Source organism: Lysobacter zhanggongensis (assembly GCF_046638635.1).
GTDB lineage: Bacteria > Pseudomonadota > Gammaproteobacteria > Xanthomonadales > Xanthomonadaceae > Novilysobacter > Novilysobacter luteus.
The window spans coordinates 1-41,189 of the sequence record NZ_JBJXHK010000021.1 but is presented as its reverse complement, the minus strand read 5'-3'; the positions used below and the strand labels follow the sequence as shown (position 1 = coordinate 41,189).

Annotated in this window: 39 protein-coding genes; 11 read left to right on the top strand and 28 right to left on the bottom strand. The window is 70.5% G+C overall.

Annotated features, from left to right (window positions below):
* A partial coding sequence (locus ACKVMH_RS05745) for a YhdP family protein (protein WP_412699583.1) occupies positions 1-2,684 on the top strand: 2,684 nt, incomplete at its 5' end.
* A gap of 63 nt (positions 2,685-2,747) precedes the next feature.
* Positions 2,748-4,190: a metalloprotease TldD gene (gene tldD, locus ACKVMH_RS05740; protein ID WP_412699582.1), complete on the top strand. Its 1,443-nt coding sequence runs from the start codon at positions 2,748-2,750 to the stop codon at positions 4,188-4,190.
* A 41-nt stretch (positions 4,191-4,231) separates the two neighbouring features.
* Here tldD and yjgA read toward each other — a convergent pair whose 3' ends face one another.
* Positions 4,232-4,813 carry a ribosome biogenesis factor YjgA gene (yjgA, locus tag ACKVMH_RS05735; RefSeq protein WP_412699581.1) on the bottom strand — a complete coding sequence of 194 codons (582 nt, stop codon included), beginning with the start codon at positions 4,811-4,813 and terminating at the stop codon, positions 4,232-4,234.
* Between the two features lie 70 nt (positions 4,814-4,883).
* Here yjgA and pmbA point away from each other — a divergent pair, with 70 nt between their 5' ends.
* Positions 4,884-6,254, top strand: coding sequence for a metalloprotease PmbA (gene pmbA, locus ACKVMH_RS05730; protein WP_412699580.1), 1,371 nt, complete (start codon positions 4,884-4,886; stop codon positions 6,252-6,254).
* A gap of 202 nt (positions 6,255-6,456) precedes the next feature.
* On the top strand, positions 6,457-6,801 hold the full coding sequence (locus ACKVMH_RS05725) for a DUF4870 domain-containing protein (RefSeq protein WP_215220350.1): 345 nt from the start codon (positions 6,457-6,459) through the stop codon (positions 6,799-6,801).
* A 48-nt stretch (positions 6,802-6,849) separates the two neighbouring features.
* Here the strand turns inward: ACKVMH_RS05725 and ACKVMH_RS05720 are convergent, their stop codons facing one another.
* The 5 genes from ACKVMH_RS05720 to ACKVMH_RS05700 all read right to left on the bottom strand — a co-directional run bounded on the left by ACKVMH_RS05720 (position 6,850) and on the right by ACKVMH_RS05700 (position 10,618).
* Positions 6,850-7,731 (bottom strand): polyprenyl synthetase family protein, encoded by an 882-nt coding sequence (locus ACKVMH_RS05720; protein ID WP_412699579.1) that lies wholly within the window; start codon positions 7,729-7,731, stop codon positions 6,850-6,852.
* Positions 7,724-7,987, bottom strand: a complete 264-nt coding sequence (locus tag ACKVMH_RS05715) for an exodeoxyribonuclease VII small subunit (protein WP_412699578.1) — start codon at positions 7,985-7,987, stop codon at positions 7,724-7,726. The genes ACKVMH_RS05720 and ACKVMH_RS05715 overlap by 8 nt, the downstream gene beginning before the upstream one ends.
* An 87-nt stretch (positions 7,988-8,074) precedes the next feature.
* Positions 8,075-9,388, bottom strand: a complete 1,314-nt coding sequence (gene tilS, locus ACKVMH_RS05710) for a tRNA lysidine(34) synthetase TilS (protein ID WP_412699577.1) — start codon at positions 9,386-9,388, stop codon at positions 8,075-8,077.
* Positions 9,389-9,416: 28 nt separating this feature from the next.
* On the bottom strand, positions 9,417-9,662 hold the full coding sequence (locus tag ACKVMH_RS05705; RefSeq protein ID WP_412699576.1) for a hypothetical protein: 246 nt from the start codon (positions 9,660-9,662) through the stop codon (positions 9,417-9,419).
* Complete coding sequence (locus ACKVMH_RS05700; RefSeq protein WP_412699575.1) at positions 9,659-10,618, bottom strand: acetyl-CoA carboxylase carboxyltransferase subunit alpha; 960 nt, start codon at positions 10,616-10,618, stop codon at positions 9,659-9,661. The genes ACKVMH_RS05705 and ACKVMH_RS05700 overlap by 4 nt, the downstream gene beginning before the upstream one ends.
* 163 nt (positions 10,619-10,781) lie before the next feature.
* On the opposite strand from ACKVMH_RS05700, the gene ACKVMH_RS05695 reads away from it, so the two are divergent.
* Positions 10,782-11,843: an NADH:flavin oxidoreductase/NADH oxidase gene (locus ACKVMH_RS05695; protein ID WP_251370560.1), complete on the top strand. Its 1,062-nt coding sequence runs from the start codon at positions 10,782-10,784 to the stop codon at positions 11,841-11,843.
* 3 nt (positions 11,844-11,846) lie between these two features.
* Here ACKVMH_RS05695 and ACKVMH_RS05690 read toward each other — a convergent pair whose 3' ends face one another.
* The 8 genes from ACKVMH_RS05690 to ACKVMH_RS05655 form a co-directional block, all read right to left on the bottom strand.
* Positions 11,847-13,019: an alpha/beta fold hydrolase gene (locus tag ACKVMH_RS05690; RefSeq protein WP_412699574.1), complete on the bottom strand. Its 1,173-nt coding sequence runs from the start codon at positions 13,017-13,019 to the stop codon at positions 11,847-11,849.
* 126 nt (positions 13,020-13,145) lie between these two features.
* Entirely contained in the window at positions 13,146-13,577 is a 432-nt protein-coding gene (locus tag ACKVMH_RS05685; RefSeq protein ID WP_412699573.1) for a GFA family protein, read from the bottom strand.
* A gap of 119 nt (positions 13,578-13,696) precedes the next feature.
* Positions 13,697-16,783 carry an efflux RND transporter permease subunit gene (locus tag ACKVMH_RS05680; protein WP_412699572.1) on the bottom strand — a complete coding sequence of 1,029 codons (3,087 nt, stop codon included), beginning with the start codon at positions 16,781-16,783 and terminating at the stop codon, positions 13,697-13,699.
* Positions 16,780-17,925: an efflux RND transporter periplasmic adaptor subunit gene (locus tag ACKVMH_RS05675; RefSeq protein WP_412699571.1), complete on the bottom strand. Its 1,146-nt coding sequence runs from the start codon at positions 17,923-17,925 to the stop codon at positions 16,780-16,782. Before ACKVMH_RS05675 ends, ACKVMH_RS05680 begins: the two co-directional genes overlap by 4 nt.
* Before the next feature lie 94 nt (positions 17,926-18,019).
* The gene (locus ACKVMH_RS05670; RefSeq protein WP_412699570.1) at positions 18,020-19,954 is read right to left on the bottom strand and encodes a diguanylate cyclase; all 1,935 of its coding nucleotides are present in this window, start codon (positions 19,952-19,954) and stop codon (positions 18,020-18,022) included.
* Entirely contained in the window at positions 19,954-21,975 is a 2,022-nt protein-coding gene (locus ACKVMH_RS05665; RefSeq protein ID WP_412699569.1) for a diguanylate cyclase, read from the bottom strand. Before ACKVMH_RS05665 ends, ACKVMH_RS05670 begins: the two co-directional genes overlap by 1 nt.
* A complete protein-coding gene (locus tag ACKVMH_RS05660) occupies positions 21,976-22,473 on the bottom strand; it encodes a TspO/MBR family protein (protein ID WP_412699568.1) in 498 nt (165 codons plus the stop codon).
* A gap of 58 nt (positions 22,474-22,531) precedes the next feature.
* Complete coding sequence (locus ACKVMH_RS05655) at positions 22,532-23,431, bottom strand: MerR family transcriptional regulator (RefSeq protein WP_412699567.1); 900 nt, start codon at positions 23,429-23,431, stop codon at positions 22,532-22,534.
* Between the two features lie 99 nt (positions 23,432-23,530).
* Here ACKVMH_RS05655 and ACKVMH_RS05650 point away from each other — a divergent pair, with 99 nt between their 5' ends.
* The 3 genes from ACKVMH_RS05650 to ACKVMH_RS05640 all read left to right on the top strand — a co-directional run bounded on the left by ACKVMH_RS05650 (position 23,531) and on the right by ACKVMH_RS05640 (position 25,919).
* Positions 23,531-24,076 carry a fasciclin domain-containing protein gene (locus tag ACKVMH_RS05650; RefSeq protein ID WP_412699566.1) on the top strand — a complete coding sequence of 182 codons (546 nt, stop codon included), beginning with the start codon at positions 23,531-23,533 and terminating at the stop codon, positions 24,074-24,076.
* A gap of 157 nt (positions 24,077-24,233) precedes the next feature.
* Positions 24,234-24,461 (top strand): DUF378 domain-containing protein, encoded by a 228-nt coding sequence (locus tag ACKVMH_RS05645; protein ID WP_215218342.1) that lies wholly within the window; start codon positions 24,234-24,236, stop codon positions 24,459-24,461.
* Positions 24,462-24,494: 33 nt separating this feature from the next.
* Positions 24,495-25,919: a cryptochrome/photolyase family protein gene (locus ACKVMH_RS05640; RefSeq protein WP_412699565.1), complete on the top strand. Its 1,425-nt coding sequence runs from the start codon at positions 24,495-24,497 to the stop codon at positions 25,917-25,919.
* A 22-nt stretch (positions 25,920-25,941) separates the two neighbouring features.
* Here ACKVMH_RS05640 and ACKVMH_RS05635 read toward each other — a convergent pair whose 3' ends face one another.
* Positions 25,942-26,493, bottom strand: a complete 552-nt coding sequence (locus ACKVMH_RS05635; RefSeq protein WP_412699564.1) for a YdeI/OmpD-associated family protein — start codon at positions 26,491-26,493, stop codon at positions 25,942-25,944.
* Positions 26,494-26,687: 194 nt separating this feature from the next.
* On the opposite strand from ACKVMH_RS05635, the gene ACKVMH_RS05630 reads away from it, so the two are divergent.
* Positions 26,688-27,248: an outer membrane beta-barrel protein gene (locus ACKVMH_RS05630; RefSeq protein WP_215218339.1), complete on the top strand. Its 561-nt coding sequence runs from the start codon at positions 26,688-26,690 to the stop codon at positions 27,246-27,248.
* Positions 27,249-27,332: 84 nt separating this feature from the next.
* Here the strand turns inward: ACKVMH_RS05630 and ACKVMH_RS05625 are convergent, their stop codons facing one another.
* The 11 genes from ACKVMH_RS05625 to ACKVMH_RS05575 form a co-directional block, all read right to left on the bottom strand.
* Positions 27,333-27,758 carry a DUF1801 domain-containing protein gene (locus ACKVMH_RS05625; RefSeq protein WP_412699563.1) on the bottom strand — a complete coding sequence of 142 codons (426 nt, stop codon included), beginning with the start codon at positions 27,756-27,758 and terminating at the stop codon, positions 27,333-27,335.
* 83 nt (positions 27,759-27,841) lie between these two features.
* Complete coding sequence (locus tag ACKVMH_RS05620; RefSeq protein ID WP_412699562.1) at positions 27,842-28,366, bottom strand: DUF421 domain-containing protein; 525 nt, start codon at positions 28,364-28,366, stop codon at positions 27,842-27,844.
* 111 nt (positions 28,367-28,477) lie between these two features.
* Positions 28,478-28,864, bottom strand: coding sequence for a YkvA family protein (locus ACKVMH_RS05615; RefSeq protein ID WP_412699561.1), 387 nt, complete (start codon positions 28,862-28,864; stop codon positions 28,478-28,480).
* Positions 28,865-28,866: 2 nt separating this feature from the next.
* Positions 28,867-29,175, bottom strand: a complete 309-nt coding sequence (locus tag ACKVMH_RS05610) for a hypothetical protein (RefSeq protein ID WP_412699560.1) — start codon at positions 29,173-29,175, stop codon at positions 28,867-28,869.
* Positions 29,176-29,336: 161 nt separating this feature from the next.
* On the bottom strand, positions 29,337-29,651 hold the full coding sequence (locus ACKVMH_RS05605; RefSeq protein ID WP_412699559.1) for a hypothetical protein: 315 nt from the start codon (positions 29,649-29,651) through the stop codon (positions 29,337-29,339).
* A gap of 37 nt (positions 29,652-29,688) precedes the next feature.
* The gene (locus ACKVMH_RS05600) at positions 29,689-30,396 is read right to left on the bottom strand and encodes a peptidoglycan recognition protein family protein (protein WP_412699558.1); all 708 of its coding nucleotides are present in this window, start codon (positions 30,394-30,396) and stop codon (positions 29,689-29,691) included.
* A complete protein-coding gene (locus tag ACKVMH_RS05595; RefSeq protein WP_412699557.1) occupies positions 30,389-30,928 on the bottom strand; it encodes a PAAR domain-containing protein in 540 nt (179 codons plus the stop codon). The genes ACKVMH_RS05600 and ACKVMH_RS05595 overlap by 8 nt, the downstream gene beginning before the upstream one ends.
* 115 nt (positions 30,929-31,043) lie before the next feature.
* A complete protein-coding gene (gene dnaE / locus ACKVMH_RS05590; protein ID WP_412699556.1) occupies positions 31,044-34,565 on the bottom strand; it encodes a DNA polymerase III subunit alpha in 3,522 nt (1,173 codons plus the stop codon).
* A 273-nt stretch (positions 34,566-34,838) separates the two neighbouring features.
* Entirely contained in the window at positions 34,839-35,486 is a 648-nt protein-coding gene (locus tag ACKVMH_RS05585) for a YkvA family protein (protein WP_412699555.1), read from the bottom strand.
* Positions 35,487-35,598: 112 nt separating this feature from the next.
* Positions 35,599-36,231 carry a hypothetical protein gene (locus tag ACKVMH_RS05580; protein WP_215218333.1) on the bottom strand — a complete coding sequence of 211 codons (633 nt, stop codon included), beginning with the start codon at positions 36,229-36,231 and terminating at the stop codon, positions 35,599-35,601.
* A 240-nt stretch (positions 36,232-36,471) separates the two neighbouring features.
* On the bottom strand, positions 36,472-37,128 hold the full coding sequence (locus tag ACKVMH_RS05575) for a YkvA family protein (protein ID WP_412699554.1): 657 nt from the start codon (positions 37,126-37,128) through the stop codon (positions 36,472-36,474).
* A 135-nt stretch (positions 37,129-37,263) separates the two neighbouring features.
* Here ACKVMH_RS05575 and ACKVMH_RS05570 point away from each other — a divergent pair, with 135 nt between their 5' ends.
* Positions 37,264-39,504: a tetratricopeptide repeat protein gene (locus tag ACKVMH_RS05570; RefSeq protein ID WP_412699553.1), complete on the top strand. Its 2,241-nt coding sequence runs from the start codon at positions 37,264-37,266 to the stop codon at positions 39,502-39,504.
* 41 nt (positions 39,505-39,545) lie between these two features.
* A complete protein-coding gene (locus ACKVMH_RS05565; protein ID WP_412699552.1) occupies positions 39,546-39,959 on the top strand; it encodes a hypothetical protein in 414 nt (137 codons plus the stop codon).
* Here the strand turns inward: ACKVMH_RS05565 and rnhB are convergent.
* On the bottom strand, positions 39,949-40,638 hold the full coding sequence (rnhB, locus tag ACKVMH_RS05560; RefSeq protein WP_412699551.1) for a ribonuclease HII: 690 nt from the start codon (positions 40,636-40,638) through the stop codon (positions 39,949-39,951). The genes ACKVMH_RS05565 and rnhB overlap by 11 nt on opposite strands.
* Positions 40,613-41,189 (bottom strand): glycosyltransferase family protein (locus tag ACKVMH_RS05555; RefSeq protein WP_459167100.1); only part of this gene is annotated, 577 nt, incomplete at its 5' end. The genes rnhB and ACKVMH_RS05555, both read right to left, overlap by 26 nt.

The window sequence follows — 41,189 nt, the reverse complement described above, 5'->3', positions numbered from 1 at the left end:
ATGCGGCAACGCTCGACGGCACGCTCACCGGCTGGCGCGACGGCGACGGCTGGCGGGTCGGCACCGACGCGCTGCGCATCGCCGGCGACGACTTCGGTGCGACCGCGCGCGGCAGCCTGTGGTGGCAGGGTGATGGCAGTCGCCCGTGGCTCGACCTGGCCGCGACCGTCGACGAGACCGCACTGCCGGTGGCCAAGCGCTTCTGGATCCGCCACCTGATGTCGGCCAACCTCGTCGACTGGCTCGACACCGCGCTGGTGGCCGGCACCGTGCAGGACGGCAAGGCGCTGGTGGCCGGCGACCTGGACGACTGGCCATTCGACGACAACGACGGCCGCTTCGAGGCCACCGCGCATATCGCCGACGCGACCGTGCGTTTCCAGCCGGACTGGCCGGCCGCCGAGCAGGTCGACCTGGACGCGGCGTTCATCGCCGACGGCTTCTCGCTCGAAGGCAACGGCGCGCTGGGCGGCATTGCGATCGGCGAGCTCGCCGCCGGCATCGACCACTACGACGGCGGGCGCCTGGCGGTCGACGCGCAGGGCCGGGCCGATGCGGTCGAACTGGTCCGGCTGCTGCGGGCCAGTCCGTTGCGCGAGCTGCACCCGGAGACGTTCGACAGCGTGCGTGCCAGCGGCCCGGCGGCGGTCGACTTCCACCTGCGGTTGCCGCTGGAGCGCGACGCGACACTGGCGATCAACGGCGACGTCGAGCTCGCCAACGCGCGCCTGTCCGATCCGCGCTGGGACCTGTCGTTCGACCGGGTCAACGGCCGCGCCGAATTCACCCGCGCCGGTTTCCATGCCGAGAACCTGCAGGTGCGTCATGCGGGGCGCCCGGGCGTGCTGCGGCTGCGCGCCGGCGACGGGCACGTAAAGGCGCGTGGCAACCTGTTCGAGGCCGCGGTCGAGGCGGAGTTCGGCATCGACGAACTGCTCGACCGTGCCGAGCCGCTGGCCTGGCTGGAGCCGCACGTCGATGGCCGCTCGCGCTGGAACCTCGAAGTCGCCGTGCCCAAGGGCTCGACGGGCGACACCGCGCGCCTGCAACTGCGGTCCGACTTGGCCGGCACCACGCTCGCGTTGCCCGCCCCCCTGAGCAAGCCGTCCGCCGCGACACTGGCGACGACGGTCGAGATCCCCCTGCCGCTGGACGCGGGTGAGGTCCGTGTCAGCCTCGGGCAGCGGTTGGGCGTGCGCGCGCGAACCGTCGGCGACCGCACCGGCATCCGCATCGCCCTCGGCGGCAATCGCGTGGACCAGCCGCCGCCGCCGTCGGGACTGGTGGCCACCGGCCGTGCCGATACCCTGGATGCGATCGAATGGCTCGGACTGGTGCGGGGCGGCAGTGCGGGCCCCTCGTCGGGCCGGCCGGGCGATGGCAGCCTGCCGCTGCAACGCATCGACGTCACCGCCGCGCGCCTGCAACTGCTCGGCGNCGAATGGCTCGGACTGGTGCGGGGCGGCAGTGCGGGCCCCTCGTCGGGCCGGCCGGGCGATGGCAGCCTGCCGCTGCAACGCATCGACGTCACCGCCGCGCGCCTGCAACTGCTCGGCGGGGTGTTTCCCGACACGCGCCTGCTGGTGGTACCGGCCCCGGACGGGGCGATCGCGGCGCGGGCGGAAGGTGCGTCGCTTCAGGGCGAGCTGCTGCTGCCGGCGGGCGACGAAGCCGTCGCCGGCAAGTTCAGACGGGTCCACTGGCGCAGCGCGCGGGCGGGGTCGACCGCCGCCACCGGCACGGGGGCCAGCGCGGACAGGCCTGCGGCGCGCGCCGTGGTGGCCACGACCGCCACGACGCCGCAAAACGCCAGCAACGCGTCGGGCATCAACCCGGCCGACATCCCGCCGTTGCTGATCGAGGTCGACGACCTGCGCCTGGCCGATGCCCGTCTCGGCAAGGCCAGCCTGCGGACCCGGCCGACCGGTGCGGGCATGCGCGTCGACCAGTTGCAGGCGCGCAACGGCAAGCAGCTGATCGAACTCAGCGGCAGCTGGCTGGGCCACGGCGGCAGCGAGCGGACCCACCTCAGCGCGAAGGTCGACAGCGAAGACTTCGGGCGCCTGCTGACCGGCCTGGGCCACGGCGGACGGCTGGCCGGTGGCCACGGACAGGTACGGCTCGACGCGGGCTGGACCGGCAGCCCGGCCGAGTTCGACGTCGGCGTGCTGGACGGTGACCTGACCCTCGCCGCACGCGATGGCCGGCTGCTCGAGGTCGAGCCGGGCGCGGGCCGGCTGCTCGGCCTGCTGAGCATCGCCGAGCTGCCGCGTCGGCTGTCGCTGGATTTCCGCGATTTCTTCTCGAAAGGGTTCGCGTTCAACCACGTCGAGGGCCGCATCAGCTTCGACCGCGGCCGCGCGAGCAGCGACAACCTGCAGATCGACGGCCCGGCGGCGGAGATCAACATCCGCGGCGCGGCCAACCTGCGCGAAGAGACCTTCAACCAGACGATCGAGGTGCTGCCCAAGACCGGCAACCTGCTGACCGCGGTGGGCGCGATCGCTGGCGGTCCGGTCGGCGCGGCGATCGGCGCGGCCGCCAACGCGGTGCTGCAGAAGCCGCTTGGGCAGATCGGTGCCAAGACCTACAAGGTCACCGGCCCGTGGGAGGAACCCAAGGTGGAGGTGATCAGCCGCGAACAGGGTCGCCTGTCGGCCGTCAAGACGCCTCCCGCCGGTTGAAGCCCCGGGCGGCGCCCGCATATCGTCGGGATACGCACCCACGCGATGCCACGCGGACTCCCCATGACGTTACCGCTGCAACTGGCCGAATCCCGGCTCCTGCTGCCCTCCGGCCTCGACGCCGGCGGCCTCGAACGCACCTTCGGTACCCTGCTCGGGCCGGGCATCGACTTCGGCGACCTGTACTTCCAGCACGCCCGGCGCGAGAGCTGGACGGTCGAGGACGGCATCGTCAAGGACGGCGCCCACTCGATCGAGCAGGGCGTCGGCGTACGCGCCATCAGCGGCGAAAAGACCGGTTTCGCCTATTCGGACGAGATCAACGCGCCCGCGCTCATCGAAGCGTCCAAGTCGGCCCGCGCGATCGCCCGTGACGGCTCGACCGTCACGACCCGTTCGCTGGTGCGCGGCAACGCGCTCGACCTGTATCCCAGCGACGACCCGATCGATTCGCTGCCCAACGAAGCCAAGGTCGAGGCGTTGCGCACGCTGGACCGCCTGCTGCGCGCGGCCGATCCGCGGGTCAAGCAGGTCATGGTCAGCCTGGCGGGCGGGGTCGATACCGTGCTCGTGGCGCGCAGCGACGGCGTGCTTGCCGCCGACGTGCGGCCGCTTGTGCGGCTCAACGTGCAGGTGATCGTCGAGCAGAACGGCCGCCGCGAGAGCGGCTACACCGGCGGCGGCGGGCGCTACAGCTACACCGAGCTGCTCGCCGACGGCAAACCCGAGGCCTGGGCGCGCGAGGCGTTGCGGCAGGCACTGGTCAACCTCGAGGCGGTCGACGCGCCGGCCGGCGTGATGCCGGTGGTGCTCGGCAGCGGCTGGCCCGGCGTGTTGCTGCACGAGGCGGTCGGGCACGGGCTGGAGGGCGACTTCAACCGCAAGGGCACGTCCACCTACGCCGGCCGCATGGGCCAGCGCGTGGCATCGCCGGGCGTGACCATCGTGGACGACGGCACGCTGCCGGGGCGCCGCGGCTCGCTCAACATCGACGACGAAGGCGAGCCGACCCAGTGCACGCCGCTGATCGAGGACGGCGTGCTCACGGGTTACATGCAGGACTCGCTCAACGCCCGCCTGATGGGCATGAAGCCGACCGGCAACGGTCGCCGCGAGTCGTTCGCGCACCTCGTGATGCCGCGCATGACCAACACCTACATGCTCGCCGGCCAGCACGATCCGGAGGAGATGATCCGCTCGGTCAAGAAGGGCCTGTACGCGGTCAACTTCGGTGGCGGCCAGGTCGACATCACGAGCGGCAAGTACGTGTTCTCGGCGACCGAGGCCTACCTGATCGAGGATGGCAAGGTGACCGCGCCGGTCAAGGGCGCGACCCTGATCGGCAACGGCCCGGAAACCATGCAGAAGGTGCGCATGATCGGCCACGACCTCGCGCTGGACGAGGGCGTCGGCGTCTGCGGCAAGGACGGCCAGAGCGTGCCGGTCGGCGTGGGCCAGCCCTCGCTGCTGATCGACGGCCTGACGGTGGGCGGCACCCAGGCGTGACGCCCTTGGCGTGCGCCCGCCAGGCCTGCCCGTCGACCGGACTAGTCGTCGGTATCCGGCACGTCCTCGTCGGGCATGTCATCCGACGTCGTGCCGGCGGTGGCGCCGGCCAGGATCAGCTCGCGCAGGTGGCGGAACAGTTCGCGGAACGCACGCGGCGGCTTGTTGCGCTTGCGCTCTTCCAGCGTGTTGCGCGCCAGCTGGCGCAGGGCCTGCCGGTCCGCATCGGGGTACTGGCCGATCAGTTCGGCCAGCGCGGCGTCGCCCTCGGCCAGCAGGCGGTCGCGCCAGGCTTCGACCCGGTGCATGGCCGCCACCTCGCGCCGGGCGGCGTCGCCTTTTTCATCCAGCGCGTCGCGGATCGCGTCCAGCACCTCGTCATCCTCGCGGCGCATCTGCTTGGCCAGGAACGCCAGCTGCCGCTTGTGCGCGATGTGCGAGGTGATGCGGCGGGACTCGCGGATGTGCGGCAGCAACGACTCCGGCACCGGCAGCTTCGCCAGCTGCGCATCGGTCAACGCAACCAGCTGCTGGCCCAGGTTCAGTATTTCCAGCGCATCGCGCCGCTGCTGGCTGCGGCTGTCGCCCAGGAACTCACCGGTTTCTTCGTCTCTGCCGCGCATCGTCGTGTCCGTTTATGGGCATCGCGCGCAACCGCGGCGCATGCCGTGCAAGAACTGAAAGGATAAGTCATTGAACGACATCGCCCCCGCCACCGCGCCCTTCCACGCCGACAGCGAGGCGCGCCTGGACGCGCTCGCAGTCCTCTCCCAGCGTCTGCTGGAGGCCGCCCGCGCCGCCGGCGCCGACCAGGCCGAGGTGTCCTGCTCGGAGGATGCCGGCCTCAACGTCAACGTCCGCATGGGCGAGGTCGAGACGGTCGAGTCCACCCGTGACCGCGGCATCGCCGTCACCGTGTACTTCGGCGGGCGCAAGGGCAGCGCCTCCACGGCCGACCTGCGCGAGGAAAGCCTGGCCGCAACAGTCGACCAGGCCTGCGCGATCGCCCGCCATACCGAACACGACCCTGCGGCCGGGCTGGCCGACGCGGGGTTGATGGCCACCGACCTGCGCGAGTTCGACAGCTGGCACCCATGGGCGGTCGAGGCCGACCAGGCGATCGACCTCGCGCTGGCCTGCGAGCAGGCCGGCCGCGATTTCGACCCGCGGCTGGAGAACTCCGACGGCGCCTCGATCGGCAGTGGCAGCAGCCTGTCGGTGTACGCCAACTCGCATGGCTTCGTCGGCCGCGAGCGCAGCACCCAACATAGCCTCGGGTGCGCGCTGATCGCCGGTCGCGGCGCCGACATGCAGCGCGACGGCTGGTACACCATCGCGCTGTCGGCCGACGAGCTGGAATCAGCCGCGACCGTGGGCCGAAAGGCGGCCGAACGCGCGGTGTCGCGCTTGTCGCCGCGCCAGGTGCCGACCGGCGAGTACCCGGTGCTGTTCTCGGCCGAGGTCGCACGATCGCTGATCGGACACCTGCTGGGCGCGGTGTCCGGCGGCGCGCTGTACCGCCGCGCGAGCTTCCTGGTCGACTCGGTGGGGCAGGCGCTGTTCCCCGAGTGGTTCGCGATCGATGAGCGGCCCTTCCTGCCGCGCGGTTTCCGCTCGGCCTCGTTCGATGCCGAGGGCGTGGCCACGCGCGATTCCTCGCTGGTCGCGAGGGGCGTGCCGCAGCGCTACATCCTGGGCAGCTACTCCGCGCGCCGCCTCGGCCTGCAGACCACCGCCAATGCCGGCGGCGTGCACAACCTGCAGGTGGCGGCCAACGCCGGCGACCTGGACGCGATGCTGGCCGGCATGGGGCGCGGCCTGCTGGTGACCGAGCTGATGGGACAGGGCGTCAACACCATCACCGGCGACTATTCGCGCGGCGCGGCCGGGTTCTGGATCGAGGATGGCAAGCCGCAGTACGCGGTCGACGGCATCACCATCGCCGGCAACCTGCGTGCCATGTACCAGGCGATCGAGGCGGTCGGCAGCGACGTCGATCCGCGCTCGCACGTGCGCACCGGCTCGATCCTGGTCGGACGGATGACGGTCGCCGGCGAAGGCTGACCGTGACCGACGGCGGTTGACCGCTCACCCCTGCGGCGCGACAGTCGGGGTCCGGTCCTCCAGGGAGACAAGGCACGTGAACACCAGCGAGAACGACCCGTACGAAAGCGACCCGCGCGGCACGCCGCCGCCGTTCGACCCGCCTCCTGCCGATGAGTCCGTGGCGGCCAGCGGCATCTCGGCCGAGGAGCGCCAGTGGGCGATGTTCGCCCACCTGTCCGCGCTGGTCGGCGGCCTGCTGACCTCCGCCGCCGGCGGCTGGGGCACCTTTATTGGCCCGCTGGTCATCTGGCTGGTCAAGAAGGACACCATGCCGTTCGTCAACGACCAGGGTAAGGAAGCGCTCAACTTCAACATCACCGTCGCGATCATCTGCCTCGCGCTGGTGCTGCTGTCGATCGTCACGCTCGGCATCGGCCTGATCATCGCGATCCCGGCCTGGGTGATCGTCGGCATCGCGTGGCTGGTATTGACCATCCTCGCGGCGGTCAAGGCCAACGAAGGCGTTGCCTATCGCTATCCGCTGACGCTGCGGCTGATCAAGTAGACCTCGCAACCGTGGGTCGGCCGTCGAGGCGGCCGGCCCACGCACGCATCACCGATCCCGTTCCACCGCCAGCCGGCCGAGCGCACGCAGCCCGTCGGCACGGTCGCCGAAGGGCGCGAGCGCGGCGTCCATCGCCCGGGACAGCTCATCCAGACGCTGGCGCGAAGCCGTCATCCCCAGCAGGGCGGGGAAGGTCGCCTTGTCCTGTGCCGCGTCCTTGCCGGCGGTCTTGCCGAGCGTGGCGCTGTCGCCCTCGACATCGAGGATGTCGTCGCGGACCTGGAAGGCCAGCCCCAGCGCGTCGGCGTAGCGGTCCAGCGCGTCGAGCGCATCGTCATCGGCATCGCCGCACAGCGCGCCCATGCGGACCGCTGCACGGATCAGCGCCCCGGTCTTGAGAGCGTGCAGTTGTTCCAGGTCGCCAACCGTCATCGCGTGGCCGTTGCCGGTGGCGTGCAGGTCGAGTGCCTGCCCCCCGCACATGCCGGCCGCGCCCGCCGCGCTGGCGAGCGCGCGCAGCAGCTCCACCCGGATGGGGGGCGAGCCGGGTGCATCGGCGAGCACGGCGAAGGCCAGCGACTGCAGCGCATCGCCAGCCAGGATCGCGGTGGCCTCGTCGAAGGCGACGTGCACGGTCGGCTGGCCCCGCCGCAGGTCGTCGTCGTCCATCGCCGGCAGGTCGTCGTGCACCAGCGAATAGGCATGGATCAGCTCGATCGCGACCGCTGGTGCGTCCAGCAGCGCAGGGTCGGCGTTGAACAGCGCACCGCTGGCGTGGACCAGCAGGGGGCGCATGCGCTTGCCGCCCAACAGCACGGCGTGCCGCATCGCCGCGTGCAGGCGTTGCGGGGCACGATTGTCGGCGGGGAGGGCGCGGTCGAGGGCGGCGTCGGTGCGTACGCGCCACGCGGCCAGTTGCGGCTCAGGCATCGGGCGACGCGGGCGGGTCGAACGGTTGCCCGCTGGCCGGATCCTGCGGATCGCTCAGCAGGCGCACGCGCAGTTCGGCCTGCTCAAGCGCGGTCTGGCAGCGGCGGTACAGCCCGACCCCGCGTTCGTAGGCGGCGAGCGACTCTTCCAGGCTCATCTCGCCGTGCTCCATCTTCTCGACCAGTTGCTCGAGCGCGTCGAGCGAGGTCTCGAAATCGGCGACGGGCGAGGCTTCGGGTTCGGCTTTGCGTGGCATGCGGCAAGTGTGGAGGGCGACCGGGGGCGGGTCAACGCGGCCCAAGGGCAACGCGCACGACCGGATGCGGACGTGGATGGCCGCGTTCTACGCCGGGCGCCACGCCAGCGCGACATTGCGCTCCTGCAACCATGCCTGCATCCGCGCCGACAGCACGCGGTCTCCTGCCGCCAGCAGTTCGCCGTTGGGGGTCGACAGCAGCGGCATCCGGGGCCGTTCCCATGGTGGCACGCCGCGATCCTGCAGGACGTGCTTCAGCAGATGTGAGTGCGCGCGGCCGGGCAAGGTGATGCGTTCGCCGCCGCGGCGGGCGTGGACGATGACGGGTGGATCGAAGGCGGCCCGCTCCGCGCCAGCCGACGGCGCAAGCGGGCACAGCTGCAACGTCCCGCCGCCGAGCAGGGGTAGCGGCGCAAGGCCGTCCCAACGTGCCTGCCAGTCCGGCGGCAGGCCGGGCTGCAGTCGGGCGGCATGCAGCAGGTCGCGCCATGCGTGGACCGCGGCGCCCGCCCATGCGTAGCGGGGCGTGGCATCGCTGGGGGCGGGCAGCAGTTCGGATTCGATCCGCGCGACGCCGCCGGCGGGCAGCGGCGGCAGGCCGAGGCCGGCGATCCAGCGGCGGAGTACGCGCGCGCGCCTTTCGGGTGGGAGGCGCACCAGCGCGGCACGTGACAGCAGTGCCGGTTGCCCCGGCAGCCCGCACGCCTGTAGTGCGTCGGTGTCACCCGCGTCCAGCAGGACGGCTGCCTCGCCACACAGGTCGGCCGAGCGGGCCATCGCCGCCGCGGCGTGGGGCCAGCGTGACGCCAGCAGCGGCATCACCCGGTGGCGCAGGAAGTTGCGGTCGAACGCCTCGTCGGTGTTGGAGGGATCCTCGATCCAGTCCAGCCTGTGCGCAGTCGCGTAGGACAGCAGGGATGCGCGTGGCAGCTGCAGCAGCGGGCGCCAGAGATGGCCGCGCCCGAAGTCGCGCCACGCCGGCATCGCCGCCAGGCCATCGGGGCCCGAGGCCCGCAATGCACGCAGCAGGAAGGTTTCGGCCTGATCGTCGCGGTGATGGGCCAAGGCCAGGACTTCGCCCGCGACCAGCCCTTCGGCAAAGGCGGCCCGCCGCGCCCGCCGCGCCGCGCCCTCGATGCCGAGTCCGTCCTCGCGCGACACCGTCACGCGGGAGACCGTCAGCGGTACGCCGAGCGCCGCGCAGGCGGCCTCGCACCGGCCCACCCATGCATCGGCGTGCGCGTGCAGGCCGTGGTGGACATGCCACGCTCGCAGCCCGCGGACACGCACCTCCGGCTCCGATGCGAGCCGATGCAGCAGGACCGTCGAATCGAGCCCACCGCTCAATGCGACGCAGACCTGCGCGTCGGGAAGAGCGGGAAGGGGCAGGGCGGTGCCCATCGCGGCGCGCCCGGGGTGTCTGGCCCGCCTACGGGCGCCAGTTGCGGCGGCGGCCGGCCGGCGCGTCGTCGGGATCGCGGTTGGACGCCTCGTCGCGGTGGCTCGCCACCGGCGGCGCCAGCATGCAGCTGGCGGCCACCAGCAGGCAGGCCGCGGACAACCCGGCAAAGCCCATCGCGACCAGCACGTTGACCGACAGCGCGAACCAGATGCCGACCCCGAACAGCAGGCCGACGATCGCCCAGTACTTCGCAGCGCGGCGGCCGAACATCATGCCGCCTCGTACGCGCCGTAGCCGCGCAGGCGCTCATAACGGCGCTGCAGCAGGTCGGCGGTGGAAAGGGCCTCGAGCGTGTCGAGCTCGTTCATCAGCACGGTCTTCAGCCGGGTCGCGATCTGCCGCGGATTGCGGTGGGCGCCGCCGGTCGGCTCGCGCACGACCTTGTCGACCAGCCCCAGGCCGTGCAGGCGCGTGGCGGTCAGGCCGAGCTGTTCGGCCGCGTCCTTGGCCTTGCCGGCGTCCTTCCAGAGGATGGAGGCGCAGCCTTCGGGTGAGATCACCGAGTACGTGCTGTACTGCAGCATCACCGTGCAGTCGCCGACGCCGATCGCCAGCGCGCCGCCGGAGCCGCCTTCGCCGATGACGGTGCAGATGATCGGCACCTTCAGCTCGGCCATCTCCAGCAGGTTGCGCGCGATCGCCTCCGACTGGCCGCGCTCCTCTGCGCCGATGCCGGGGTAGGCGCCGGGGGTATCGATGAAGGTCAGGATCGGGAGGCCGAAGCGCTCGGCCAGCTTCATCAGGCGCAGCGCCTTGCGGTAGCCCTCCGGGCGCGGCATGCCGAAGTTGCGGCGGATCTTGCTCTTGGTGTCGCGGCCCTTCTCGTGGCCGATGATCACCACGCTGCGGCCGTCGATACGGCCCAGCCCGCCGACGATGGCGGCATCGTCACTGTAGGCGCGGTCGCCGGCCAGTTCCTGGAACTCGTCGCACATCACCCGGATGTAGTCGTTGGTGTGCGGCCGGGCCGGGTGGCGCGCCAGCTGCGACACCTGCCAGGGCGAGAGGTCGCGGAAGATCTGCGCGGTCCGCTTGCGCAGCTTGTCCCGCAGCGCGTGGACTTCGGCATCGGCGTCCACCGCCGAGCCGTGGCTGGCGTGGCGCAACTCCTGGATCTTGGCTTCCAGGTCGGCGATGGGCTGTTCGAAGTCGAGGTAGTTCGGGTTCATGCGGTGCTTGTCTCGGGCAGGCGGGCTGCCGGTCAATCGGGACAGTCTAGCCGACCGCCCCGGGCCGTACCGAGCCGTCCGGCCGGCCCGCGGTGCCGTCCGCAACACGCCGCCGCGACCGCCACCGGTGCATGCTCGTGGCTTCGCACCCGGAGGATCGACCTTGCCCCGCCTGTTCCAGCCCCTGACCCAGCGCGACATCACCTTCCGCAACCGCATCGCCGTCTCGCCGATGTGCCAGTACTCGGCCCGTGACGGACTGCCCGACGACTGGCACCTGGTCCATCTGGGCAGCCGCGCGGTCGGGGGCGCCGCGACGGTCATCGCCGAGGCCACGGCGGTGTCGCCGGAAGGCCGTATCTCGCCGGCCGACACGGGACTGTGGAACGAGTCGCAAACCAGCGCGTGGACACGCATCAACCGCTTCATCGCCGAGCAGGGCGCGGTACCGGCGGTGCAACTGGCGCATGCCGGACGCAAGGCCAGCACTGATGCGCCATGGCGCGGCGGCGGCATGGTCGGGCCCGAACTTGGCGGCTGGACGCCGGTGGCGCCCTCGGCGGTCGCCTTCGATGAACGCTCCGCGGTGCCCGAGGCGCTGGACGCGGCCGGGATCGAACAGGTCATCGAGGACTTCGCGGCCGCCACCCGCCGCGCGCTCGACGCCGGCTTCCAGATGCTCGAGATCCACGCCGCCCACGGCTACCTGTTGCACGAGTTCCTGTCGCCGTTGTCCAACCTGCGCACCGACCGCTACGGCGGTGGCTTCGACCAGCGCATCCGGCTGCTGCTGGAGGTCGTCGATGCGGTCCGGTCGGACTGGCCCGAGCGGCTGCCCCTGTGGCTGCGCATCTCCGCCACCGACTGGGTCGAGGGCGGCTGGGACATCGAGCAGAGCATCGCCTTGGCCGATCGCGTGCGCGAGCGCGGCGTCGACCTCATCGACGTGTCCAGTGGTGGCAGCGTGCCGAACGCGAAGATCCCGCTGCAGCCCGGCTATCAGGTGCCGTTCGCTTGCCGGATCCGGCGTGAGGCGGGCATCGCCACCGGCGCGGTGGGCCTGCTGACCGAGCCGGCCCAGGTCGAGCGGATCGTTGCGGACCAGGAGGCCGACATGGTGCTGCTGGCGCGCGAGTTGCTGCGCGACCCGTACTTCCCGCGGCGCGCGGCGCAAGCCCTCGGGGCCGACATCACGCCGCCGCCGCAGTACGGGCGCGCCTGGTAGGCCTCAGCGACGCGCCGGGCCGTCCGGTTGCATCGACGCCGGACAGCCGCCGCCGGTGGCGATCGGGTGGACCGTCTCGAGCAGGGTGACCAGGGTCTTGCCGGGCTCCTCCCACGGGACCATGTGCGCGGACCGCTCGAACCAGACCCCGGCCTTGCACGGGGCTTCGACCGCATCGATCCAAGCCGCGGTCGGCGCCGACGGGGTGGTGTAGTCGTGCCGTCCCATCAGCATCACCACCGGGATCGGGAACGTATCCACGCCGCTGAAATCCACCGCGAGGAACTCCGGCAGCACGCGCCACAGGGTGAAACCGTTGCCGTCGTCGATCGCGCGGACATCAGCGGCGCTGTAGTCCGGCGACAGCCAGGGGCCGCGGTGGTAATACGGCGACTCCGCGCGGTAGGCGGTCATCCCGCCGTAATGCTGCGGCCACTTGCGCGCGACGATGATGCGCTCGCGCGTGATCGGCTGGTTGCCGGGGTACGGGGCGATCGCCTCCATCTCCGCGACCGCCTCGGCGTTGCCCTCCTCGCGTGCGCGACGCAACCCATAGTCGAAACTCAACTGCTCGTTGAGGCGGGTGTTGATGACCTGGCCGATGCCGACATAGGCGTAGAACAGGTCGGGGCGCCGCAGCGCGGCCCGGGTCGCGACGATGGTGCCCCAGCTGTGCCCGACCAGCACGAGCCTGTCCTTGCCCAGCCGCTCGCGGACGTGGTCGGCGATCTCGATCGCGTCATCGACATAGGTGTCGATCCGGATGGTGTCGGCGAGCGCTTCGGGGTCGTTCTCGCGGTAGGTCTTGCCGGCGCCGCGCTGGTCGTAATGCACGACCGTGAAGTACTCCTCCAGCGGGCGCTGGAACTGCCACGCGGTCGGCATCGCGGGCGAGGCCGGTCCGCCGTGGACGAAAAGCAGCACGGGATTGTCGCGGTCGTGCCCGCGGATGTTGATCCACTGGTCGATGCCGCCGATGCGCGTCTTGTAGGTTTCCTGCACGCCGCCAGGGGTGTCGATGCGGGTGAGGTCCTGCACCACCTGGCGCATCTTTCCGCACAGCTCGCCGCAGTCGGGCGAGTAAGCGGACGTGGCCGGCGGCGGCGCCGCAAGGGCGTTGGACAAGCACAGGCTCAGGGCGGCCATCGCCACGGTCGGAAAACAGGCTTTGCGCATGGGGCCTCCTTGGGCCATCCGCGTCACGGCGCCGCGGTTCGAGCCCACGATAACCAGCGAAGGGGGCACCACGCGGGTGCCGGAAGGCAGTGCAACCTTCCGGGTCGCCGATGCATCGGCATGGCGTCAGGCCGGGCCGGCAGTGGCCCGGTCGGAAGGGTGGTTGACCCCGTCCTCGCAGCTCACCCCGGCGATCTTCAGCGGATTGATCCCATCCAGGCAGCCGACGTTGTAGCCGTACTGCTCCGGGTTGGAGCGGCGCTGGTGGTGGGTGTAGATGCCGCATGTCCCGCAGAAGTAATGGCGCGCGGTGTGCGTGTTGAACTGGTACAGGCGCAAGCGATCCGCGCCGCGGACCACGTGCAGCCCTGCCAAGGGTACGGAGGCCACGACCGCGCCCTTGCGCCGGCAGATCGAGCAATCGCACCGGCGCGGATCGACGATCCCGTCGGGCAGGTCCAGCGCCAGTTCCACCTCGCCGCAGTGGCAGGTGGCCCGGTGTCGCGCCAACACCGCCACGCCGTCGACCTCGCGAATGCCCCGCTCACGATGTTCCATCCGTCACCTCCTGCTGGCGTGGGTCGCCGAATATACGACCAGCCTGTCGCGCTCGGTGGCTCTCGGTGGCGAATGCGCTTCTGCATCGCACGGAGAACGCAACGCTTGCGTGGTGAGGTTCAGGTCGCTGCCGACGCCTGGTCGTGCCGGCCGCGGCGGAAGCGCCGCGCGAACCAGTCGCCGACGTCGTGCAGCACGGTGTAGGCGGCTGGCACCACGATCAGGCTGAGCAGGGTGGAAGTGATCAGCCCGCCGATCACCGCCCAGGCCATCGGGGCGCGGAAGCTGGAGTCGCCCGACAGGCCGAGCGCCAGCGGCATCATGCCCGCGCCCATCGCCAGCGTGGTCATGATCACCGGCCGCGCGCGCTTGCGGCAGGCGTCCACCAGCGCGTCGTGCTGCGACAGGCCGTGTTCGTCCTCGGCCATCACCGCGTAATCGACCAGCAGGATCGAATTCTTGGTCGCCACGCCGATCAGCATCAGCAAGCCGATCAGCGCCGGCAGCGACAGCATGTTCTGGGTGATCAGCAGCGCGCCGAACGCGCCCCCGGCCGACAGCGGCACCGCGGTCAGGATGGTCAGCGGCTGCACCGGATGGTTGAACAGCAACAGCAGCACCATGTAGATGCAGACGATGCCGGCGGCCATCGCCAGCGCGAAGCCGGTGAACAGCTCGACGAACACTTCGGCATCGCCGGTGTTGAGGAACTCCACGCCCGCCGGCAGGTTCTGCACGCTGGGCAGTTGCTGCACCTCCTGCATTACCTCGCCGAGCGGACGGCCGCTGAGCTCGGCGGTCAGGGTGACGTTGCGCTGGCGCTTGTAACGCGAGATCACCGACGGCCCGCTGCCCGACTCGATGGTGGCCACGGCCGACAGCGGCACCGGGCCCTGGTTGCCGCGCACCTGCAACTGGCCGATCAGCGCCGGGTCGCGCAGGTCCTCGCGGGCAAAGCCGACCCGGATCGGCACCTGCCGGTCGGGCAGGTTGAGCTTGGCCATGCGCTGGGTGTAGTCGCCGGCGGTTGCCACGCGCGCGGCCTCGGCGATTGCCGACGTCGCCACGCCCAGGTCGGCCGCGCGTGCCGGTTGCGGCACGATCCGGATCTCCGGTCGCAGCAGCGAGGCCGAGGAGGAAATGCTGCCGAGCCCTTCCAGCTGGCGCAGGTCGCGCTCGACCGCTGCCGCGGCCGCATGCAGCGCCTCGGGGTCGTCACCGGCCAGCACCAGCTGCATCAGGCCACCGGGCTCGGCGCTGACGAAGCTCACGCGCGTGCCGGGCAGGTCGGCCAGGCGCTGGCGGACTTCCTGTTCGAGTTCCTGCTGGGTGCGGTCGCGGTCATCGGCCGGGCCCCAGTCGACCACCAGCGTGGCCGCGCGCGGACTGCCACTGCCGGTCTTGGATGGGTCGCCCAGGTCCAGCGCGGCGCCGACCATGGTGAACACGCTGTGCAGTTCCGGCATCGATGCCAGCTCCGCGCGCGCCTGCTCGGCCACGGCGATGGTTTCCTCCAGTGGCGTGCCTGGCGGCAGTTCCACGCTGAGGTTGCTGCGGCCCTGGTCGGCGATCGGGATGAAGGTGGTCGGAATCAGCGGCACCATCGCCAGCGACAGCACGAACAGGCCGAACGCGATCCACAGCGTGCGGCCGCGGTGGCGCAGCGCGGCATCGACCCAGCCCAGGTAGCGCTTCATGAGCCTTGATTCGCCGGGGTCGTCGGCATGCGGCTTGAGCAGGTAGGCCGCCATCATCGGCGTCAGCAGGCGCGCGACCAGCAGCGAGAACATCACCGCCGTCGCCGCGGTCCAGCCGAACTCGCGGAAGAACTTGCCGGCGATGCCGGGCATGAAGGCCACCGGCACGAACACCGCCGCCAGCGTGGCGGAGGTGGCGATGACCGCGGTGCCGATCTCGTCGGCGGCCTCGCGGGCGGCTTCGCGCGGCGTCTTGCCCATGCCCAGGTGGCGGACGATGTTCTCGATCTCCACGATCGCGTCGTCCACCAGGATGCCGACCACCACCGACAGCGCCAGCAGCGTGATCATGTTGAGCGAGAAGCCCAGCAGGTGGATCACCGCAAACGTCGGGATGATCGAAAGGGGCAGGGCCACCGCGCTGACCCAGGTGGCACGCCAGTCGCGCAGGAACAGCCACACCACCACCAGCGCCAGCAGTGCGCCTTCCCACAGCATCGTCATCGACGAGTCGTAGGAACGCTCGGTCTCGTCGACCATGTTGCTGACCAGCTGGAACTCCACCCCGGGGTTGCGCTCGACCAGTCCGGCCAGGGTCGCCTTGACCTCCTCGGCCACGTCCAGCTCGTCGGCCCCTCGGCTGCGGGAGACCGAGAAGGCCACCACGGGTTCCCCGTCCAGCAGCGCGGCCTGGGTCGGGTCGGCGGCCGCGTCGGTGATCGTCGCAATCGATGACAGCCGCACCGCGCGGCCGTCTGCCAGGCTGATGGTGTAGTTGCGCAGGTCCTGCACGTCCTCGACAGTGCCGACCGTGCGGATGGTCTGCTGCTCGCCGCCGATCTCGGCGCGGCCGCCGGGCCGCTCCACCTGGATCAGCGCCAGTTGCTGCGACACCTCGGCCGCGGTGGCGCCGAAGGCGAGCAGCTTCTGGGGGTCCAGGTCGACCCGGATCTGCCGCTCGATGCCGCCAATGCGTTGCACCTGGGCGACGCCGTCCACGCCATACAGGGCGCGGGCGACCTCCCGGTCGACGAACCACGACAGCTGGTCGGGCGCCATCGCCGGCGCCGACACGGCGTAGGTCAGCAGCGCGCCGCCGATCTCGACCTTGCTGACCAGCGGCTCCTGGATGTCCTGCGGCAGGTCGGTGCGCACGCGCGTCACCGCATCCTTGGTCTCGTCGAGCGCCTCGTCGATGTCCACCTCGAGCTCGAACTCGATCATCGTGGTGCTGACGCCCTCGGTGACCGTCGACACCACCCGCTTGATGTCGGGAATGGTGGCGACCGAGTCCTCGACCCGGCGGGTGACTTCGGTCTCCAGCTGCGACGGCGACGCGCCGGGCTGCAGCACGGTCACCGTGGTCATCGGGAATGCGATGTCGGGGAAGCGCGCCACCGGCAGCTGCATAAAGCCCCAGATGCCGGCCACGCACAGCACGAAGAACACCATCACCGCCGGCAGCGGGCGGCCGATGGCCCAGGACGAAAGGGTGCCGCCGCCGCTCATGGGGTGGTGGCCGTGCCGCCGTCCGCGGTGTCAGCGGCCGCCGGCGCTGGCGCTGGCGCTGGTTTCTCTTCGACCACCCGCACCGGGTCGCCGTCGGCGAGGAAGCCGGCGCCGCGTGTCACCACCTGCGCGCCCGGCTCCAGCCCGCCGCGCACCTCGACGAAGCCGTGGTCGGTCGCACCGCGCTCGATCCGTGCCATGCGCGCGACGCCGTCCTCGACCACGAACACCGACGGGAAGCCATCGCGAAGCACCACCGCGCTGACCGGCACCACCGGCACCGTCGCCAGCCCGGTGCTGATCCGACCTTCCAGGTAGGTGCCCGGCTGCAGGCCGGCCGGCTCGGGCAGGTCGGCAAACACGGTGCCGGTGCGACTGGCCGCGTCGACGCCGGGCGATACCGCACGCACCGTGCCGACCACCGCGTCGCCATCGCGGTCGCGCAGCTCGACCCGGTCACCGGGGTTGACGTCGCCCAGGTCCTCGGCGGGGAGCTCGGCGCGCCATTCCAGCTCGCCATCCTTGATCAGTCGCAGCAGCTCGCTGCCCGCCGCGACCACCTGGCCGGGCTGCACCAGCCGGGCGGAGATGATGCCGTCGGCGGGGGCGCGCAACGTCGCGAAATCGCGCCGCAGTTGTGAGGCGTCGCGCGCCGCGCGCGCGGTGCCGACACGTGCCTCGGCCTGGGTGCGCGCCGCCCGCAGTTCGTCCAACGCCGACGCGCTGATGTATTGCCCGCTGGCCAGTTGCTCGCCGCGCGCCAGGTTGGACCGCGCCAACGACGCCCCGGCCTCCGCCTCGCGCAGCGCCGCCTGCGCCTGCGCCAGGTCGGACTCCAGCGTGCGGGCGTCCAGCGTCAGCAGCACGTCGCCGCGGTCGACCTCCTCGCCTTCGTCGACGTTGACAGAGGTGACCCGCAGTCCGCTCAGTTCGACGCCGAGCTGCATCTCCTCGACCGGCGTGACCGGCCCCGAGGCGGTGACGCCGCTGGCCAGCTCGCGTCGCACCACCGGCGCGGTGGTGACCGCCATGCCGGCGCTGGCGTTGGCGCCCGCGTCCTCCGCGTTGTCATCGCCTCCACAGCCGGCCAGCGCCAGGCAGAGGGAGGCCAGGGGCAGCCACATGCGAAACGACACGGACATCGGGAACTCCGGCGGCAGGGACGCGGCAGTGTACTCAGGGGTTCATTAATTCGCTTTCACCGTGACGAGTGCTCCGCGGTGGCCCTTTGCGAACTCAGCCGGGCAGGCCGTCGCGCTCCACCCGGTTGCGGCCACCGGCCTTGGCCCGGTAAAGCGCCTGGTCGGCGCGGTCGACCAGCGTCGCGAAGTCGGCGTCATCCCGGCGCCTCGTGGCGACGCCGACGCTGGCCGTGACCTGCAGCCCGGCGGCGATGTCGTCCAGGTCGATCGCCTGCACCGCAAGCCGCAAGCGTTCGGCAACCTGCGTGGCCGGCGTCACCGCCGTGCACGGCAGTACAGCGATGAACTCCTCGCCCCCGAAACGCCCCAGCCGGTCGTCCTTGCGCAGCGCGCCCTGGCAGGCAGCCGCAACGCGGCGCAGCACCTCGTCGCCAGCGAGATGGCCGTGCACGTCGTTGATCTGCTTGAAGTGGTCGATGTCCAGCATCAGCACGCTCAAGGCAATGTCGCCGGTGCTCGCGGTGGCAAACATCGCGCTGCCGGCCTGGTCGATCGCGCGGCGGTTGGCGACGCCGGTCAGCGCATCGGTCGTGGCCAGCGAGCGCAGGCGCCGTGTCCGCGATAGCTGGCGCAGCAGTCGCACCGACAACACCAGCACCAGCACGACACCGAGCGCCAGCGCGAGCCATTGCCAGCGGCGTGCCTGCACCAGTGCATCCAGTTCCTGCCGTTTCAGCGCGGTGTCGGCCAGCAGCCGTTGGGTGTCGAGTTCACGGCGGCGGGCGTCGAACCGGTGGCGCATCGCCATGGCACGCTGCCGCGCGCTGTCGCCCAGCAGCTTGCCTTCCAGCTGGATGAACCGGCGGTACTCGGCCAGCGCGCGGTCCGTTTGGCCGGATGCCTCCAGCGCTTCGGCGCGGGCTGGCAGCAGCATCGCCAGATAGCGGTCGTTGTCCTGTTGCTCCATCAGGCGCTCGGCCGCTTCGTACTCGCGCAGCGCTTCATCCTGGCGTCCCAGCCCCGCCAGGGCCTGGCCGCGACGCATCCGCAGCAGACCCGAGCGACCCGTGTCGGTGGTACCCGCCAGTTCGCGCTCGGCCTGGTCGAGTGTTTCCAGTGCCGTCGCATGCTGGTCGCGGGCAATCAGCACCCCGCCCAATGCCAGGCGCGCGGCGCCGGCCGGGGAACGGGCCTGCCCGCGGGGTGCCAGGTTCAGCGCCTGCTCGTACGTCGCCTGCGCATGTGCCAGCTGGTCGAGATCTTCGTACAGGTACCCCAGCTGGAGCAGCGCGTTGAACCGGGTGCCCCAGTCGTCGCGCTGGGTGGCCTCGTCCAGCGCCAGCCGCACTTGGGTGCGCGCCTCTTCCAGGTCGCCCATGCGTCGGTAGGCGATGCCCAGGTTCAGTGCGTTCTCGCGGGCGAGCGCATCGTGGCCGGTGGTGCGGTACAGCTGTTGCGCGGTCAGGAAGTCGTTGAGCGCGCGGGCATGTTCGCCCGCCAGCGACCGCATGTGCCCGCGGCCTACCAGCCCGTCCGCCACCAGCCGCCAGTCGCGGTTGGCGCGGGCCATCGCGAGGCCGGCCTCCCAGTCCCCCAGGGTCTGGTCGGGTGGTGCGACGCTCGCGCGGGCACCGGCCCGGCAGTAGAGGAAGCGCACCTGGGCGTGGGTGTCTTCGAGCGTGCGGGCATCGGCAATCCCGCGCGTCGCCAGGGCGATCGTGGACCTGGCATCGCTCCGCTCGGCCCCGCAGGCGAGGTAGCGGTAACGCAGGTCGCGCCGCGGGTCGCCTGGCGGCAGCAGGCGCCGCAGCCGGGCGAGGTGGTCGCGCGCCTGATCGGGAGTGGCGGCCGCCAATCCGCCGCGATCGAGGAGAGCGGCCAGTGCGTCGAAGGCATCGGCATCCGGTTGGGCTGCGTGGTCGCGTGATGCAGTCACCGGCCCGTCTGTCGGCGTGATCGGTGCAGCACTCGCCACCGCCGCCATCGACGCGACAGCCAGCAGCGCGGCCAGCAGGCGGCGCCTCGGCATCACGTCGCGGCCTCCGGCGCCGTCGCGCCCGCGATCTCGATCTCGATCCGGTCGCGGCCACCGGCCTTTGCCCGGTACAGCGCCGCATCGGCGCGGCCGAGGAGGTCCTCCAGCGAGCGATCGCCCGGCAACGCGGCGGCCACGCCGAAGCTGGCGGTGATCGACAGCCCCGGCGCAACGTCCGCCAGGTCGATTGCGCGAGTGGCCTCCAGCAGTCGCTGGGCCACCTGCGCTCCGCCGTCGATCCCGGCCCCGGGCAGCACCGCAACGAACTCCTCGCCACCCAGCCGCGCCAGCCGCTCGTCGGCCCGCAGCACGCTGTTCCATGCCGCCACCGCCCGCACCAGTACCTGGTCCCCCGCGGCGTGCCCGAAGCGGTCGTTGACCTGCTTGAAGTGGTCCAGGTCGATCAGCACCACGCACAGCGGCGCGTCGCCCACGGCGAGGTGCCCGGCCACGCGTTGCTGCACCTCGCGACGGTTGATCGCGCCGGTCAACGGGTCGGTTGACGCCATGCGGCGCAACCGCAGCGCGCGGCGTGCCTGCCGCAGCACCAGCCAGCCAAGCACCAGCGCCAGCACCGCACCCAGGGCGATCGACGCTATCCGCCAGGGTTTGCGCTGTCGCTCGGCCGCGGCCAGGCGCTCGGCGCGCGCCTGCTGCTCGCGCAGGCGGGCATGGCGCAGCTCGGTGTAGCGCGCGTCGAACCCTTCGCTCATGGCAAGCACACGTTGATGGGTCGCCTGGCCGGTGGAATCCCGGCGCAGCCGCGCGAACTCGCGCAGGTCGGCCAGCGCGCCGGTGGCATCGCCCAGCGCTTCGCGGCTGTCGGCGCGGAGCAGGTGTACCTCCATCACGCCGCCCAGGTCGCCGGCGTCATGCAGGGCCGGCAGCGCCCGACCCAACGACTGCAGGGCCAGCCGGTGCTGGCCGAGCCGGGATTGGGCGATGCCCGTCTGCAGGTCGATCAGGTCCTGCGGCGGCGGGCCGCCGGTCTGCCGGTAGGCGGAGAGTGCGGCTTGCAGCTCGTCCAGAGCCTCGCGGGGACGAGCACGGCGGTTCTGCAGCTCGGCCAGTTGCAGCCGTATGTAGCCGATGTTGCCGGGGCGGCCTTCGTTGGTGGCGTACACCAGTGCCTGGCGCAGGTCGGCGTCGGCCTGCTCGAACTCCCCGCGCGCCATCCGGATGCGGCCGCGCTCGTTCAATGCCGATGCCAGCACCAGTTCGTCGCTGCGCGCCTGGCCAAACTCCACCACCCGGTTGATGTAATCCAGGGCACGATCGAGTTCGCCCAGCCGGCGGTAGGCCTGGGCGATCGAGAACAGGTTGAAATCGACCTGGAAAGCTACCTGTCCGCGCTCGAACACTTGCTGCGCATCCAACAGGTCCTGCAGGCCCGCTGCTATATCCCCGGCGTCCATGCGCAGATTGCCGCGCCGCACCAGCGCGATCCCCTCGACGTTGAAATCGCGGCCACGTCGGGCCAGTTGCGCCGCCTGTTCGTACTGCACGGCTGCGGCCGCGGCGTCGCCGTTGTTGGACAGGTGGATGCCCATGCAAGCGCGCAGCGCGGCTTCGGACGCCTCGTCACCGGCTGCCAGCGCGGCCTCCGCGCCGGCGCGGGCGTACTCCACCGCGCCCACGGCATCGTGGTTGAAGCCGATCAGGCAGTGCATGTAGCGGTATTGCAGCTGCCGGTGCACGTCCCCCGGCGGGATCGCCTGCTCCAGCCTGGCCAGCGTGGCGAATGTCTGGGCGCGGGAGTCGAGCGGGAACTCGCCCTCGTCGATGTCCCAGAACATCTTGTCGAACGCGGCCTGCGCCGGGGTGATCTCCGGGTGCACGGGGGGCTCGCCCGGAGCGTTCTCGTGGGCGTGGCCGGGTGAAGAGACGACGACGGCGAAAAGCAGTGCGCACAACGCCTGCCCGAGGCGGGGGCGGATCGGCGGGAACAGGCTTGCGGCGGCGGTGCGGGCGTCGATGGCCGGTTTAACGGCCGACCCGCCGGAACCCTTAACCATTCACAACAGCTGCGGGTTCAACTGCCAGGTCGCGTAGTTGAGAAACCCCGCAAACGTCACCCACGCCCAGTAGGGCAGCATCAGCGCACCGGCAAGCGGCCTGATGCGCCAGAACGCGATCACCGTCGCGCCGATCAGGAGCCACAACACCACCAGTTCGGCCAGCGCCGCGCCGCCCATGCGCCAGCTGAAGAACAGCCAGCTCCAGAGCGCGTTGGCGACCAGTTGCACCAGGTAGAGCGTCAATGCCGTGCGTGCGGCGGTAAAGCTGCCGGCGCGGCGCCACACCAGCCATGCCGCGATGCCCATCAGCACATACAGCACCGTCCAGACCGGCCCGAACACGTCGCCGGGAGGCGCCCAGTCCGGGCGCACCAGTTGCTGGTAGAAGGATCCGGCCCGGGTGGATGCGATGCTGCCGATGCCGGCCGCGATGAAGGTCACCAGCATCCAGGTGGCGAAGCCCTTCAGGGCGTGGGACTTGTCGGTACGTGCCATGGGGGCGTTGTCCTCGCGATTAGAAGGACAGGGTGTCGCGACCGCACGTAACGGGGCGTCATGGCCGTGCCGCGGGTCGTCTCTCGAGTCCGCGCCGGAGCGCGCCCAGCGTGGCCGGGTCGGTCACTGCCCGCACCCGGTCGATCGCCAGCGCCTCGGCGAGGTAGCGCGCGTTGGCACCACCGACCCAGACCGGTACCCCTGGCGCCAATGCCGCATCGAGCGCACGCAGCCCTTCCAGCGCAGGGCGCGCCTGGCCGGGATCGACCGAGCTGATCGCCACCGCAGCCGCCCCGAGCCGGTTGGCCACGCGCGCCAGTTCTTCCGGTGGCAAGCCGGTGCCCAGGTACAACACCGGCATACCCGCCTCGTAGCCGTGCAGCGCCGCGCCCAGCAGGCCCAGTTCGTGCGGCTCGCCCGGCAGGGTGGCGAACAGCACCCGCGGCTTGTTCTCGCGCGGGTGCTGGTTGAGGATCGACAGCAGACGCGCGCGCAAGAGGCTGCTGACCAGGCGCTCCTGGGCGATGGCCAGGCGGCCGTCGGCCCAGCGCACGCCCACCTCGCGTAGCAGTGGCGCGACGACCCGCGCCACCAGTACCGAGATTGGCAGGGTGGTGATCGCCACCGACAGGTCGCGATCGAACGTGTCCACCCGGTAGTCGGCGATCGCATCGAGCATGCGTGCGGGCAGCGACTCCAGGTCGCCGTAGCCCGTTTGTCGGCGCTCCTCGAGCAGGGCTTCGAGCGCATGGTCGTCCAGCGCGGCGAGGTCGCGGATCGGGTGGCCGCGGTCGGTCAGCCGGTGCAGGTGGCCCAGCCGTTCGACCATGGCGGCGTCGTAAAGCCGCCGTCCCTGCGCGTCGCGATGCGGGACCACGGCGGCGTGGCGCCGCTCCCACGCGCGAAGGGTCGCTGGCGTGAGTCCACTCAGTTCGGCGGCCGCCTTGACGGGGAACATGGTCGGAACTGTACAACAAACGTACATGCGCAAGTTGTACATCCAGATAACACGTCCGGGGAGAGACTGGCGCCGTTCCCACCAACCCGGTCCGCTCCCATGAACACCCGCAACCGCTCCATCGCTCCCTTCACCGTCCGCCTGCTGGCCACCGCGCTGGCCCTCGGACTCGCCGCGCCGCTCGCCCTGGCGGGGCACCACGAAGGCGACACCGCCAAGCCATCGCAGGCCAAGGCCGACATCGTCGACACGGCCGTTGCCGCCGGCCAGTTCAATACGCTCGCCGCGGCCCTGACCGCCGCCGGCCTGGTCGACACGCTCAAGGGCAAGGGCCCGTTCACCGTGTTCGCCCCGACAGACGAGGCCTTCGCCGCGCTGCCGGCCGGCACCGTCGAGGACCTGCTCAAGCCCGAGAACAAGGACAAGCTGGTCGCGATCCTGACCTACCACGTGGTGCCGGGCCGCTACCCCGCCAGCCGCGTCGGCGGGCTGGACGAGGCCACCACCGTCAACGGCGATACGGTCGACATCGTCGCCGCCAACGGTGCGGTGATGATCGACGGCGCCAACGTGGTGATGGCCGACGTCACCGCCACCAACGGCGTGATCCACGTGATCGACACGGTGCTCATGCCGGGCAGCTGACGCCCGACCCCCGCGCGCGGACCGGCCGACCCTCCGATACCCATCACCGGCTGGCCCTCGCCGCGCAGCCCGCCGCGCTCCTCGGCGGGCTGCGCACCTTTCATTCGCCCCTTACCGCCTTTCAACGCACCCACAACCACACTCGCGGAGACATTCCATGAAAACCCTCAACATCGTGACGCTCGTGCTCGTCATCGTCGGCGGCATCAACTGGGGCCTGGTCGGCATCGCCCAGTTCGACCTGGTGGCCGCGATCTTCGGCGGCCAGGACGCCATGCTGGCGCGCCTGGTCTACGTGCTCGTGGGCCTGTCGGCACTGTGGCAGATCCTGCCGCTGGTCAGCCCGGGCATGGCCGGCGAACCGCGCCCGGCACCGCGCCGGTAATCCCGGCCGGTACCCGGGCAACCCGAGGATCCGATGACCCCGGCCATCGTCTGGTTCCGCAACGACCTGCGCCTGCGCGACCACCCGGCGCTGCAGGCCGCGTTGAAAGCGGGGCTGGCACCGCTACCGGTGTACATCCACGCCCCGCACGAGGAGGGCGACTGGGCACCGGGCGCAGCGTCGAACGCGTGGCGCCATCGCGCGCTGGTCGCGCTCGATGCCGACCTGCGCCGACGCGGGTCCCGCCTGCACGTGTTCGCTGGCGACAGCCTCGCGACCTTGCAGGCGGTGGCTGCCGCGACGGGCGCGGCAGCCGTCTTCTGGCACCGCCGCCACGAGCCGGGGGTCGAGGAACGCGACAGCCTCATCCGTCGCACGTTGCACCGCCAGGGCCTCCGTGCGGAGGCCCACAACGGCCACCTGTTGTACGAACCGTGGCAGCTGGCGACCCGCAATGGCGAACCGTTCCGTGTGTTCACGCCGTTCTGGAAGGCGGCACTGGCGGCGTGGAACCCGCCGCGCGTGCAGCCCGCGCCTACCGCGTTGCCGACGATCGGCACCGTGCCCGGTGAGGTGCCGTTGGATGCGCTCGGCTTGCAGCCACGCCGGGGCTGGGACGCCCGCTTCTGGGACCCGCGTTTCCAGGATTGCTGGACGCCGGGCGAGCAGGGCGCTATCGCAGCGCTCGGGCGTTTCACGCAGGAAGGCGTGCACGGTTACGACGAGGGGCGGGACCTGCCCGCGCGTTCGCTGACCTCGCGGTTGTCGCCGCACCTGCATTTCGGCGAGATCGCCCCGTGGCGGGTCATTGACGCACTGGTCGGCACCACCGCGCCGGAGCAGCGCGCCGCCTACGTGCGTGAACTGGGCTGGCGCGAGTTTGCCCACCACGTGTTGCACCACTTTCCGCATACCACCGACGCCAACTTCAACCGGCGCTTCGACGACTTCGAATGGGCCGAGCCCGCACCCGCGACGCTGGACGCGTGGCAGCAGGGCCGCACGGGCGTACCGATCGTGGATGCCGGCATGCGCGAACTCTGGGCCACCGGCTGGATGCACAACCGCGTGCGCATGGTGGTCGCCAGCTACCTCACCAAGCATCTGCGCATCCACTGGCGGCATGGCGCGCGCTGGTTCTGGGACACCCTGGTCGATGCCGACCTGGCCAACAACTCGCTCGGCTGGCAGTGGGTCGCCGGCACGGGTGTCGACGCCGCGCCGTACTTCCGCGTGTTCAACCCGGTGCTGCAGGCGCGCCGCTTCGACCCTGACGGCACGTATATCGCGCACTGGGTCCCCGAGTTGCGCGGGCTCCCCGCCGCGGCCCGCCACGCTCCGTGGGAGGCCGGCGCCGCCGACGAGGCGGCCAGGTCAGGCTATCCGCGACGCCCGCTGGTGGGCATGGCCGAGGGCCGGCGCGACGCGCTCGCCGCGCTGTCGCGGATGAAGGCCTGACGTGCCGCTTCGGCGCCCGCGGTTACTCCGCCGCCTGGGGTGCCGACAGGCTGTTGCTGTACATCCCCGACCGGTCGAAGCAGCAGGCCCGGCGCTGGCCGCCGGCGAGCTTGTCGCAGGCGACGTCTATGCGCCGCACGCGGGTCTCCTCGCGCTTGCCTGACGTGATCCAGTGGATCCAGTCGCGTCTCGCCACCGGGGTGATGTCATCCCATACCGCCCTGGCATCCGGCGCGGCGGCGAGTGCCTTGCGCAGGTCGGCGGGCACTTCGGGTTCGGGCTCGGTCTCGGCCGGCTGGATCTCCAGCGTGACCTCGTCGCCGGGTTCCGCGCTGGCCTTGTCGCGCAATGCCTTGGGCACCTTGAGCCAGTGGCTGCCATGGCCGTCGGGCTCGAGCGTGGCGGCGAACGCCTGTCCGTTGAGGGTGCCCTCCACGCTGGTCATCGAGCGCGTGGGCAGCTTTCCGCTGGCGGTTTTGGGCAGCACCAGGAACGACCACGTGCCGCCTTTCTCGGGCTTGGCCGGGCGTAGCAACGTGGCCTTGAAACGGATGTTCGAAGGGGGCTTCGTCATGGCGTCCTTGGCTCGTGTCCGTTGTGGTGACAGCCTAGCGCGCCGGTCCCGTCGCGCAAGCGCGATCCAGCCGCCTTCCAGCGTGCGTTCCCGGGCACTGCAGAAGCGCTGGCCGATTTAACGAGTCCTTCACGTGTATGATCCCGGCGCCCTGGCATGTCGCCGCGGCCTTTTGTGAAAAGGAAAACACAGCAGTGAAGAAGAATCTGATCGTGGCCGTCGGCCTGGTCCTGGCCGGTCTTTCGGCCCCGGTGTTTGCGCAGGGCAATGGTTTCATCCGTGGCGAAGTGGGCCGTAGCGACGTGGACTTCAGCGTCGACGGCGGCAGCGCCAGCGACGACGACACCAGCTGGGGCGTTCGCGGCGGCTACTGGTTCAACCCCAACTTCGCGGTCGAGGGTTTCTACACCCACGCCTACAAGACCTCGTTCAACGACGGCTTCGACAACTACACCCTGCGCCTGCATGGCGCCGGCGTGGGCGTGGTCGGCAAGAAGAACTTCGGCGGCGCCCACCAGGGCTTCTTCGTCGGCGGTCGCGTCGGCATCTCGCGTGGCGTTGCCACGTTCGACGTCGACGGCGACGTCGAGGAAGCCGAGGCCAGTTCCGCCAAGCCGTACTTCGGCGTCAATGCCGGTTACGACTTCAGTGAGCGCTTCGGCCTGAGCCTGAACTACGACCGCCTGCAGGCGGACGGCGACGGGCTGGAAGTGGACGTCGACCTGCTGACGCTGGGCGCCGAACTCCGCTTCTGAGCGGGCCGCAACCCGGCAGCACAAGAAGGGCCGCCCCGATGGGTGGCCCTTTTTCTTTGGGCTGCTGGTGGCGCGTTGGGTGCTTCAGAACAGCGCTTCGCCCGGGATCTTCGCGGCCTGCCTGATCCAGTCCTTCATCTGCTTCCCGTCCAACCCCTCGTCCTCGGTGATATGCACGTAGCGCACGTGCTCGTGCTTGGACTTCTCCGGCGGCTCGGGCTTGAGGGAACTGCCGCGGTGGAAGGCGACCTTGATGTATTTCGCGAAGCAGTGGTAGCTGAGGAACCAGCCCTTGCCCTCGATGCCATAGAAGGGTGAGTTCCAGCGCACCGCCTTGCGCACCTTCGGCACCGTGCGCTCGATCAGCGCGTCGAGCTCGCGGCCGATGTCGTGCTTCCAGCCGGGCATCGCGTCGATGTAGGCCTGCACCGGCTCGTCGCCGTCGCCCTTGGGGATCTGCGGGTTGCCGCCGGACAGCAGCTTGGGTTTGTCTTTGGATGGCTTCGTCATCGCGGTGGTCCTCGGTCGACTTGGCGTCATGGTCCGCGGCGGGTGTTAGCGCGGCATGCAGGCGGGCGTCTCTCGGGCTGGCGTCATTGGCAATAGCCCTGGACGTCGGACATCGCCGACGCCGAGCTGCCTCGCTGCCCGATCACGCTGAAGGTGCCGTCGGTCTCCAGCACCACCGCCTCGATGTCTTCAAGCGCCGTACTGCCATGGGCGCGCACGGCGGCGCGCACTTCGCTTTCGGACACGCGCTCGGCGCGCAACGCGTCGTGTCGCAACTGCCCCCTCAGCAACAGCAGCCGCGGCTCCGCCTTCACCCAGCGCTGGAACACCCCGTAGCGGACCGACAACCGGGTGATGGCCCATTGCAGCCCCACGAGCAGTGCGAATGCGACCACGCCCTGGGCCAGGCTGGTGTCCTTGGACAGCAACGCGGAGGCCAGGGTGGAGCCGAACGCCACCGTCACCACCAGGTCGAACGCGTTCCACTTGGACAGCGTGCGCTTGCCCGCCAGGCGCAACAGGGCCACCAGCGCCAGGTAGGCGAGGGTGCCCACCACGACCGTGCGCACCAGCACCGTGCCGCTGTCGAAGAACATCGTGCCGTCCATACGCTCGCCATCTCCGGATACGGGGTGTTGCCGCACCCTAGTCCAGCACGCCGCCCGGGGGCCAGCGACACCTTGGTGCGGAAGGCGCGAGCGGCGGGACGGCTCGAACCTTCAGCGACCTATCGCCCCCACCAGCCAGCGGCCAAGCCAAGCGAGCACAAGCAACCACACGACAACGATCACCCCTGCCGCCCATTTGCTGGTGGGACGGTCCGCCGCGCGCCCGGCTTGCTGGCGCGCGGACGCCAACACGTCGTCCGGCAACAACCGGATGACCAGCGCCAGCCCCAGCGGCACGAGCACGATGTCATCGAGATAGCCGAGGACGGGAATGAAGTCCGGGATGAGGTCAATGGGACTCAGCGCATACGCGGCAACCAGCAGCGCCAACACGCGCGCCACTATCGGCGTTCGCGGGTCCCGCGCGGCGTAATACGCGACCAGCGTGAACTGCTTCAGTTCCCTGGCGCGCGCCTTCAGTGATTGGAGGAATTGCATGCTTACCCCAGCAGCCAGCGCGAACGCGTCACATGCAGGCGGGTGCCGAGACCGGCCTGCCCGGTGACGTGATCGATGTAGTCCCGGTCGGCAGCCATGTTTACCCCGCGCGTAATGTCAAACCGCCAGCCGTAACAGCTTGTGAGGTCCGGAAGGCCAGTGACGATGTCGCAGACCTGGCGGGTGAGGTTGGGGACGTGGTTGGCGAGGTTCCGAACCTCGACCATGAAGTCCGCGATCCCGCGCGGGAGGTTCCGCACCTCGGCGATCAGGTGCCGCAGCTCGAGCGTGAGGTTCCGGACCTCGACCATGAGGTTCCGGACCTCGAGCGTGAGGTTCCGGAGCTTGAGCGTGAGGCTCCGAACCTCGTGAACGAGGTTCCAGACCTCATCGATGAGGTTCGCACCTCGTTTTAGGCGGAGATGGCATCACGATCGGCGCAAAAATCTCGGCCGACGGCCGCGAGGCAGCGTCAGGGATCCATGCCGATGTGCGGCACCAGCACCAGCGCGTCGCAGGCGGCGGCGGTGCAGCCGAAATAGCGCGTGTCGCTGCCGTCGCTCCAGTAGCCCTTGGCGGCCCCGTTGATGTGGAATGCCCATTGCCGGCCGTCGTCGACCAGTCCGCCCTCGATCATGCAGGGCGCAGTGTCGTACTCGTGGTGGTAGGCGCGGGAATCCATCTCCGAGCTGAGGGCGAAGAACGTTTCCACCTGCTCCGGGGTAAGCGCCCAGCCTTCGCAGAGCCTCGGAAACCGTTCCGCGTCGGAGGAGGATGGGTCGGGCATCGTTGGGGATACAGACGCTACATGCAGCCCGTCTTGTTCAGAAGACGGGGGGCGGGAACCGAACTGGCACGCCGTCAGTCCTGTCATAAAGGCCAGCGCCTTCGCCAGCTGTCTTGCGCGAAATCCTGTCGTGCTCATAGATGTCTGCATCCGTCAGCGAGTATTGCGTCTTGAGTATCCGGGCCAGCAGAGCGATGGCCTCGCTCTGCCCGGGTGTTGGCGGGTCCCATTGCCGTGTCGCCTCGGTGTACATCGCGACCACCTCGATACCGACGCTGTCCTCGTTCATGGGGAAGCGGTCGGGGTAGGGCTTCGCCTTTTCGCGATTGTGCATTTCGCGGTATGCCTGCCGACGCGCCAGTAATTCGACGGCGGACTGCTCGGCCGCGTCGCAGCTGCCTTCGTCGAAACACCGCGAGCGGATCGGACCGACGTGGTAGGTCTTCTGGATCAGGCTGGCTGTCTGGTAGATCGTGCCGTCCTTGTCGACCAGAAAGTGCGTGCCGATGCCGCGCGCGAACGCATTGAGCGAACTGCGTGCGGTACTCGACACAGTCCGGTGCAGAACGATCGCGCGAGGACCCTGCAATGCGCCGTGCTCCAGTGCGCGAATCGGCTTGAACACGAAGCCCGCGTTCTGGACATAGCCCTGCTCATCCACATAGACCGGCACGGACACCGTCTTGCGGGTGGTATTCGTGACTTTCGAGGTGAGGGACTGGCCCACATGCACAAACCTAGGCATGGGCCGCCTCCTCGGCGATCTCGACCCGCACCAGTTCCGGCGCATCGCTGACCGCCCGCGCCGTCGTCCCGTCGGCATCGGTCATGCCTTCGATGACGGAGCCGTCTTCGCGGATCAGCCGGTAGCCACGGTTGGCGAGCGGCTTGCCCGTGAGCTCGGACCGGAGGATGAATGCCTCGTCAAAGGTTGTGCCCGCGGCCGCTCCGCCAGCGCCTCCAGTCACCGGCCGACCGGATGTACCGACGCCGGGGGCGCTACTTGTCTGACTGTCCAGAAACGCCCGGAATTGCCGGCCCGCGACCAGCGCGTGCCCGCAGCTCAACTGGTCCCCATGCCGGGCGACGGCCGCCTCGTCGATGCAGAACGTCGGATCACCCGAAGCTATCGGAAACACACCGCCGCACGTGGTGCAGCTGGCCTTGTCGCCCACACGGGCGACGGGGAACCCATCGATATCAGTGAAGGGGGAGCCGCTGACGACCTGTCCGCCCCCGGTCGTGGCATCGCCCACGACTACGATCAATTTCGACATTTGACGTCCCTTGTCTGTCGATACGTTGGCCGCCTGATACGACGGCCTGATTGGTTCAATCGCGTAGAAAAACAACGTTTGCCTGACTTGTTTGACTGGCAATCGCTGCAGAGAATTATCCCCAAGGCCGCCCCAGCGCCAGCTTCACCGCCTTGACCCCCGGCACCGCCTTCAACGTTCCCACCAGCTCCGCATCGACCCGCACCGAGCTACTGCCATTCAAATCCAGCATTCCCGCGGCCCCCGCTTTGATCAGGTCAACGCGGATCGGCGTCTTGCCGGGACGGTGCTTGGCCAGCAGCGCATCCACGCGGTTCCACGTCCCCGGCACGCGCAGGTCCAGCCTTAGCGACAACCGTTTGGCGTGGGTCGCGCAGATCTGTTCGTAGTCCCAGCACCTTGCGGCCTTCAGCGCGAAGCCGCCGCTGAAGGCGTCCTCGCGCAGGCCGCCCTGGATCACCAGCAGGCGGTCGCGGGTCAGCAGGGTGGCGTAGTCGCTGTAGGTTTCGGAGAAGAAGGCAACCTCCAGCCGGCCGCGGCCGTCCTCGATCTGCACGAACATCTGACTGTCGCCCTTCTTGCGCAGGCCGACGACCTGGCCGGCGACCACGGTTTCCAGCTCCGGGCGCCAGCCGCTGCGCGCGGACTCGGGGCGGTTCTCCCAGATCTTCTCGAGGTCGCCCAGGTCGTGGCCGGTCAGGCCGTGCAGTTCGTCGCGATAGGGGTCGAACGGGTGGCCGCTGAGGTAATGGCCCAGCGTCTCGCGCTCGCCGTTGAGCAGGTGGCCGAGCGGATATTCGTCGGTCTCGGGCAGGTCCAGTTTCAATGCCGGCGCGGCGGTGTCGCCGCCGCCGAACAGCGACACCTGGCCGGCGGCGCGTTCGCGGGCGAGCTGGTCGGTCGCCTTGAGCACCTCGGGCAGCTGCAGCATCAGGCTGGCGCGGTTCTTCCCGAGCTTGTCGAGGGCGCCGGCCATGATCAGCGCTTCCACGGTGCGGCGGTTGAGCTTGTTGCCGTCGACGCGCTTGCAGAAGTCGAGCAGGTCGTTGAACGGGCCCGCACGGCGCGCATCGACGATCGACTCGCACGCACCGCGGCCGACGCCCTTCACCGCGCCGATGCCGTAGCGGATCACGCCCGGCGCCACGGCCTCGAACATGTAGGCCGACGCATCAACGTCCGGCGGCAGCACCTCCAGGCCCATCACCCGGCATTCGTCGAGGAAGCCGGTGACCTTGTCCGTGTTGTCCATGTCCGACGACAGCACCGCGGCCATGAACTCGGCCGGGTAGTGCACCTTCAGCCAGGCGGTCTGGTACGCGACCAGCGCATACGCCGCCGAGTGCGACTTGTTGAAGCCGTACTCGGCGAACTTCTCCATCAGGTCGAAGATCGGGCTGGCGATGCGCGCCGGGATGCCGCGCTCCTCGCAGCCGGCCTCGAACTTGGCCCGCTCCTTGGCCATCTCCTCGGCTTTCTTCTTGCCCATCGCGCGGCGCAGCAGGTCGGCACCGCCGAGCGAGTAGCCGGCCATCACCTGGGCGATCTGCATCACCTGTTCCTGGTACACGATGACGCCGTAGGTCGGCGACAGCACCGGTTCCAGCGATTCGTGCGGATAGGTGACGGCCTCGCGGCCGTGCTTGCGGTCGACCCAGTCCTTGTCCATCCCCGAGCCGAGCGGGCCGGGGCGGAACAAGGCGGCCAGCGCGATGATGTCCTCGAAGGTGTCGGGCTGGGCGCGCTTGAGCAGCTCGCGCATGCCGCGCGATTCGAACTGGAACACCGCGACGGTGTCGCCGCGGGCGAACAGCTCGTAGCTGGCGCGGTCGTCCAGCGGCAACGCCGTGATGTCGAGCGGTGCTTCGCCGGCGGCGGCGCGCCGGACGTTGATGGCCTTCACCGCCCAGTCGATGATCGTCAGCGTGCGCAGGCCGAGGAAGTCGAACTTCACCAGGCCGACGGCTTCGACGTCGTCCTTGTCGAACTGGGTGACCGGGCTCTTGCCGCGGCCTTCGCCGTCGTGTTCCGCGAACAGCGGGCAGAAGTCGTGCAGCGGGCTGGGCGCAATGACCACGCCACCGGCGTGCTTGCCGGCGTTGCGGGTGAGGTCCTCGAGCGAGCGGGCGAGGTCGAGCAGGTCGCGGACCTCGTCCTCGCGCTGGTAGCGCTCGATCAGGTCGGTCGAGGCCAGCATCGGGTTCTTGTGCGAGGCCTCCGATTCACCGAGCGCATCGTCGAGACTGATGCCCAGCGTGTTGGGGATCAGCTTGGCGATGCCGTCGACGAAGCCGTACGGATGGCCGAGCACGCGGCCGGCGTCACGCACCACCGCCTTCGCGGCCATGGTGCCGTAGGTGATGATCTGGCTGACCCGGTCGCGGCCGTACTTGCGGGCGACGTAGTCGATGACCTCGTCGCGCCGGTCCATGCAGAAGTCGATGTCGAAGTCGGGCATCGACACGCGTTCGGGGTTGAGGAAGCGCTCGAACAGCAGGTCGTACGGCAGCGGGTCCAGGTCGGTGATGCCCAGCGCCCACGCCACCAGCGAGCCGGCACCGGAACCACGGCCCGGCCCGACCGGGATGCCCTGTTCCTTGCCCCAGTTGATGAAGTCCGCAACGATCAGGAAGTAACCGGGGAACCCCATCTTGATGATGACGTCGAGCTCGGTTTCCAGGCGCTCCTCGTAGTCCTGGCGCGTCCGTCCCTCGGCCAGCGGCGCCTTCTCCAGCCGCTTGGCCAGCCCCTCGCGCGACTGGCTGCGCAGCCAGGACTCGATGGTGTGGTCGTCGGGCACCGGGAAGGCGGGCAGGTAATAGGTGCCCAGCTGCATCTCGACATTGCAGCGGGTGGCCAGTGCGACCGCGTTGTCGATCGCGTCTGGCACGTCGGCGAACAGCCGCGCCATTTCCTCGGACGAGCGCAGGTACTGCTCGGGGCTGTACTCCTTCGGCCGCTTCGGGTCGTCGAGCACGCGGCCGGTGGAGATGCACACGCGCGCCTCGTGCGCCTCGAAGCCGTCGGCATGCAGGAAGCGCGCGTCGTTGCTGGCGACCACCGGCAGGCCGCGCTTGCCCGACAGGTGCAGGGCGAGGTCGTTGAAGACCTGCTCGCCCTCGCGGCCGGTGCGGGTCAGCTCAAGGTGCAGGCGGTCGCCGAACTCGCCCTGCCAGTCGGCGATCCAGGCTTCGGCCAGTTCCGGGCGGTGGCCCATGGCCAGGCGGCCGGCCAGGCTCTGTCGGCCGGCGAGGACGAACAGGCCGGCATTGTCCTCGCGCAGCCATTCCGGGCGCATCGCCACGCCGTCCATGCGGTGGCCTTCCATCCACATGCGGCTGAGCAGGCGCGAGAGCGTGAGGTAGCCCTCGTGGTCGCGGCACAGCAGGGTCAGCCGCGACGGCGTCTCGTTGCCGTCGGCGAGCCCGATGTCGGCGCCCAGGATCGGCTTGATACCGGCACCCTCGGCCTTGCGGTAGAACTTGACCGCGGCGAACAGGTTGTTGAGGTCGGTAAGCGCGACGGCCGGCTGCTCGAGCTCCACGCAGCGCTTGACCAGCTCGCCGACCCGGATGGTGGAGTCGGCAAGGGAGAATTCGCTGTGGAGGTGAAGGTGTACGAAGGGCGATGCGGACATGCTGCCGTGGCGTACCGGCTAGGGCGACGGCCAGATTAGCAGGGCCGCGCGGGCGGGTCAGGGTTGACACCGCCTCCGACGGGCGTGCCGGTGTAGGAGCGGCTTCAGCCGCGATCGTGGAACCGGGGGGCGCGCCGACCGACGATCGCGGCTGAAGCCGCTCCTACAACGGCGGGACGCGGCTCAGCTCACGCGGAACCTGGCGCTGGGGTTGGCGGTNCCGCCCCCCCCCCGTGGGGGGCTCCCCCCGCTCCTACAACGGCGGGACGCGGCTCAGCTCACGCGGAACCTGGCGCTGGGGTTGGCGGTGAGGTAGCTGCTGCGGCCGACGCGGTCGCAATGGGCGATCCATTCCAGTTCGGCGCGGCGGGCGTCCAGCCAGCGCTCGCGGGTGAAGCCGAAGTGGGTGCGGGCTTCGCCGCGCAGGGTGGCTTCGACGTGGCGCAGGCGGCAGTAGTCGAGGTAGTCGCGGACCTCGTCGGCGATACCGGCCCAGGCCGCGTCCACGAGGATCGCGTCGTCCAGCCGACCGACCACCGGCAGCGCGTTGGGGATCAGCGCCATCGGGCCGCGCAGGTAGTCGATCACCAGCGTGCCGACGGAGGCCACGGCCGCGTCAACGCCCCACTCGGGGTCGGCGCGCATGCGGTCGATGGCGGCGGCGCGGCGCATGCGCTGGTGGATGCACGCGGGCGCGAAGCCCTGGGCCGGGTCGTCGATAAGCTCACGGGCGGCGCTGGCGAGCTGGTCGCGGTCCAGCGGGGCGCGTTGCAGGTCGATCCGGGCAATCAGCTCGTTGAAGTGACGCAGCACGCCGGGGTCGAGCGCGTGGTGGCCGATGCGGTGGCGGCGACGGGCGCTGTCGCTGCGGCGGGAAAGCGCCTGCGGCAGGGGGGCGGGTTGGGCGAGGACGGCGTTCATGGCGGGAGTCTCGTGCGTGCCATCCGTGGCGGGGGAGGGGTATTGCCGGGACAGCGTTGCCCTGCGCCGCGGCGGGGGCCGCGACGGGTTTACAGGTGGAACCCTGCCCGGGTCAGACGACGCGGAAGCGCGGTTGCAGGTCGCCCGAGTGCGCGTAGTGGCTGGCGTTGACCCGGGCCTGGTGCTGCAGCAGCGCCAGTTCGGCGATGCGGTCGCGGACCCAGGCCGCACGTTGGCGGTCGCCGCTGCCGTCGGGGTGCTCGTCGTTGCGGTAGGCGCAGAAGTCGCGGTACTCCTCGGCTTCCGCGGCGAACGCGGGCCAGGCCAGTTCGATCAGCAACACGTCGTCGAGCAGGCCGAGCAGCGGCTGGTGGTCCTCGATCAGGTCGTCGTCCCGGTCGATGTAGGCCAGCAGCTTGAGCAGGCGCGCGCGGGTAGCGGGCTGCGGATCCCAGTCGAAGTCGTCGAGCATGTCGCGCAGCTCGTCGATCCGGCGCAGGCGGCGGTCTAGCACGTCGTGGGCCCGGGTCGGCGGCAGCGACAGGAGCCAGTCGGTCAGGTGTTGCAGCCGGTCGGGGTCGACACGCGGGGCGTCGGGATGGATCTCGTGCAGAAGGGCGTCGAAGCGGGCGATCGCATCGCTGTGCAACGACAGGTGGGGATGGGCCCGGGTGGGTTCCGGTGCCTCGTCGTGCCTGAAGTACGGCAGCGGGTCGGCAGTCGGTGTCGGGACTGACGTGCGCATGGCACACCTCGCTGTACCGGCCTCGGAGGACGGGCGGCGCGCCGGCCGGTGGGGGCGCGCGTCCGGGTGTTCTCATGTGTTCGATGCACCCTGATCGTGCTCCGTTGCACCAGTGTTGTCGCTGTTTCGTAAGTGGGGGTGACGAACGGTATGCAACGCTGCAGGCCGCGCCGGCATTGGCTTTCGGCGTGGCCCGCGTACACCTCCGCAAACGCGCACTGAACACCGGACGGCCTCACGTCAGTGAATGCGGAACAGTGCCGACGGGGCAGGCAGATAGGCGCTGTCACGAACCCGGGCGCGGTGCGCGGTCAGCGCCGCTTCCGCCTGCCGCGCCTCGCGCCAGTCGCTACGGTCGAATGCGAACGCATGCGCGTCGCAACCACGCAGGGCGGCCTCGATGCGACGCAGCCGTCGGTAGTCGGCGTAGGCGGCCACCTCGTCGGACAACCGCGGCCAGGCGCTGTCGACCACGATGGCGTCGTCCAGGCGCCCGACCCGCGGAATCGCGTCGGGGATCAGGTCGTCGTTTCCGCGCACGTAGTCGATCACCGCGGCGCCGACCAGCATGGCGTCGTTGGCGGCCTGCCAGTTCCGGTCGGCGATCATCGTGTCGACCACGGCCGCGCGCCGCATCCGCACGCCGATTGCCGCGGCGGCCAGGGCGGTGCTGCATCCGCACAATTCACGCGCGGCGGTGGCCAACTGGTCACAATCGATCGGGCCCTGTTCACGCCCGAGCCGCTCCAGCAGGACGTTGAAGCGGTCAAGCGCGTAGGGACCCGGGTTGAAGCCTCCGATGCTGTGGCGTCGGGCCAGGCCGGGTTGCCGTGGTGCGCGGGCAGTGGTGGACAGGACGGCTGGCAGGACGCTGGTGTGGGCAAGCATGGCGTTCATGGGGCTCTCCGGACATGGGCACCGGTGTGGTGCGGGGCCAGCGTCGCCCCGGGGCGGCGTTGCAGTCATGAGGTCGATGCGAGCCTTTGAACACCTTTGTCGCAGGGATGGCGATGCAAACATGAGGTTTCTGCGATGGAACCGAGCGGGCTCCGGGGGGAGCGCCAGGCCGGCGGCGAGCGCTACCGTTTCGACGGGGTGCTGGTCGACGCGGTCGCGCACACCCTGAGTCGCGACGGGGCGTCGCTTCCGGTCGAGCCCAAGGCATTCGCGGTGCTGCTGGCGTTGCTCCGCCACCGAGGCGAGCTGGTCCCCCGTGACGAACTGCTCGACCACGTCTGGGGCCACCGTCACGTCACTCCCGGGGTGCTGACCCGGGCCATCGCACAACTGCGGGCCGCGCTCGGCGATGACGCGCACGAGCCGCGTTACATCCAGACGGTCCACGCGCTGGGCTACCGGTTTGTGGGTGCGCTGGAGGCGGATGCGACGGATGAACAGGCGGAGACGGGCAGCGGCGCGTCGCCGCGGTTGGACGAGCCGGCCAGCACGCCGCCGCCCCTCCCGGGTTCACCGGTCGACCCGCCGATCGAAGCACCGCCCGTCCATGCAGCGCTCGCCAATGCGCCGCTCGTGGCCGGTCCTCCCGTCGTCGCGCCCGCCGTGCGGCGCTGGCGCGTGCGCCACACCTGGATGGCGGCCGCCGCGGTGCTGGCGATCGCGTTGGCGACGAGCCTGTGGTGGAACCGGAACGCGGGGCCGGCACTGCCCGGCGTCGCATCGGTGGCGGTGCTGCCCTTCGCCAGCCTCAGCGGTAACGACGAGGACCGCTATTTCGCCCAGGGCCTCGCGGTCGAGATGCATGACGCGCTGGCCGGCGTTCCCGGCGTCAAGGTCGCCGCCATCGACAGCGCCGATGCCGCCCGCCGGCGCCACCCGAGCCTGCAGGCGCTGGGGCGGGCAATCGGCGTGGCCACGGTGCTCGATGCCAGTGTGCGGCGCGACGGCGAGCGCGTGCGTATCAATGCCCGCCTGGTCGATACCCGCAGCGGTTTCACGCTGTGGAGCGACAGCTTCGATCGTGAACCCGACGACGTCTTTGCGGTGCAGGGCGAGATTGCCGGCGAGGTGACGCGGGCGTTGCTCGGCGTGCTGCCGCCCAACGGCGAGGGCCTGCGCGAGCGGCTTGCGCCAACACGGGAGCTGGGCGCGTATGAGGCCTACCTGCACGGCCAGCAGCGCCTGCGCGAGGCCCAGGACGACGCGGCGCTGCAGGACGCGCTGGGGTATTTCCGGCGCGCGCTGATGATCGACCGCGGGTTCTCGCGGGCCCGGGCCGGCGTGTGCCGGGTCGAGATCAAGCGGTTCGAGGCGACCCGCGACACGCCCGCATTCGAGCGCGCCCGCAGCGCCTGCGAGGCGGCGGCGAAGATGGCGCCGGGCCTGCGCGAGGTGAGCCTCGCGCTCGGCGAGATGCACCGCGTGCGCGGCGACAACGCCCTGGCGATCGAGCACTACACCCGCGCGCTCGACGACCTGTCGCTTCGGCCGGCCGCCTGGGTGGGGCTGGCAGCCACCCACTCGGCGCAAGGCGAGGACGCCATGGCGCGCGCGTACTACGCCCGCGCGCTGGAGATGCGGCCCGGCGATGCCGGCATCCACCGCGAGCTGGGCGTCCACCAGTATTCGACCGGTGACATCGACGGCGCGATCGCCTCGTTCACCAACGCCACTGGCCTGCTGCCCGATGACGCCACCCTGTGGGCATCACTGGGTGGCCTGTACCTGGCCCGCGGCGATGCCGATCGCGCGGCCGAAGGATTCAACCGCTCACTCGCCATCGCCCCCAGCTACGGTGCGCTGAGCAACCTGGGCACGCTGCGCTACGGCCAAGGCCTCTACGACGAAGCGGCCACGCTGTACCAGCGGGCAGCGCGACTGGACCCGAGCGACTTCCGGATCTGGGGGAACATCGGCGATGCACTGGTTGCCGGCGACGCCCCTGACCGCGCCGCGGCGGCAGCCAAGGCCTACGCGCGCGCCGCGGGGATGGCGGCGGAGTACCTGGCGGTCAAGCCCGGCGACGCCCAGGCCGCCGCGCTGCTGGGCTGGTATCGGGCCAACCTGGGTCAGCGCGACCCGGCGCTGGCCGATGTCGCCCATGCCGAGGCGCTGGGCACCGAACAGGCCGAGGTGGCGTTGATCAACGCACAGACGCTGGCATTGTTGGGCGACGCGGACGGCGCGCGCGGGCGGATGCAACTGGCGCGGGAGGCGGGCATTCCCGACGAACGCATCGAGTCGGCGCCGGTACTGCGGGCGCTGGGCACCGGAAAGGACGTTTCTCTGGACGACGGGCGCGGGGGCGCGTTGTAAACCGAAGGCCTGCCCGTCGCAGGCCAACGCAGGAGAGCGATATGCGTGTGCTGCCCGTGTTTGCCGTCGCCGCCTTGGTCGTGTTGCCGGGTTGCGAACTGATCCAGGAAACGCTGTCGGATACCGATGGCGTCAGTTGCGCCCATTCCGAGGGTGCCCGCGCGGTCTATATCGACATCGTGTCCTACGAGGCGGGACCCAAGGGCGACTGCACGGTCGATCCCGGCACACGGATCACGTGGCGCGGGCCGCCCGGCGAGATGCGTTCGTTCGAGATCGCGTTCACCGGCGGCGTGAGCCCGGGCGGGCGGGGCACGCCGCGGGACTATCCGTCGCACGACAGTGGGGGACGGCAGCGGGCCTCACTGGTCGCCAACGGCACGCCCGGCACCACGTATCCCTACGAGATCCGGGTCGACGGCCAGGCCATCGACCCGGCGATCATCATCCGCTGAGCAGGGCGGGTTCGCCGAACGCCTCGACCGCGACCGGAGCTCCGGCCGCTTCGCCCAGCGCCGCGCGTACCGGCGCGAAGCTGCGCCGGTGGTGCGGGCAGGGGCCGTGCGTGGCCAGCGCAGCCAGGTGGGCCGGGGTCGAGTAGCCCTTGTGCTCGGCGAACCCGTACTGCGGGAACTGCTGGTGCAGGGCAACCATGGCCCGGTCCCGCGTCACCTTGGCGAGGATGGACGCGGCCATGATCGCGCGGTCGCGGGCGTCGCCGCCGATCCACGCCTCGGCCGGGCACGGCAGGCCCCGGGGCAGGGCGTTGCCGTCGATGCGTGCCAGCTCGGCCGCGTGGCGCACGCCCTCCACCGCGAGGCGCATGCCGAGCATGGTGGCCTGGTAGATGTTGATCCGGTCGATCTCCTCGACCTCCACCCGCACCACGTGCCAGGCGACCGCCTTGTCGATGATGCGGGCGTACAGCGCCTCTCGGCGGTTGGCGCACAGCTGCTTGGAGTCGGCCAGCCCATTGACCGGCGTGCGGCCCGGGCCCAGCACGACCGCGGCAACCACCACCGGCCCGGCCAGTGGGCCGCGGCCGGCCTCGTCGACGCCGGCGATGCGCCGGGCGCCATGGGCGACCGCCAGCTCCAGGCCGAGCTGGTCAGCCGTGCCCATGCGCCGCTTCATCCGTTTCAGGCTGCGTCGCCGGTGCATCGGGCCCGGTTTCGAGCAGCTGGATGACCGCGTTCGCCGCCTGCACCGAGGCGTTCTGGCGCAGGGCCTGGTGCAGTGCGAGGAAGCGCGGCACCAGCCGGGCGACGGCGACCGGGTCGCGGAGCCAGCGCAGCACGGCCTCGGCGAGCCGGTCGGGCGTGCAGTCGTGCTGCATCAGTTCGGGCACCAGGGGCTCACCGGCGAGCACGTTGGGCAGCGCGTAGTGGTCGACCTTCAACATCCCCAGGCCCTTGACCATCCGGTAGGTCAGGCCGGCTACGCGGTACCCCACCACCATCGGCCGCTTGGCCAGCATGGCCTCCAGCGTGGCGGTACCCGAGGCGAGCAGGATCACGTCGCTGGCGATCATCAGCGTGCGCGCGTTTCCGTCGATTACGCGCAACGCCGGTTGCAGCGTGGCGGCGTCGGGGTGGTTGGCCAGCACGCGCTCGAAGGCGGCGCGCGCGTGGCGGTTGGCCATCGGCGCCACCACCTGCAACGCCGGCTCGGCCGCCAGCACGCGC

Bases quoted from the DNA above. Each gene is read 5' to 3' on its own strand.
- ACKVMH_RS05655 (WP_412699567.1), bottom strand. From the start codon at position 23,431: ATGTTCCCCGTCAAGGCGGCCGCCGAACTGAGTGGACTCACGCCAGCG.
- ACKVMH_RS05705 (WP_412699576.1), bottom strand. From the start codon at position 9,662: ATGATGTTCGGCCGCCGCGCTGCGAAGTACTGGGCGATCGTCGGCCTG.
- ACKVMH_RS05585 (WP_412699555.1), bottom strand. From the start codon at position 35,486: ATGAACGCCGTCCTCGCCCAACCCGCCCCCCTGCCGCAGGCGCTTTCC.
- ACKVMH_RS05605 (WP_412699559.1), bottom strand. From the start codon at position 29,651: ATGCCCGACCCATCCTCCTCCGACGCGGAACGGTTTCCGAGGCTCTGC.
- ACKVMH_RS05620 (WP_412699562.1), bottom strand. From the start codon at position 28,366: ATGGACGGCACGATGTTCTTCGACAGCGGCACGGTGCTGGTGCGCACG.
- ACKVMH_RS05640 (WP_412699565.1), top strand. From the start codon at position 24,495: ATGACCCCGGCCATCGTCTGGTTCCGCAACGACCTGCGCCTGCGCGAC.
- ACKVMH_RS05700 (WP_412699575.1), bottom strand. From the start codon at position 10,618: ATGAACCCGAACTACCTCGACTTCGAACAGCCCATCGCCGACCTGGAA.
- ACKVMH_RS05665 (WP_412699569.1), bottom strand. From the start codon at position 21,975: ATGGTTAAGGGTTCCGGCGGGTCGGCCGTTAAACCGGCCATCGACGCC.
- ACKVMH_RS05660 (WP_412699568.1), bottom strand. From the start codon at position 22,473: ATGGCACGTACCGACAAGTCCCACGCCCTGAAGGGCTTCGCCACCTGG.
- ACKVMH_RS05625 (WP_412699563.1), bottom strand. From the start codon at position 27,758: ATGACGAAGCCATCCAAAGACAAACCCAAGCTGCTGTCCGGCGGCAAC.
- ACKVMH_RS05715 (WP_412699578.1), bottom strand. From the start codon at position 7,987: ATGCCACGCAAAGCCGAACCCGAAGCCTCGCCCGTCGCCGATTTCGAG.
- ACKVMH_RS05635 (WP_412699564.1), bottom strand. From the start codon at position 26,493: ATGACGAAGCCCCCTTCGAACATCCGTTTCAAGGCCACGTTGCTACGC.
- ACKVMH_RS05580 (WP_215218333.1), bottom strand. From the start codon at position 36,231: ATGCGCACGTCAGTCCCGACACCGACTGCCGACCCGCTGCCGTACTTC.
- rnhB (WP_412699551.1), bottom strand. From the start codon at position 40,638: ATGAAGCGGCGCATGGGCACGGCTGACCAGCTCGGCCTGGAGCTGGCG.
- ACKVMH_RS05595 (WP_412699557.1), bottom strand. From the start codon at position 30,928: ATGTCGAAATTGATCGTAGTCGTGGGCGATGCCACGACCGGGGGCGGA.
- ACKVMH_RS05565 (WP_412699552.1), top strand. From the start codon at position 39,546: ATGCGTGTGCTGCCCGTGTTTGCCGTCGCCGCCTTGGTCGTGTTGCCG.
- ACKVMH_RS05570 (WP_412699553.1), top strand. From the start codon at position 37,264: ATGGAACCGAGCGGGCTCCGGGGGGAGCGCCAGGCCGGCGGCGAGCGC.
- dnaE (WP_412699556.1), bottom strand. From the start codon at position 34,565: ATGTCCGCATCGCCCTTCGTACACCTTCACCTCCACAGCGAATTCTCC.
- ACKVMH_RS05610 (WP_412699560.1), bottom strand. From the start codon at position 29,175: ATGGTCGAGGTCCGGAACCTCACGCTCGAGCTGCGGCACCTGATCGCC.
- ACKVMH_RS05650 (WP_412699566.1), top strand. From the start codon at position 23,531: ATGAACACCCGCAACCGCTCCATCGCTCCCTTCACCGTCCGCCTGCTG.
- ACKVMH_RS05685 (WP_412699573.1), bottom strand. From the start codon at position 13,577: ATGGAACATCGTGAGCGGGGCATTCGCGAGGTCGACGGCGTGGCGGTG.
- ACKVMH_RS05725 (WP_215220350.1), top strand. From the start codon at position 6,457: ATGTTCGCCCACCTGTCCGCGCTGGTCGGCGGCCTGCTGACCTCCGCC.
- tldD (WP_412699582.1), top strand. From the start codon at position 2,748: ATGACGTTACCGCTGCAACTGGCCGAATCCCGGCTCCTGCTGCCCTCC.
- ACKVMH_RS05575 (WP_412699554.1), bottom strand. From the start codon at position 37,128: ATGAACGCCATGCTTGCCCACACCAGCGTCCTGCCAGCCGTCCTGTCC.
- ACKVMH_RS05690 (WP_412699574.1), bottom strand. From the start codon at position 13,019: ATGCGCAAAGCCTGTTTTCCGACCGTGGCGATGGCCGCCCTGAGCCTG.
- ACKVMH_RS05675 (WP_412699571.1), bottom strand. From the start codon at position 17,925: ATGTCCGTGTCGTTTCGCATGTGGCTGCCCCTGGCCTCCCTCTGCCTG.
- ACKVMH_RS05670 (WP_412699570.1), bottom strand. From the start codon at position 19,954: ATGCCGAGGCGCCGCCTGCTGGCCGCGCTGCTGGCTGTCGCGTCGATG.
- ACKVMH_RS05615 (WP_412699561.1), bottom strand. From the start codon at position 28,864: ATGCAATTCCTCCAATCACTGAAGGCGCGCGCCAGGGAACTGAAGCAG.
- ACKVMH_RS05720 (WP_412699579.1), bottom strand. From the start codon at position 7,731: ATGCCTGAGCCGCAACTGGCCGCGTGGCGCGTACGCACCGACGCCGCC.
- ACKVMH_RS05600 (WP_412699558.1), bottom strand. From the start codon at position 30,396: ATGCCTAGGTTTGTGCATGTGGGCCAGTCCCTCACCTCGAAAGTCACG.
- yjgA (WP_412699581.1), bottom strand. From the start codon at position 4,813: ATGCGCGGCAGAGACGAAGAAACCGGTGAGTTCCTGGGCGACAGCCGC.
- tilS (WP_412699577.1), bottom strand. From the start codon at position 9,388: ATGGGCACCGCCCTGCCCCTTCCCGCTCTTCCCGACGCGCAGGTCTGC.
- ACKVMH_RS05645 (WP_215218342.1), top strand. From the start codon at position 24,234: ATGAAAACCCTCAACATCGTGACGCTCGTGCTCGTCATCGTCGGCGGC.
- ACKVMH_RS05680 (WP_412699572.1), bottom strand. From the start codon at position 16,783: ATGAGCGGCGGCGGCACCCTTTCGTCCTGGGCCATCGGCCGCCCGCTG.